Source organism: Brevibacterium litoralis, from assembly GCF_040212315.1.
GTDB lineage: Bacteria > Actinomycetota > Actinomycetes > Actinomycetales > Brevibacteriaceae > Brevibacterium > Brevibacterium litoralis.
Genome location: NZ_JBDIUY010000018.1, coordinates 1 through 57,671, shown reverse-complemented (window position 1 = coordinate 57,671; position 57,671 = coordinate 1). Strand labels below are relative to the sequence as shown.

Annotated in this window: 52 protein-coding genes, 1 tRNA gene and 1 other RNA gene (1 of these 54 running past the window's edge); 24 read left to right on the top strand and 30 right to left on the bottom strand. The window is 69.0% G+C overall.

All coding sequences use genetic code 11. The annotated features are described in order from the left end of the window. Positions 1-289 carry the final stretch of a ParA family protein gene (locus AAD496_RS06025; RefSeq protein WP_349827755.1) on the top strand. 1,019 nt of this gene lie to the left of the window's left edge, so 289 of the gene's 1,308 nt are visible here — the last part of the coding sequence; its start codon lies off the left edge, out of view; the stop codon is at positions 287-289. 204 nt (positions 290-493) lie between these two features. Here the strand turns inward: AAD496_RS06025 and AAD496_RS06020 are convergent, their stop codons facing one another. Together AAD496_RS06020 and AAD496_RS06015 are read right to left on the bottom strand one after the other, a co-directional pair. After that, entirely contained in the window at positions 494-1,084 is a 591-nt protein-coding gene (locus AAD496_RS06020; RefSeq protein ID WP_349827754.1) for a MerR family transcriptional regulator, read from the bottom strand. Positions 1,085-1,433: 349 nt separating this feature from the next. Then, the gene (locus tag AAD496_RS06015) at positions 1,434-2,138 is read right to left on the bottom strand and encodes a lysophospholipid acyltransferase family protein (RefSeq protein ID WP_349827753.1); all 705 of its coding nucleotides are present in this window, start codon (positions 2,136-2,138) and stop codon (positions 1,434-1,436) included. Between the two features lie 75 nt (positions 2,139-2,213). Between AAD496_RS06015 and AAD496_RS06010 the strand changes: the two genes are divergently transcribed. From AAD496_RS06010 to AAD496_RS06000, 3 genes are read left to right on the top strand one after another with little or no spacing between them, the layout of a single operon-like run. Continuing rightward, positions 2,214-3,116, top strand: a complete 903-nt coding sequence (locus tag AAD496_RS06010; RefSeq protein ID WP_349827752.1) for an alpha/beta hydrolase — start codon at positions 2,214-2,216, stop codon at positions 3,114-3,116. Next, entirely contained in the window at positions 3,113-3,556 is a 444-nt protein-coding gene (locus AAD496_RS06005; protein WP_349827751.1) for a hypothetical protein, read from the top strand. The genes AAD496_RS06010 and AAD496_RS06005 overlap by 4 nt, the downstream gene beginning before the upstream one ends. 58 nt (positions 3,557-3,614) lie before the next feature. Continuing rightward, the gene (locus AAD496_RS06000; protein ID WP_349827750.1) at positions 3,615-5,360 is read left to right on the top strand and encodes a DEDD exonuclease domain-containing protein; all 1,746 of its coding nucleotides are present in this window, start codon (positions 3,615-3,617) and stop codon (positions 5,358-5,360) included. An 82-nt stretch (positions 5,361-5,442) separates the two neighbouring features. Here AAD496_RS06000 and qcrB read toward each other — a convergent pair whose 3' ends face one another. The 4 genes from qcrB to ctaE are packed head-to-tail and all read right to left on the bottom strand — an operon-like array spanning position 5,443 to position 9,653. Beyond that, positions 5,443-7,080 (bottom strand): cytochrome bc1 complex cytochrome b subunit, encoded by a 1,638-nt coding sequence (gene qcrB, locus AAD496_RS05995; RefSeq protein ID WP_349827749.1) that lies wholly within the window; start codon positions 7,078-7,080, stop codon positions 5,443-5,445. Next, positions 7,077-8,120, bottom strand: coding sequence for a cytochrome bc1 complex Rieske iron-sulfur subunit (gene qcrA / locus AAD496_RS05990; protein ID WP_349827748.1), 1,044 nt, complete (start codon positions 8,118-8,120; stop codon positions 7,077-7,079). Before qcrA ends, qcrB begins: the two co-directional genes overlap by 4 nt. 46 nt (positions 8,121-8,166) lie before the next feature. Beyond that, the gene (gene qcrC, locus AAD496_RS05985) at positions 8,167-8,952 is read right to left on the bottom strand and encodes a cytochrome bc1 complex diheme cytochrome c subunit (protein WP_349827747.1); all 786 of its coding nucleotides are present in this window, start codon (positions 8,950-8,952) and stop codon (positions 8,167-8,169) included. A 47-nt stretch (positions 8,953-8,999) separates the two neighbouring features. Continuing rightward, positions 9,000-9,653 carry an aa3-type cytochrome oxidase subunit III gene (ctaE, locus tag AAD496_RS05980; RefSeq protein WP_433913732.1) on the bottom strand — a complete coding sequence of 218 codons (654 nt, stop codon included), beginning with the start codon at positions 9,651-9,653 and terminating at the stop codon, positions 9,000-9,002. A gap of 331 nt (positions 9,654-9,984) precedes the next feature. Between ctaE and trpD the strand changes: the two genes are divergently transcribed. After that, on the top strand, positions 9,985-11,082 hold the full coding sequence (gene trpD / locus AAD496_RS05970; protein ID WP_349827746.1) for an anthranilate phosphoribosyltransferase: 1,098 nt from the start codon (positions 9,985-9,987) through the stop codon (positions 11,080-11,082). Between the two features lie 70 nt (positions 11,083-11,152). Here the strand turns inward: trpD and AAD496_RS05965 are convergent, their stop codons facing one another. The 6 genes from AAD496_RS05965 to AAD496_RS05940 form a co-directional block, all read right to left on the bottom strand. After that, a complete protein-coding gene (locus tag AAD496_RS05965; protein WP_349827745.1) occupies positions 11,153-11,554 on the bottom strand; it encodes a cytochrome c oxidase subunit 4 in 402 nt (133 codons plus the stop codon). Then, positions 11,551-13,257 carry an aa3-type cytochrome oxidase subunit I gene (gene ctaD / locus AAD496_RS05960; protein WP_349827744.1) on the bottom strand — a complete coding sequence of 569 codons (1,707 nt, stop codon included), beginning with the start codon at positions 13,255-13,257 and terminating at the stop codon, positions 11,551-11,553. Before ctaD ends, AAD496_RS05965 begins: the two co-directional genes overlap by 4 nt. Beyond that, entirely contained in the window at positions 13,257-14,099 is an 843-nt protein-coding gene (gene ctaC / locus AAD496_RS05955) for an aa3-type cytochrome oxidase subunit II (RefSeq protein WP_433913731.1), read from the bottom strand. The genes ctaD and ctaC overlap by 1 nt, the downstream gene beginning before the upstream one ends. A 193-nt stretch (positions 14,100-14,292) precedes the next feature. Next, positions 14,293-14,961 (bottom strand): leucyl/phenylalanyl-tRNA--protein transferase, encoded by a 669-nt coding sequence (gene aat / locus AAD496_RS05950; protein ID WP_349827742.1) that lies wholly within the window; start codon positions 14,959-14,961, stop codon positions 14,293-14,295. Between the two features lie 142 nt (positions 14,962-15,103). After that, complete coding sequence (locus AAD496_RS05945) at positions 15,104-15,454, bottom strand: HesB/IscA family protein (protein ID WP_349827741.1); 351 nt, start codon at positions 15,452-15,454, stop codon at positions 15,104-15,106. 94 nt (positions 15,455-15,548) lie between these two features. Further along, the gene (locus tag AAD496_RS05940; protein ID WP_349827740.1) at positions 15,549-16,943 is read right to left on the bottom strand and encodes a M20/M25/M40 family metallo-hydrolase; all 1,395 of its coding nucleotides are present in this window, start codon (positions 16,941-16,943) and stop codon (positions 15,549-15,551) included. Between the two features lie 78 nt (positions 16,944-17,021). Between AAD496_RS05940 and AAD496_RS05935 the strand changes: the two genes are divergently transcribed. Next, positions 17,022-17,657, top strand: a complete 636-nt coding sequence (locus tag AAD496_RS05935) for a DUF3043 domain-containing protein (protein WP_433913730.1) — start codon at positions 17,022-17,024, stop codon at positions 17,655-17,657. On the opposite strand, the gene AAD496_RS05930 is transcribed toward AAD496_RS05935, so the two are convergent. Next, complete coding sequence (locus tag AAD496_RS05930) at positions 17,632-18,786, bottom strand: quinone-dependent dihydroorotate dehydrogenase (protein WP_349827738.1); 1,155 nt, start codon at positions 18,784-18,786, stop codon at positions 17,632-17,634. The two genes, AAD496_RS05935 and AAD496_RS05930, sit on opposite strands and share 26 nt — an antisense overlap. A gap of 170 nt (positions 18,787-18,956) precedes the next feature. Between AAD496_RS05930 and AAD496_RS05925 the strand changes: the two genes are divergently transcribed. From AAD496_RS05925 to sucB, 3 genes are all read left to right on the top strand, one after another. Next, a complete protein-coding gene (locus tag AAD496_RS05925; protein WP_349827737.1) occupies positions 18,957-20,471 on the top strand; it encodes a leucyl aminopeptidase in 1,515 nt (504 codons plus the stop codon). Positions 20,472-21,035: 564 nt separating this feature from the next. Then, complete coding sequence (gene lpdA, locus AAD496_RS05920; protein WP_349827736.1) at positions 21,036-22,427, top strand: dihydrolipoyl dehydrogenase; 1,392 nt, start codon at positions 21,036-21,038, stop codon at positions 22,425-22,427. A 22-nt stretch (positions 22,428-22,449) separates the two neighbouring features. Next, positions 22,450-24,615, top strand: coding sequence for a 2-oxoglutarate dehydrogenase, E2 component, dihydrolipoamide succinyltransferase (sucB, locus tag AAD496_RS05915; RefSeq protein ID WP_349827735.1), 2,166 nt, complete (start codon positions 22,450-22,452; stop codon positions 24,613-24,615). 145 nt (positions 24,616-24,760) lie between these two features. Here sucB and AAD496_RS05910 read toward each other — a convergent pair whose 3' ends face one another. Beyond that, positions 24,761-25,393 carry a hypothetical protein gene (locus AAD496_RS05910; RefSeq protein WP_349827734.1) on the bottom strand — a complete coding sequence of 211 codons (633 nt, stop codon included), beginning with the start codon at positions 25,391-25,393 and terminating at the stop codon, positions 24,761-24,763. 467 nt (positions 25,394-25,860) lie between these two features. Here AAD496_RS05910 and lipB point away from each other — a divergent pair, with 467 nt between their 5' ends. From lipB to AAD496_RS05895, 3 genes are all read left to right on the top strand, one after another. Beyond that, positions 25,861-26,529, top strand: coding sequence for a lipoyl(octanoyl) transferase LipB (gene lipB / locus AAD496_RS05905; protein ID WP_349827733.1), 669 nt, complete (start codon positions 25,861-25,863; stop codon positions 26,527-26,529). Between the two features lie 100 nt (positions 26,530-26,629). Further along, the gene (gene lipA, locus AAD496_RS05900) at positions 26,630-27,706 is read left to right on the top strand and encodes a lipoyl synthase (protein WP_349827732.1); all 1,077 of its coding nucleotides are present in this window, start codon (positions 26,630-26,632) and stop codon (positions 27,704-27,706) included. A 35-nt stretch (positions 27,707-27,741) separates the two neighbouring features. Continuing rightward, complete coding sequence (locus tag AAD496_RS05895) at positions 27,742-28,482, top strand: DUF4191 domain-containing protein (protein ID WP_349827731.1); 741 nt, start codon at positions 27,742-27,744, stop codon at positions 28,480-28,482. A 233-nt stretch (positions 28,483-28,715) separates the two neighbouring features. Here AAD496_RS05895 and AAD496_RS05890 read toward each other — a convergent pair whose 3' ends face one another. After that, the gene (locus AAD496_RS05890) at positions 28,716-29,168 is read right to left on the bottom strand and encodes an RDD family protein (RefSeq protein ID WP_349827730.1); all 453 of its coding nucleotides are present in this window, start codon (positions 29,166-29,168) and stop codon (positions 28,716-28,718) included. 204 nt (positions 29,169-29,372) lie between these two features. Here AAD496_RS05890 and glnA (AAD496_RS05885) point away from each other — a divergent pair, with 204 nt between their 5' ends. Together glnA (AAD496_RS05885) and AAD496_RS05880 are read left to right on the top strand one after the other, a co-directional pair. Next, positions 29,373-30,797 carry a type I glutamate--ammonia ligase gene (glnA, locus tag AAD496_RS05885; protein ID WP_349827729.1) on the top strand — a complete coding sequence of 475 codons (1,425 nt, stop codon included), beginning with the start codon at positions 29,373-29,375 and terminating at the stop codon, positions 30,795-30,797. A gap of 164 nt (positions 30,798-30,961) precedes the next feature. Further along, positions 30,962-32,410 (top strand): mycothione reductase, encoded by a 1,449-nt coding sequence (locus AAD496_RS05880; RefSeq protein WP_349827728.1) that lies wholly within the window; start codon positions 30,962-30,964, stop codon positions 32,408-32,410. A gap of 105 nt (positions 32,411-32,515) precedes the next feature. Here the strand turns inward: AAD496_RS05880 and AAD496_RS05875 are convergent, their stop codons facing one another. The 4 genes from AAD496_RS05875 to glgA all read right to left on the bottom strand — a co-directional run bounded on the left by AAD496_RS05875 (position 32,516) and on the right by glgA (position 36,874). After that, a complete protein-coding gene (locus tag AAD496_RS05875; RefSeq protein ID WP_349827727.1) occupies positions 32,516-33,076 on the bottom strand; it encodes a hypothetical protein in 561 nt (186 codons plus the stop codon). A gap of 154 nt (positions 33,077-33,230) precedes the next feature. Continuing rightward, the gene (locus AAD496_RS05870) at positions 33,231-33,929 is read right to left on the bottom strand and encodes a response regulator transcription factor (RefSeq protein ID WP_349827726.1); all 699 of its coding nucleotides are present in this window, start codon (positions 33,927-33,929) and stop codon (positions 33,231-33,233) included. Further along, positions 33,914-35,596: a sensor histidine kinase gene (locus AAD496_RS05865; protein ID WP_349827725.1), complete on the bottom strand. Its 1,683-nt coding sequence runs from the start codon at positions 35,594-35,596 to the stop codon at positions 33,914-33,916. Before AAD496_RS05865 ends, AAD496_RS05870 begins: the two co-directional genes overlap by 16 nt. Positions 35,597-35,692: 96 nt before the next feature. Next, positions 35,693-36,874, bottom strand: a complete 1,182-nt coding sequence (glgA, locus tag AAD496_RS05860; RefSeq protein ID WP_349827724.1) for a glycogen synthase — start codon at positions 36,872-36,874, stop codon at positions 35,693-35,695. 163 nt (positions 36,875-37,037) lie between these two features. On the opposite strand from glgA, the gene glgC reads away from it, so the two are divergent. Next, positions 37,038-38,306, top strand: coding sequence for a glucose-1-phosphate adenylyltransferase (gene glgC, locus AAD496_RS05855; protein ID WP_349827723.1), 1,269 nt, complete (start codon positions 37,038-37,040; stop codon positions 38,304-38,306). Positions 38,307-38,365: 59 nt separating this feature from the next. Here glgC and AAD496_RS05850 read toward each other — a convergent pair whose 3' ends face one another. The 4 genes from AAD496_RS05850 to AAD496_RS05835 form a co-directional block, all read right to left on the bottom strand. Then, positions 38,366-41,485 (bottom strand): bifunctional [glutamine synthetase] adenylyltransferase/[glutamine synthetase]-adenylyl-L-tyrosine phosphorylase, encoded by a 3,120-nt coding sequence (locus AAD496_RS05850; protein ID WP_349827722.1) that lies wholly within the window; start codon positions 41,483-41,485, stop codon positions 38,366-38,368. Between the two features lie 10 nt (positions 41,486-41,495). Next, the gene (gene glnA, locus AAD496_RS05845) at positions 41,496-42,833 is read right to left on the bottom strand and encodes a type I glutamate--ammonia ligase (RefSeq protein ID WP_349827721.1); all 1,338 of its coding nucleotides are present in this window, start codon (positions 42,831-42,833) and stop codon (positions 41,496-41,498) included. An 88-nt stretch (positions 42,834-42,921) separates the two neighbouring features. After that, complete coding sequence (locus tag AAD496_RS05840) at positions 42,922-43,131, bottom strand: hypothetical protein (protein WP_349827720.1); 210 nt, start codon at positions 43,129-43,131, stop codon at positions 42,922-42,924. Positions 43,132-43,398: 267 nt separating this feature from the next. After that, on the bottom strand, positions 43,399-44,103 hold the full coding sequence (locus tag AAD496_RS05835) for a FadR/GntR family transcriptional regulator (RefSeq protein ID WP_349827719.1): 705 nt from the start codon (positions 44,101-44,103) through the stop codon (positions 43,399-43,401). Positions 44,104-44,179: 76 nt separating this feature from the next. Between AAD496_RS05835 and map the strand changes: the two genes are divergently transcribed. Further along, positions 44,180-45,088: a type I methionyl aminopeptidase gene (gene map, locus AAD496_RS05830; protein ID WP_349827718.1), complete on the top strand. Its 909-nt coding sequence runs from the start codon at positions 44,180-44,182 to the stop codon at positions 45,086-45,088. Between the two features lie 55 nt (positions 45,089-45,143). Continuing rightward, positions 45,144-45,956, top strand: a complete 813-nt coding sequence (ppgK, locus tag AAD496_RS05825; protein ID WP_349827717.1) for a polyphosphate--glucose phosphotransferase — start codon at positions 45,144-45,146, stop codon at positions 45,954-45,956. Positions 45,957-45,968: 12 nt separating this feature from the next. On the opposite strand, the gene AAD496_RS05820 is transcribed toward ppgK, so the two are convergent. From AAD496_RS05820 to rnpB, 4 genes are all read right to left on the bottom strand, one after another. Beyond that, positions 45,969-46,361, bottom strand: coding sequence for a type II toxin-antitoxin system VapC family toxin (locus tag AAD496_RS05820; protein WP_349827716.1), 393 nt, complete (start codon positions 46,359-46,361; stop codon positions 45,969-45,971). Continuing rightward, positions 46,358-46,606: a type II toxin-antitoxin system VapB family antitoxin gene (locus AAD496_RS05815; RefSeq protein WP_349827715.1), complete on the bottom strand. Its 249-nt coding sequence runs from the start codon at positions 46,604-46,606 to the stop codon at positions 46,358-46,360. Before AAD496_RS05815 ends, AAD496_RS05820 begins: the two co-directional genes overlap by 4 nt. Positions 46,607-46,678: 72 nt before the next feature. Further along, positions 46,679-47,197, bottom strand: coding sequence for an MFS transporter (locus AAD496_RS05810; protein WP_349827714.1), 519 nt, complete (start codon positions 47,195-47,197; stop codon positions 46,679-46,681). 26 nt (positions 47,198-47,223) lie between these two features. Next, positions 47,224-47,619, bottom strand: an RNA gene (rnpB, locus tag AAD496_RS05805) — RNase P RNA component class A. A gap of 212 nt (positions 47,620-47,831) precedes the next feature. Here rnpB and AAD496_RS05800 point away from each other — a divergent pair. Continuing rightward, positions 47,832-48,653 carry a YaaA family protein gene (locus tag AAD496_RS05800; protein WP_349827713.1) on the top strand — a complete coding sequence of 274 codons (822 nt, stop codon included), beginning with the start codon at positions 47,832-47,834 and terminating at the stop codon, positions 48,651-48,653. A gap of 55 nt (positions 48,654-48,708) precedes the next feature. Here the strand turns inward: AAD496_RS05800 and AAD496_RS05795 are convergent, their stop codons facing one another. Beyond that, complete coding sequence (locus AAD496_RS05795) at positions 48,709-49,434, bottom strand: zinc ribbon domain-containing protein (RefSeq protein ID WP_349827712.1); 726 nt, start codon at positions 49,432-49,434, stop codon at positions 48,709-48,711. Continuing rightward, a complete protein-coding gene (locus tag AAD496_RS05790) occupies positions 49,434-50,351 on the bottom strand; it encodes a Nif3-like dinuclear metal center hexameric protein (RefSeq protein WP_349827711.1) in 918 nt (305 codons plus the stop codon). The genes AAD496_RS05795 and AAD496_RS05790 overlap by 1 nt, the downstream gene beginning before the upstream one ends. Positions 50,352-50,476: 125 nt before the next feature. Between AAD496_RS05790 and AAD496_RS05785 the strand changes: the two genes are divergently transcribed. The 3 genes from AAD496_RS05785 (at position 50,477) to AAD496_RS05775 (ending at position 53,790) form a co-directional block, all read left to right on the top strand. After that, entirely contained in the window at positions 50,477-52,018 is a 1,542-nt protein-coding gene (locus tag AAD496_RS05785; RefSeq protein WP_349827710.1) for a fatty acyl-CoA synthetase, read from the top strand. 126 nt (positions 52,019-52,144) lie between these two features. Continuing rightward, positions 52,145-53,566 carry a uracil-xanthine permease family protein gene (locus AAD496_RS05780; RefSeq protein WP_349827709.1) on the top strand — a complete coding sequence of 474 codons (1,422 nt, stop codon included), beginning with the start codon at positions 52,145-52,147 and terminating at the stop codon, positions 53,564-53,566. Positions 53,567-53,716: 150 nt separating this feature from the next. After that, positions 53,717-53,790 (top strand) — tRNA-Val (locus AAD496_RS05775). Between the two features lie 44 nt (positions 53,791-53,834). Here the strand turns inward: AAD496_RS05775 and AAD496_RS05770 are convergent. Continuing rightward, complete coding sequence (locus tag AAD496_RS05770) at positions 53,835-55,190, bottom strand: aspartate aminotransferase family protein (RefSeq protein WP_349827708.1); 1,356 nt, start codon at positions 55,188-55,190, stop codon at positions 53,835-53,837. 322 nt (positions 55,191-55,512) lie between these two features. On the opposite strand from AAD496_RS05770, the gene AAD496_RS05765 reads away from it, so the two are divergent. The 3 genes from AAD496_RS05765 to AAD496_RS05755 form a co-directional block, all read left to right on the top strand. Beyond that, the gene (locus AAD496_RS05765) at positions 55,513-56,553 is read left to right on the top strand and encodes a phosphotransferase enzyme family protein (RefSeq protein ID WP_349827707.1); all 1,041 of its coding nucleotides are present in this window, start codon (positions 55,513-55,515) and stop codon (positions 56,551-56,553) included. A gap of 48 nt (positions 56,554-56,601) precedes the next feature. Then, complete coding sequence (gene fabG, locus AAD496_RS05760; protein WP_349827706.1) at positions 56,602-57,372, top strand: 3-oxoacyl-ACP reductase FabG; 771 nt, start codon at positions 56,602-56,604, stop codon at positions 57,370-57,372. Positions 57,373-57,473: 101 nt separating this feature from the next. Beyond that, a partial coding sequence (locus AAD496_RS05755; RefSeq protein WP_349827705.1) for an acyl-CoA dehydrogenase N-terminal domain-containing protein occupies positions 57,474-57,671 on the top strand: 198 nt, incomplete at its 3' end.

The following is a 57,671-nucleotide window of genomic DNA, read 5'->3' as shown; positions in this document are numbered from 1 at the left end:
CGAGGGTTCGACCACCGCGCCCGACGGAAAGTCTGCTGCCGGATCCGTCCCGTCCTCGCGCCTCACGGATCCTCCCCCGACCGTGCCGCTCACCGTCGTCAAGGACACGGTCACGGACAGTGGGAAGGCGACCACCCAGGCACCGGCAGGTCCGGCGAAAGCGCAGGGCACCTCGGCGGCGGGATCCGCGAAGACGGGGAACCGGAAGACCGGCGCTGCGAAGGCAGACACGTCGAAGACAGGGACCGGGAAGTCCGGATCGGCGAATAAGCCCGGTTCGGGGGCCTGACCCCGTTACCCAGCCCGGATCGAGGCGACACGAATGGTCGGATCCGAGACCTGAATCCAACCCTTCGTGCCTTCTCGAACTGCCGCACGCCGCGGCCGGCTCCACACACGAATTCGGCCCCCGATGTCCACGTGGACATCGGGGGCCGAATGCTTCCCTCAGGTGATGTGAGCCGGTGGGACACGCGGTCCCACCGGCCCGGCCTCAACCGGCCTGCTTGCGGGCGCGGAGGGCGGAGAGTTCGTCGGGGACGGCCGGAGCCGCGGGCTCGGCCGGACGCTCGGGGCGTTCGCTCGGGAGCTCGGAGAGCGTGCCCTCGACCTCACGCCACACGCGGCCCACGGCGATCCCGAAGACACCCTGACCACCCTGGACGAGGTCGATGACCTGATCGGCGGAGGTGCACTCGAAGACGGAGGAACCGTCGCTCATGAGCGTGATCTGCGAGAGGTCCTCGACGCCCCGCTCCCGCAGGTGGCCGACGGCCACGCGGATCTGGTTGAGCGCCACGCCGGTGTCGAGCAGACGCTTGACGATCTTGAGGACGAGGATGTCGCGGAAGCTGTAGAGCCTCTGGGTGCCGGATCCGCCGGCATTGCGGATCGACGGCACGACGAGGTCCGTCCGTGCCCAGTAGTCGAGCTGACGGTAGGTGATCCCGATGACCCGGCAGACCGTGGGTCCGCGGTAGCCGGCCTCGTCGTCGAGTTCCGGCAGGTCGTCGTCGAACAGGAGACCCTGCGCCGCGCGTGGCAGCGAAGGCTCCTGCACCTGGTCCTCGTGTGAGCGGTTCACACCGACTCCTCCTTTACACCCCTGGGGGAAGCAGGGTCGTGGTGGTCCGTGTCCGTGACCGACATGGTCGCGTGGACTCCACGGTGATTCTACCGCGTGACCACGCCTCTGGGGCAGACCCCACCGGTCTCCCGCGAGGGGCGACACCGTGGACGGCCGGTTGCCGGACGAGCGGACGTCACCCCGACCCGGGGGAACGTACAGGACGAATCTATCGGCAGGCGGGCTCCCGGCCCGGAAGGTCGGCGGTAACGATTCGGCGTGTCGCCGTTATCGACCTTTTCGAACAGGCTGTGCCTAACGCCGCCCAAGCCCCGGCACCCCACCACTTCTGAAGTCCGACGCCGGATCAGGAGTCCTTCTCGGCCTTCTTCTTCTCGGCGAGCAGGCGGGTCTTCACGGTGGAGGCGTAGGAGTCCTCGTACTTCTGGCCCGAGAGGCGCAGGATCTCGTACATGATCTCGTCGGTGATCGACCGGAGCAGGAAGCGGTCCTCGGGGACGTCGGCGTACTTGGAGAAGTCCAGGGGCTTGCCGAACACGATGCCCACGCGTCCCAGCTTGGGCAGTGTCGCACCCTCCGGCTGGATCCTGTCCGTGCCGATGAGTGCGACGGGGACGACGGGCGCACCCGAGCGGATGACCATCCGCGCGACGCCGGTGCGGCCCCGGTAGAGCTTGCCGTCAGGGCTGCGGGTGCCCTCGGGGTAGATGCCCAGGAGGGAACCGGACCGCAGGACCTCGAGGCCGGCGGTGAGCGAGGCGTCCGAGCCGGACCCGCCGCCCCGGTCCATCGGCAGCTGGTTGGTGAGCTTGAAGAACCACCGGGTCAGCATGCCCTTGACCCCGCGGCCGGTGAAGTAGTCCTTCTTCGCCAGGTAGGCGACGGGACGGGGCGCGACGACGGGCACGAGGATCGAGTCGATGAACGACAGGTGGTTCCCGGCGATGATGGCGGGGCCGGTCTCCGGAATGTTCTCCAGCCCCCGGACCCAGGGTCGGAACAGCACCCGTAGGATCGGTGCCACGACGACCTTGAGCATCCAGTAGAACACGTGTTCCCTTCCTGTTCTCCCACGTGGGCCATCCGAGATTACTATACGGTCGTACCGACGAGGAGAAGGAGCCTCATGACGGACACCACCTCCGCACCCACCGTCGACCCCGTCGACCCCGCTGACGTCCACCGCCCTGTGCACGTCCGGGTCGAGGGCGCCGGTGTGGCGGTCCTCCTGCTCCACGGCATCACCGGCTCCCCCGTCGTCTGGCGGGCCATCGCCCGCGAACTCTCCGGGACCCCGGCGGGCTCGGGCGTCTCGTGGTCCGCTCCCCTGCTCCCCGGCCACGGCACGCACTGGCGTGACCTCAACCGGCGGACCTACGCGGACTGGTACGCGGCGGCCCACACGGAGCTTGAGTCCCTCGCCGCCTCCCACGACCGTGTCGTCGTCGCAGGCCTGTCCATGGGCGGCGCGCTCGCGCTCGACCTCGCCGCCCGCACCGACCTCGTGTCCTCGGTCGTCCTCGTGAATCCGGCCGTCCACGTCGACGACCCGCTCGCCTTCGCCCTGCCGCTCCTGTCCCGCCTGGTGCCCTCGGTCCCGGCGATCGGCGGGGACATCGCCCGTCCCGGCGCCCTGGAGTACGCCTACGACCGCACACCCGTTGCCGCCGTCGCCTCGCTCGCCGCCGGACAACGCATCCTGCGCCGCCACCTGTGGCGGGTCACCGCTCCCGTGTCGCTGTGCCTGTCGACGACCGACCACGTCGTCGCGCCCCGGTCCGCCCGGCGCATCGCCGCCTCCGTCGGCGGCCCCTTCGAGGTCGTCCCCCTGCGCCGCAGTCTCCACGTGGCGACCGTCGACCACGACGACCACCTCGTCGCCGAGGTGCTCCGTCGTCATCTCCTCGCCGCGGCGACCGGGGCGGCTCCCGCCTTGCCGACGGTGCCCGCCGCCCTCCGCGTCCGTACCCACCGCCGGACGTCCGCCCGCCCCATGGACCCCGACCCCGCGAACGAGGTGCCCACATGACTGATCCGTCCGACCGCTCCCCCGAGGACGGGCAGGAGGACGGTCCGTCCGGGTCACCCGATGCCGAGCGGGCACCGGCGGAGGACCGGGTGTCCGACGAGGACTGGCGCGCCGTCGTCGAGGGCCTGGCCCGTCCCACCGGGTTCGTCCCCGAGATGTCCCGGGACGAGATCCGCGAAGCGCTCGAGGACGAGGAGGAATGGACTCCCCCACCGGCGCCGCGGGTCGGTTGGCGGACGGCGGCACCGGTGGTCGTCCTCGGGTGGCTCATGAGCCTCGGCGGCGTGGCGTTCCTGCTCCTCGGGGCGATCTTCTTCCGGCCGCTGCCCGGGTGGCTGGTGCTCCTGCTCGTCGTCATCGTCCTCCTCGGTGCGACGATCCTCTTCCTGCGACTGCCCAAGGACCGTCCTTCCGACCCGGGTTCCGGCGCACAGGTCTAGGCGGCCGGGAGCCACAGGCCCGGCGAACCGTGTCCGTCGGCGGTGCGATCATGGGGTCATGTCCACGTCCCGCCCCTTCGACCGGGCACCGAGTGCCCGGTCCGGCCAGCTCACCCTCGCCGATCTCGGCACGCCGCTGAACGAGGTCACCTTCGTCGTCGTCGACCTGGAGACGACCGGCACCCGCGGCGACACGAGCGAGATCACCGAGATCGGGGCCGTCCGCTCCCGGGGCGGCGAGGTGACCGGAGAGTTCTCGACGCTCGTGAAGCCCCGCGAACAGCAGGTCAGTCCCTTCGTCGAACGCCTCACGGGGATCACGAACGCCATGCTCGTCGACGCCCCGGACCTCGCGGCCGTCCTTCCGTCCTTCTTGGAGTTCGCCCACGGCGCGGTGCTCGTCGCCCACAACGCTCCCTTCGACATCGGATTCCTCCGCCGGGCCTGCGCCGACCTCGACCACCCCTGGCCCGATCCCACGGTCGTCGACACCGTCCGACTGGGCCGCATGCTCCTGCCCCGTCCCGAGGTCCGGGACCACAAGCTCGGCACGCTCGCCCGCTACGTCGGCACGAGCGTCGAGCCCGATCACCGGGCACTGTCCGACGCCCGCGCCACTCTCCAGGTCCTCGACCACTTCCTCGGCCTCCTGGGCGGTTACGGCGTCGAGACCCTGCAGGAGCTCACTTCGCTCCGACAGAAGGGCTGGGAGGTCCGCCGTACGCGTATGCCCCTGGCTCGGGACGTCCCCCACGGGCCGGGCGTCTACACATTCCTCGACGCGGCGTCGCGGGTGCTCTACATCGGGTCCGCCCAGGACATGCGGACCCGGGTCCGCCAGTACTTCAACGCCGGGGAGACACGTGGACGGATGGCCGACATGCTCGTCGCCGCCACCGGAGTCCGCACGATCCCGTGCGACACGGTGGTGGAGGCCCGCGTCCGGGAGGTGCGCCTCATCGCCGAGCAGGATCCCCCGTACAACCGCCGGTCCCGTCGGCCCGAATCCCGTCTGCACTGGCTCCGGCTCACCACCGGGGACTTCGGCCGACTGTCCGTCACCCGCACCCGACCGGAGACCACCGCCACGCCGGTGCTCGGCCCTTTCCCTTCCCGGAAACGGGCGGAGACCGCCAAGCGGCTGCTCGAGGATCTCCTGCCGCTCAAGACCTGCACCCGGCGCCCGGGTGCCGCGGACTTCACCCCGTGTCCGGCCGGGGAGATGGGCCGGTGCGCGGGTCCTTGCGCCGGGGATCCGGATCCGGGGTCCTACCGGGCCGGCCTGGGAGTGCTCGACGAGCTGTCCACCGGGCGTCCGGAGGCGCTCGTCGAGGCCGCTCGCGCGCGAATGACCGACCTCACGCTGCAGGAACGGTTCGAGACGGCGGCAGTCCTCCGCGACGACCTCGTCGATCTCCTCCGTATGGGAACCCGGTGGGAACGCCGGGACGGTCTCCGTGCGCTCGCCGAGGTCCAGGCCGCGGCACCCCGGCCCCAGGGCGGTTGGGACGTCGCCGTGCTGCGGTACGGGCGACTGGTCGGAACCGCCGCCGTCCCCGCCGGTGCCAATCCGTACCGGGCCCTCGACTCCCTCGTCCTCACGGCCGAGTCCGTCGATGGACCCACCGGCACTCTCGACGAGGAGACCGACCTCGTCCACGCCTGGCTGACCGATGGCACGACCCGCCTCGTGCGGATCCCGGATGCACCCACTGAGGGCGACACCCCGACGGTCCCCGGGCTGGTACGGGCACGGGACGGGTTCGAGGCACACCTCGCACACCTCCTGCCGACCCCGGCCTGAAGCACCGACGCAGAACGCCTCGGGGGCGGACGGATCAGATGATCCGTCCGCCCCCGAGGCGTGTGTCGAAACTACCGGGTGATCAGTACCCGCCGACGGCCTTGTGGTCGTCGCCCTCGACACCGTGGTGTCCGTGGGCGGCGTGTGCGGCCTCCAGCTCGGCCTTCGTCACCGGAGCGACGCGGTCCTCGTAGAAGAACTTCGCGATCGCGCCGCGGCGCTGCTCGGCCTTCGAGATCTGACCGTCCGGGCCCGGTTGAGCCGGGATGTACTCCGGCGTGGAGAACGAGGTGAGCCGCCAGAGCTTGTCCTCGGACAGGTCCGTGTGGCGTTCCTCGAACTTGCCCTCCGGGTACCGGATGATCTGGCCGGACTCGAACCCGTGGAGCACGATCTCCCGGTCCTTGCGCTGCAGACCCAGGGCGATCCGACGCGTCACCACGTAGGCGATGATCGGGCCGACGAAGAACAGCGTGCGGAGGATGTAGATCGTGTCGTTGAGCGACATCTGGAAGAACGTCGCGATGAGGTCACCGGATGCCGCCGCCCACATGACGCAGTACCAGACGATCGCCGCGACACCGATGGCCGTGCGGGTCGGGTTGTTGCGGGGGCGGTCCGCGATGTGGTGCTCCTCGTGATCATTGAGCAGCCAGGCCTCGAAGAACGGCCAGATCGCCATGGCGCCGAACAGCACGCCGGCGGCGAGGACGGCCACGAGGATGTTCATCGAGATCGGGAACCCGAAGATGTAGAACTCGCCCCAACCCGGCATCAGACGCAGGACACCGTCCATCCAGCCGATGTACCAGTCGGGCTGCGTACCGGCGGAGACCGGCGAGGGGTCGTAAGGGCCGTAGTTCCAGATCGGGTTGATGGTGAACACACCCGAGATCAACGACAGCAGGGCGAAGATCATGAAGAAGAAGCCGCCGCCCTTGGCCGCGAAGGTCGGCATGACGGGTTCGCCGACGACGTTCTTCTCCGTGGCACCGGCCTGAGCGTAGTGGGTGTGCTTGTGCACCACCACGAACATCATGTGCATAGCGATGAGCGCGATGAGCATGGCCGGGATGATCATGATGTGGAGGCTGTACAGACGGGCGATGATGTCGATGCCCGGGAACTCGCCACCGAAGAGGAAGAACGAGATGTAGGTACCGACGAGCGGGATCGCCTTGAGGATGCCGTCGATGATCCGCAGACCGTTGCCGGAGAGCAGGTCGTCGGGCAGCGAGTAACCGGTGAAGCCGGCACCCATGCCGAGGGCCACGAGGGCGATACCGATGAGCCAGTTGATCTCACGCGGCTTGCGGTAGGAGCCGGTGAAGAAGACACGCAGCGCGTGGACGGAAAGAGCGGCCATGAACAGGAGCGCTGCCCAGTGGTGCATCTGGCGGATGAACAGGCCGCCACGGATCTCCATGGAGATCACGAGTGCCGAATCGTACGCCTCGGACATCTCGACGCCCTGCAGCGGGACCCAGGGGCCGTCGTAGTGCAGCTCGCCCATGGCGGGCTGGAACCAGAAGGTGAGGAAGGTGCCCGTCAGCAGGAGGATGACGAACGAGTAGAGCGCCACCTCGCCCAGCATGAACGACCAGTGCTGGGGGAAGATCTTACGGCCGAACTCGCGCACCATCTTCGAGGCGCCCACCCGGGTCTCGACGAACATCGCCGTCTTGCCGACGGCCGTCGTGGGTTCAGTCACGGTGGTCATTCTACGGACGTCTCCTTCGTGTTGATCTCCCAGAAGGTCGGTCCGACGGGCTCCGGGAAGTCACGCTGCGCGACGAGGTAGCCCTCGTCGTCGATCTCGATCGGCAGCTGCGGCAACGGGCGCTTGGCGGGGCCGAAGATCACCTTGCAGTGGTTGGTCACGTCGAAGGTCGACTGGTGGCAGGGGCACAGCAGGTGGTGGGTCTGGTGCTCGTACAGGGCGACCGGGCAACCGACGTGGGTGCAGATCTTCGAGTACGCGACGATGCCGTCGACGCCCCAGGACTCCTTCTCCGGGTCGGTGTTGAGCTCCTTCGGGTCGACCCGCATGAGGAGGACGGACGCCTTGGCCTTCTCGTCGAGCGGGTGTCCCGAATCGGCGATGCCCGAGGGCAGGACGTGGAAGGCGGACCCGACGGTCACGTCCGCGGCCTTGATGGGCCGTTCCTCGTGCGGGATGCCCCCGACGTCCTGGATGAGCCGGACACCCGGACCCCAGAGCGTCTTGAACAAGATGTCACCGGGCAGCGGGCCGAGGTCCCGGAACACCAGGACGGCCGGCAGCGGCATGATCGCGACGGCGGCGATGAGGGTGTTCCGCAGGAGCGGACGCCGGGCGATGCCCGACTCCTCCTTCGCCTGGTTGAGGATCTCCAGGGCGATGGCCTGGTCCTCCTCGGTCCCGGCGATCTCGTGCCGGTCCTCGGCGATCTCCGCATCGGACATGAGCGTCTTGGCCCACAGCACGATACCGATGCCGATACCGCCCAGGGCGACGGTGCCGGCGATTCCGAACATGAGGTTCTGCAGCTTGATGCTGGCCATCGTCTCGTCCGGCGTGAACAGGAAGTACGACACGATGAACCAGATGGTGCCGATCATCGACAGGACGAACCAGCCGGCCACCTGTCGTTCGGCGACGCGCTCGGCGGCGGAGTTGTCGTCGGTGACGCGCGGCGGGTGATGGTGGATCCCGGGATCGGTGAACCCATTCACCTGCTCGAGGCTGCCGTGCTCGGCAGTGTGCTGTTTCGAGGTCATTCGATTCCTCGTCTATTACTCGATACGGATTGAAGAACGGGGCGGGTCACTTCGAGCGGCCTGCGAGCCATGCGGTGATGGCGATGACGGCGGCCAGGCCGAAGAACCAGATGAAGAGACCCTCGGACACCGGACCGAGCGATCCGAGCTTGGCGCCGCCGGGCGACTCCGTCTCCGCGACGTAGCGGACGTAGGTCACGACGTCACGCTTCTGCTCGGGCGTGAGGTTCGCGTCGTTGAAGATCGGCATGTTCTGCGGGCCGGTCTGCATGGCCTCGTAGAGGTGCTTCTCGGAGACCTCGGAGAGGTTGGGCGCGTACTTGCCGCGCGTGAGAGCACCACCGGCGCCGACGACGTTGTGGCACATGGCGCAGTTGGTGCGGAACAGACCGCCACCGGCAGCCGCGTCACCCTGCGTGGTGTCCAGCCATTCCTCGTCCGGCACTGCCGGGCCGGGGCCGAGGGAGGCGACGTAGGCAGCCATGTCGTCGATCTCGTCCTGGCTGAACTGCGGGGTCTTGACCATGGCCTGCGGGCCGTTCATCTGCAGAGGCATACGACCGGTGCCGACCTGGAAGTCGACGGCGGCGGCGCCCACACCGATGAGGCCGGGGCCGTTGTCGGTGCCCTCGGCGTTGAGGCCGTGGCAGGTCGCGCAGTTCGCGACGAACAGCTTCTCCCCGTCCTCGGGGCTCGCCTGGGTGCTCGTGGTCGCGTTCGCCGTGCTGTTCGAGGTGAACAGGGCGTAGGCGCCACCGGTGAGCAGGAGCCCGATGAGCAACAGGGCCACGAGGGCCATCGGGTGCCGGCGGCGTTCGGCTAGAAGCTTCACAGGGATAAGTCCTTTACTTGCTCGGGTCCGGTTCGTGCGAACGTGCGTCAGCTGAGGAAGGGCAGCAGGTAGATGATGCCGAACAGGCCCACCCACACGACGTCGACGAAGTGCCAGTAGTACGAGACGCACACGGCGAAGGTGGCTTCACGGTGTCCGAACTTCTTCGCGCTGTACGCCCGTCCGATCACGAGCAGGAAGGCGATGAGGCCACCGGTCACGTGCATGCCGTGGAAGCCCGTGGTGAGGTAGAAGATCGAGGCGTAGGCGTTGGAGTTCAGGGCGACGCCCTCGGAGAACAGCGTCGCGTACTCCATGACCTGACCGCCGATGAAGATCGCGCCCAGGAAGAAGGAGAGGTAGTACCACTCGACCATGCCCCACTTGCCGACCTGGTGCAGACCGCCGGAACGGTGCGGGATCGGCACGGCCTGCTCGGCCTTGTTCACACCGATCTGGCAGGTCACCGAGGACGCCACCAGGATCAGGGTGTTCACCGTGGCGAACGGGATGTCGAGGAGGGCGTGACCCTCCGCGAACATGTCCGGCACGACCGACCGGATCGAGAAGTACATGGCAAAGAGCGCGGCGAAGAACATCAACTCGCTCGACAGCCACACGATGAATCCGACGATCGTCGTGTTGGGCCTGTGGATGACGGGATGAACCGGCGCTGTAGTGGAAGCAGTGGCAGTTGACACGTCGCCATTATTACCCAGTCCGCAGCAGAATTTCACCTTTCACACAGGTTCCCGACCAGGTTTTTTCTACGACGTGTAGGCAACTCCCGCACCAGCACGCGGCAGGGTGGAACGCACCGTGAGGCCAGTGATTCAGCGTGTACCGGGCGTGTCCTGCCCGGCAGGCCTCGGCCGCCCATTTCCACAAGGTGCTCATGACGTAATGCGAATCGCCCTCCCGGCGTCCGGGACGGTGCTGCGGGGCGCGGATCCGCCCGTCTAGCATGGCCGGGACACACCAGCCGACTCCGGGGACGGCTCCCCGGGGCGTACCGAAAGGCCCGATCCGCGTATGAGTGCCCCCACACCGGCGACCGCGTCCACCCCGACCCTGGACGAACTGCGGACCTGGCCCGACGTCCTCGTCGCCCTCATGGCCCACGAGGACCTGAGCGAGGACACCGCCGCCTGGGCGATGGACGAGATCATGTCCGGGAACGTCCCGGACACCACGATGGCCGCCTTCCTCGTCGCCCACCACGGCAAGGGCGAGACGATCGAGGAGATCACGGGCCTCGTGCGCGCGATGATGGACCACGCCGTCACGCTCGACGGACTGTGCGACGCGGTCGACATCGTCGGGACCGGCGGTGACCGCGCGAAGACGGTGAACATCTCCTCCACCGCGTCCTTCGTCATCGCCGCGACCGGCCAGAAGGTCCTCAAGCACGGCAACCGTGCGACCTCCTCGGCATCGGGTTCCGCCGACGTCCTCGAGACCCTCGGCCTCACCCTCGACCTGACGCCCGCCCAGACGACCGGGCTGGCACAGGAGGTGGGGATGGGCTTCGCCTTCGCGAACGTCTACCACCCGGCCATGCGCTTCATCGCCCCGGTCCGGAAGGCGATCGCGGTACCCTCGGCCTTCAACATCCTCGGACCGCTCGCCAACCCGGCCCGGACCCGGCAGACCGCGATCGGTGTCGCGGACCCCGCGATGGCTCCGCTCGTCGCCGGCACCCTGGCCCGTCGCGGCGACTCCGCCCTCGTCTTCCGTGCCCGCGACGGCCTGGACGAACTCTCGAACACCGCGGTCAACGACGTGTGGGAGGTGCGCGACGGCGAGATCGTCGCCCACGAGTTCGACGCCACCGCTCTCGACATGCCGCGGTACACGAAGGACGACCTGCGCGGTGGCGACCCCGCCCACAACGCACGGGTCATGGAGGACACCCTCTCCGGAGGCGGCTCCGCCGTCCGCGACGTCGTGCTGCTCAACGCCGCCGCCGCACTCGTGGCCGCCGCACCGGACGCCTCGGGGTCGCTCACCGACCGGATCGCCGCCAAGGTGTCCGTCGCCGCGGCCGCCCTCGACTCCGGTGCCGCCCGCGACAAGCTCCACGAGCTCGTCGTCGCCTCCCAGAAGTGGAGCACGGTCGAGGCCGACTGACCCCCGGCCCTGAATACACATCGAGCCCGGGACCGTGTGGTCCCGGGCTCGACGTGTGTCCGGTGAGGGATCAGTGGGCGTGGTTGTCCCGGTCGTACTCGAAGACGAGGCCGAGCATGCCCCACAGGGCGATGACGGCACCGAAGGGCACGATCCACATGCCGACGGCCACGCCGAGGAAGCAGACGCCGGTACCGGCGGCCACGGCCAGCGGCCACCAGGACCACGGGCTGTAGAAGCCGTACTCGTACGCCTCCTCGGAGATCTCACCCTTCTCGTCGTCCTGCGAGGTCTGGCCGATGTTCCGGTTCTCCAACCAGAAGGCACCGCCGATCATCACGCACATCAAGCCGACGAGGAGGAAAGCCGGGAACCCGACGAGCTCGGAGAAGTTCGTCAAATACCCGTAGATGAACGCCATCGGGAAGAAGAAGAACAGACCCGAGAAGAAGAGGATGGCCGATGTCTTCACTTGGCGGTCCTTTCGACGACCGAATACGCGTCCGCGGGCTCACCCATGAGCTCCAGGAGCTCGGGGTGGTTGGCGTCGAAGGCCGGGCGGTGCGAACGGATACGCGGCAGCTCGTTGAAGTTGTGACGCGGGGGCGGGCACGAGGTGGCCCACTCGAGCGACTGGCCGTAGCCCCAGGGATCGTTCGTCTCGACCTTCTTGCCGTTGCGGGCGGTGACCCACACGTTCCAGAAGAACGGGATGAGCGACAGACCGAGGATCAGCGAGCCGATGGTCGACACCTGGTTCATCCAGGTGAAGCCGTCCTGCGGCAGGTAGTCGGCGTAGCGACGCGGCATGCCGTCGGCACCCAGCCAGTGCTGGATGAGGAAGGTGCCGTGGAAGCCGATGAACAGCAGCCAGAAGTGGATCTTGCCGATCGTCTCGTTGAGCATCTTGCCGGTGAACTTGGGCCACCAGAAGTAGAAGCCGGCGAACATCGCGAACACCACGGTGCCGAAGACGGTGTAGTGGAAGTGCGCGACGACGAAGTACGAGTCGGACAGGTGCATGTCGAGGGCCGGCGAGGCCAGGATGACACCGGTGATGCCACCGAACACGAAGGTGATGAGGAAGCCGAGCGACCACAGCATGGGCGTCTCGAAGGTGAGCGAGCCCTTCCACATCGTGCCCAGCCAGTTGTAGATCTTCACACCCGTCGGCACCGCGATGAGCATCGTCATGAAGGCGAAGAACGGCAGCAGCACGGCACCGGTGACGTACATGTGGTGGGCCCACACGGTCGCGGACAGGGCGGCGATGGCGATCGTCGCGTACACGAGCGACTTGTACCCGAAGATCGGCTTGCGGCTGAAGGCCGGGAAGATCTCCGAGACGATGCCGAAGAACGGCAGTGCGATGACGTACACCTCGGGGTGCCCGAAGAACCAGAACAGGTGCTGCCAGAGCACCGGTCCCCCGACCTCGGGCGAGAAGATGTGCGCACCGAATATGCGGTCGGCACCCAGGGCCAGCAGGGCCGCGGCGAGCGGCGGGAAGGCCATGAGGACGAGCAGCGCGGTGATGAGGGTGTTCCAGGTGAAGATCGGCATCCGGAACATGGTCATGCCCGGCGCACGCATCGTCACGATGGTGGTGAGGAAGTTGACGGAACCGAGGATCGTACCGAAGCCCTGGAAGCCGAGGCCCATGACCCACAGGTCACCGCCGAGGCCGGGCGTGAAGGTCGAGTTGCTCAGCGGCGCATAGGCCGTCCAGCCGAAGCTCGCGGCACCCTGCGGGGTGAGGAAGCCGGCGCAGGCGATGAGCGAACCGAACAGGTAGACCCAGAACGCGAAGGCGTTGAGGCGCGGGAAGGCGACGTCGGGCGCACCGATCTGCAGCGGCATGAGCACGTTCGCGAAGCCCGAGAACAGCGGGGTGGCGAACATGAGGAGCATGATCGTGCCGTGCATGGTGAACAGCTGGTTGAACTGTTCCTTCGTCTCGATCACCTGCATGCCGGGCTCGAAGAGCTCCAGGCGCATGACGAGTGCGAGCACACCGCCGATGCAGAAGAAGGCGAAGGAGGCGATGAGGTACATGTACCCGATCGTCTTGTGATCGGTGGAGGTCAGCCAGTTGACGATGACCTTGCCGATCGGCTTGCGCGGGACCGGGTTCTCCGGGATGTAGTCGGTGGGGCGATCAGCCACTGCCGTCATCAGTGCTCACCCTCTTCCTGCTCGTAGGGGTTCTGGTACCACTCGGTCCGGTCGTACTCCGGTCCGAGCTGACCCTGCTCCAGCTGCTGCATCTGGCGGTCGAACTCCTCCGGGGAGACGACCTCGACGTTGAACAGCATCTCGGAGTGGAACTCACCGCACAGCTCGGCGCACTTGCCGACGTACGAGCCCTCCTTGAGCGGGGTCAGGTGCATGTGGTTGGTCTTGCCGGGGATCATGTCCATCTTCTCGAGGAAGGCCGGCACCCAGAAGGAGTGCACGACGTCGCGCGAGCGGATCTCGAAGTTGATGGAGGTGTTCGCCGGGAGGTAGAGGGTCGGGGCGTTGTCACCCGGCGCCTCGGTACCGTCCAGGTTCGCCTGGACACCGGCGTAGTACCGGTTCTCCGTCACGTAGTTGAAGTCCCACGCCCACTGCTTGCCGACGACCTCGATCGTCTGCTCGGCCTGCGTGGAGGCGGTGAACTGCTCGGAGTTCTCGTCCGTCGTCACGGCCATCGTGTTCACCGTCTGGAAGAAGAACCCGATGACGAGGACGATCGGCATGACGGTGAAGAGGATCTCGACGGGCATGTTGTACGCCAGCTGACGCGGCAGGCCACGGTCGGACTTCTTGCGGCGGTAGGCCACCAGGCACCACAGGATGAGGCCCCAGGTCACGACACCGACGGCGAGGGCGGCGATCCAGCCGCCGTTCCACAGCGCGATGTAGTGGTCCGTGTGCGAGGTCGCTCCCTTGGACTCGACGGGGAGGTAGCCCACTTCCCACTGTTCCCTGGTGCAACCGGCGAGCAGCATCGTCGTGGCAACTGCGCCCAGCACACCGGCCCTCTTGGCCCAGGGGAACCGGCCCCTGCTGCGTACTGGCTGATTCGGTGAATCCACGTGCAGCCTTTCAGTACTTCTAGTCGGTATCGATTCGTGCGGGGTGCACGAACACACCCCATCACCGGACACGATTCTTGTCTCGGGATCACCTTACCGCTACGAGCGGTAGAAATTCACACACCCCTGCTCATTCGCTCAGAAAATGCTGCGAGTGTGTCCCCGTACGCGCGCGTGCGAGGGCTCGCAGGTACGCGGCACCCGAGATCTCGGAGACGCCGAGCGAGGCGAGGTGTGACGTCTGCCACTGCGTGTCGACCAGCCACGGCGTGTCGTCGTCGACGGCGTCGAGCAACCGCACGAGCGCCACGAGCGCGACCTTCGAGGCGTCCGTCGCCCGGTGGAACATTGACTCCCCGGCGAACACTCCCCCGCGGGCGACGCCGTAGAGGCCACCGACGAGTTCACCCGTCCCCTTCTCGAACACCTCGAAGGAGTGCGCATGGCCGGCGGCGTGGAGGGCGACGTAGGACCGGACGACGCCCTCGGTGATCCAGGCGCCGGACCGGGACGGGTCCGCACAGGCGCGGACGACCTCCTCGAACCGCGTGTCGACGGCGGTGTCGAACCGCCGCAGCGACTTCCGCAGGCTGTGACTCACGTGGAGCTCCCCCGGACGCAGGACACCCCGCCGCCGAGGCGCCCACCACCCGATGGGCGGCCCGCCGTCCTCCCCGAGTCCCATCGGGAACATGCCAGCCACATAGGCGGCCAGGAGCGTGTCCGGAGTGAGGACCTCCGGAACGGTCCCGTCCTCACGTGCGGTGTCCTCGACGGCCCGCAGGTCCCCGGGGTCCATCTCGTCCTCCTCCTCGGGTCGGCTTCGGTGTCCTGCCTGGTACGACACGACGCGCGGGTGGGGACGGGTCTGCCGTCCCCACCCGCGCGTCGGTACCACTCGGTGGTGTGCCCCGGGCCGTCATGACCCGGGGTTCGGTGACTCAGTGGAAGGAGTCGCCGCAGGCGCAGGATCCGCCTGCGTTCGGGTTGTCGATCGTGAACCCCTGCTTCTCGATGGTGTCCGAGAAGTCGATGGTCGAGCCGTCCAGGTAGGGCACGCTCATGCGGTCCACGATCACCTCGACGCCGTCGAAGTCACGGATCGCGTCACCGTCGAGGAAACGCTCGTCGAAGTACAGCTGGTAGATGAGGCCCGAGCAGCCGCCGGGCTGCACGGCGACACGCAGTCGCAGGTCCTCACGACCCTCCTGCGTGAGCAGGGAACGGACCTTGTCCGCCGCGGCGCCGGAGAGTTCGACCCCGTGGGTGGCGATGTCGTCGGTCACAGTCATGGACGCTCCTTCAGGTGGAATGTGGTGTCTCCCAGCCTACAACCGGGAGTCGACCCGATGCATTCCCGTGCACGCGGATCGGCGGATCGAGAGGTCAGAGGCCCCGCAGTACGAGCGCCTCGGCGACGATCGAGGACCACAGGTCGGGGACGTACAGCGACTCGTTGGCGCTGTGGGCCCGCGAGTCCGGGTCCTGCGGACCGGTGACGAGCACCGAGGCAGACGGGAAGACCTCCTGCAGGTCGGAGATGAACGGGATCGCCCCGCCCACGCCCATGGAGGCGACCTCCTGCCCGAACCCCGCGGTGAGCGCGGCCGAGGCGAGCCCGACGTTCGGATCGGCCGGGTCGGCCTTCCACGGCTTGCCGGCCTCGGTCGCACCGAACTCCACGCGGGCGCCGAAAGGCACGTGGGTGGTGATGTGGGTCCGCAGCGCCTCGAGAGCGGCCTGCGGGTCCTGGCCCGGTGCGAGGCGGACGGAGACCTTGGCACGCATGCTGCCGCGCAGGGTGTTCGAGGAGACGTCGACTGCCGGGTTGTCCAGGCCGATGACGGTGAGCGAGGGCTGCAACCACAGCCGGCTGGACAGCGGACCCCGGCCGATCAGGTCCGTCGAGTCGAGGACACCGGAATCGCGGCGCAGATCCGCCTCCGGGTAGTCGACCTCCGCCGCCTCGCTGCTCACCAGGCCCTCGACGGCCACGGAGCCCTCGGAGTCCCACAGGGTGTCGAGCAGGCGCGTCATCGCCATCATCGCGTCGGGGACCACGCCGCCATACAGGCCGGAGTGGACGTCGTGGTCGAGTGTCGTGACGGTGAATTCGAGTGCGGCCACACCCCGCAGCGAGGTCGTGAGGGCGGGTGTCCCGGCCGTCCAGTTCGAGGAGTCCGCGACGACGATGACGTCGGCGGCCAGCTTGTCGCGGTACCGCTCGATGAAGTCGCGGAAGCTCGGCGAACCCGCTTCCTCCTCGCCCTCGGCGAAGAGGACGACGCCGACCTGCAGTTCGTCGCGCAGCAGGTCGAGGACGCCGAGGTGCGTGATGATCCCGGCCTTGTCGTCGGCCACGCCGCGACCGTACAGCCGGTCACCCTTGCGGGTGGCGACGAAGGGTTCGGACTCCCAGAGGGCCGGATCACCCGTCGGCTGGACGTCGTGGTGCGCGTAGAGGAGGACGGTCGGGCGGCCCTCCGGTGCGGGCACGGTCGCGACGACGGCCGGGTAGCCGTCGGTTCCGTCCTCGTTCTTCCCGCGGAGCACCTCGGCGGTCTCGAAGCCGTGGGCGAGTGCCAGCTCGGCGACCTTCCGCGCCGAGGCCTCGACGTGGGCCGGGTCGCTGCTCGGCCAGGCGAGGGAGGGGATGGAGACGAGTTCGGAGAGCTCGGTGAGCAGGCGGTCCTGCAGCGGGGCGAGGCGTGCGCGGAGTTCGGCGGCCGCCTCGGCGTCGGGCAGACGGTCGGCGGCAGGGGTGATGGAGGGTTCGGTCATGGTCCGCATGGTAGGCCCTCGCCACCGGTCCGTGACGAACCGGGCCCGCGACCGGGCGGGTGCCGCCGCCCGGCTAGGATGGCCCGCGTGTTCGGACGCAAGAAGAACGATGACGTGCCGGGTGTGACCTCCACCCCGGCGAACGAGACCACGGAGGCACCCGCGGACACCCGGCCCCAGCGCCGGGACCCGCGGGCCAAGTCGGGCCCCACGCCCACCCGGAAGGAGCGAGAGGCGGCCAACCGTCGTCCCCTCGTCGGGGACAAGCGGGACAAGGAGGCCGTGAAGAAGGCGAAGGCGCAGGAGCGTGCGCAGCGGGAGGTCGCACGCCAGGGCCTCATGAACGGTGAGGAGAAGTACCTCACGCAGCGCGATCGCGGACCCCAGCGCCGGTACGTCCGCGACTTCGTCGACGCCCGGTTCAGCGTCGGCGAGATGTTCATGCCCGTCGCCCTCGTCCTGCTGATCCTCATGTGGGGCTTCGGCGGACAGGCGGAGATCATCGGGACGAGCATCGTCTACGGTCTGCTCGCCCTCGTCCTCCTCGACAGCATCCTCCTGTGCTTCCAGATGCGCGGGCGCATGGCCGTGAAGTTCGGCGGCAAGGAGAACCTCGAGAAGGGCCTGAACTTCTACGCCATCATGCGCGCGGTCCAGCTCCGCCCGCTGCGCGTGCCCAAGCCGCAGGTCAAGCGGCGCCAGTACCCGAGCTGACCGGTCCCCGGACCACCGGCCCGGTCGTCGGGCGGATGCCGTCGAGCACCCGCCCGACGAGGGCCGGCCCCCGATAGACCAGCGCACTGTAGAGCTGGACGAGGTCCGCACCGTCGGCCAGTCGCACATTCGCCTCGGCGGCGTCACCGATGCCCCCGACCGAGACGACCGTGAGCGCGTCCCCCACGTGCTCCTTCACCATCCGCGTGACCTCCCGGGCCCGTGCGGTCAGGGGAGCACCGGAGATCCCACCGGCCTCGGCCTCCGCGAACTCGCGGTCGGCACCGTCCAGCACGGACCGGTCGATCGTCGTGTTCGTCGTGATGAGTCCGTCGACACCGAGGCCCACCGCCATGTCCGCGACCGCCAGGACGTCGGAGTCCGCGAGGTCCGGGGCGATCTTCACGAGCAGCGGCACGTGGCCGAGGTCCGAGGCCGGGGCCGGTCCCCCGGCGGCCACGGACTCCGCGACCGCCTCGTCGGCGGCGGCCCGCACGGCCTGCACGATCGGTCCGAGCGCCTCGGTCGACTGCAGGTCCCGCAGACCCGGGGTGTTCGGCGAACTCACGTTGATGACCAGGTAGTCCGCGAGCGGGGCGAGGGTCCGGGCGCTGGCCCGGTAGTCCTCGATCGCCTCGGCGGCGGGCACCACCTTCGTCTTGCCGATGTTGACGCCGAGCACGGGGCGCACGGCCGGATCCATCGCGTCCAACTCGGCCCGCGCGCGCCGCAGGTTCTCCGCGACGACCTCGGCGCCGGGGTTGTTGAAGCCCATCCGGTTGAGGATCGCCTCGTGGTCGAGCAGCCGGAACAGGCGCGGCTGCGGGTTGCCCGGCTGGCCCTGCCCGGTGACGGTACCGATCTCCACGTGCCCGAAGCCGAGCATCGACAGTGCGCGGACGCCGCGTCCGGCCTTGTCGAAGCCGGCGGCCAGCCCCACCCGGTTGGGGAAGGTGAGACCGAGCGCCCGGACGGGCTCGGGCCGCTGCCGGGGCGCGAGGACGCGCCGGGCGAGGTCGCGGGCCACGGGCACACGGTCGAGGGCACGGAGGGCACCGAAGCTCAGGGAGTGAGCGCGTTCGGCGTCCATCGGGACGAACAGGGTCCGGAAGACGAGTGAGTACACCACGCTCCCATCCTATGTGTGCCTGGTGCCGGGTGTGGGCCCGGTGCCGGGTGTAGGCCGGGTGCGATGGGAGGGGGCAGGTCCGGCCGTGCGCCCCGCCACATACTCCGACATAGGGTGTACCGCGAGACACACGTGCACCCGGAGGTGCACCCCACGACGAAAGGACTTCCATGTCGTCTCCTCTCCCCACCCACGCCCACGTGCTGCCGGTGCCCGCCACCACCTCGGCCGCGAAGACGAAGGCCGACGTGCTCGTCCTCGGTGTCTGGACCGTCGACGGCACGGTCACGCTCACCGGTGACCCGCTCACCAAGGCCGAGGCCAAGGCCGTCCTCCAGGCCGCTGCCGCCGTGCGCTTCACCGGCGCGGCCGGCTCCACCGCCCACGTCCCGGCACCCGCCGGCCTCGCCGCCGACTCCCTGCTCCTCGTGGGCCTGGGCACCGAGGCCGAGGAGGACGTCACGATCGGCGAACCCGCCGCACTGGAGAACCTGCGCCGCCAGGCGGGCACCGCGCTGCGGTCCCTCGGTGACGGACTGTCCGTGGCAGTGGCCTTCCCGGCCCCCACCGCCGAGGCCGCCGAGGCGGTGGCACTCGGCGCGGCCCTGGGCGCCTACCGCTTCACCTCCTACCTCTCGGACGACTCGGCGAAGACGCCGGTCTCCGCGGTGTCCGTCCTCGCGACGAAGAAGACCCGCGCCGGTGTCGAGCGGGCCGGCGTGATCGCCGGTGCCGTGCTGCGCACCCGCGACCTCGTCAACACCCCGCCGCTCGACCTCTACCCCGAGACCTTCGCCGCCACCGCCAAGGCCCAGGCCAAGGGGCGCAAGGTGTCGGTCACGGTCCTCGACGACGAGCAGTTGCGCGCCGGCGGTTACGGCGGCCTCATCGGCGTCGGCCAGGGCTCCAGCCGCCCGCCGCGCCTGGTCAAGGTCGAGTACGCCCCGAAGAAAGCCGGCAAACACTTGTCCGTCGTCGGCAAGGGCATCACCTTCGACTCCGGCGGCCTCTCGCTCAAACCGCCGGCCTCGATGGAGGACATGAAGTCGGACATGGCCGGTGCCGCCGCCGCGCTCCAGACCGTGTTCGCCGTCGCCGACCTCGGTCTGCCGGTCAAGGTCACCGCCTGGCTGTGCCTGGCCGAGAACCTGCCCGGCGGCAACGCCACCCGCCCGGCCGACGTGCTGCGGATCTACGGCGGCAAGACCGTCGAGATCACGAACACCGACGCCGAGGGTCGCGTCGTCATGGCCGACGGCCTCGTCGCCGCCCAGGAGGAGGACCCCGACGTCCTCCTCGACGTCGCCACGCTCACCGGCGCCCAGATCGTGGCACTCGGCACCCGCGTCTCCGGCGTCATGGGCACCGAGACGACCCGTACCGCCGTGGCCGCGGCCGCCGATGCCACCGGCGAGCAGTTCTGGCCGATGCCGATCCCGGAGGAGCTCATCGCCGGCTTCTCCTCGACCGTCGCCGACCTCAAGAACGCCGGCAAGCGCGACGCCGGAATGCTCGCCGCCGGCGCCTTCCTCCGGGAGTTCGTCGAGGACGGCCAGGAATGGGCGCACCTCGACATCGCCGGCCCCTCCTACAACACCGGCTCCCCCTGGGGTTACACCGGGGCCGCCGCCACAGGTGTACCGGTGCGGACGCTGGTGCAGGTCGCCGAGGATCTCGCGGGCTGACGCCTACTGCTCCCGAGGCGCCCTGTAGTTGTTCTGTAGACGTGCCGGGCGCGGCGCGAGGAACCCCTCCCACCCGGTTCCTACCGGGGCCGGTGCGGAGAGCTTCCCTCCCGCCCACTCCAGCAGTACGAAACCCCTGTTCCGAGACCTGCGCTGTCCCGGAACAGGGGTTTCGTACTGCTTCCGTACGCCCACCACACCCACTCGGGAAGCTCTCCGCCCCGACCCCTCCTCGACATGAGAAGTGCGGATTCCCCGCCGCGCCGCCCGCCCTCCTTGGCATGGGACGTACAGCGCGCCTCGTCCGCGGGGCGTCGTGTGTCAACTTCGGGCGTCGGAGTGGGTAGTCCCGATCGCGGCCCTCGGTTCTCCCGGATGCACGACTCTCACCTGCGGGGACGGTCTGTGCTGGGGACGTGAGACGTGACGCACGAGAAACGTTGGAAGATTCGGCCGATTTGGTGGAATGATGGGGCACGACGTGCTGATCCCGGGTACGTGCTCTCACCACGTGACCGGTACCGGCGACCTGAAACCCCCAACCACGTCCTTGAGGAGAAATCCGTGACCGATACGGAGAACACGTACGACCTCGTCATCCTGGGTGGTGGCACCGGCGGTTACGCCGCGGCCCTCCGCGCCGCCCAACTCGACATGAAGGTCGCACTCATCGAACGCGACAAGGTCGGCGGCACCTGCCTGCACCGCGGCTGCGTGCCCACCAAAGCACTCCTCCACGCCGCCGAGGTCGCCGACACCGTCAAGGAAGCCGGCTCCTTCGGCATCGGCGCGGAACTCACCGGCATCGACATGGAGAAGGTCGTCGCCTTCAAGCAGGGCATCATCGACCGGAACTACAAGGGCCTCCAGGGTCTCGTCAAGGCCCGCGGTATCGACTACATCGCCGGTGAGGGCAAGCTCGTCGGTCCGGACACCGTGCAGGTGAGCAACGACGATGGCGGCCTCACGGTCACGGGCAAGAACATCCTTCTCGCCACCGGCTCCACCTCGAAGACCATCGGCATCGACATCACGGGCAACGTGCTCACCTCGACCGAGGCCATGAACCGCACCTCGGTGCCGGAATCGGCCATCGTGCTCGGTGGTGGCGTCATCGGCGTCGAGTTCGCCTCCGTGTGGGCCTCGCTCGGCTCGCAGGTCACGATCGTCGAGGGTCTGCCCCACCTCGTCGCCAACGAGGACGAGGCCATCTCCAAGGCCCTGGAGAAGGCCTTCAAGAAGCGCAAGATCGGCTTCAAGCTGGGCTCCATGTTCGACTCCGTCACGCAGGACGACGCCGGTGTCCACGTGAAGCTGCAGAACGGTGAGGTGCTCGACGCCGAGGTCCTGCTCGTCGCCATCGGTCGTGGCCCGGTCACCGCCGGTCTCGGGTTCGAGGAGCAGGGCATCCCGATGGACCGCGGTTTCGTGCTCGCCAACGAACGCATGCACACGGGCGTCGGCAACATCTACGCCGTCGGTGACATCGTCCCCGGCCTCCAGCTCGCCCACCGCTCCTTCGCGCAGGGCATCTTCGTCGCCGAGGAGATCGCCGGGATGGCCCCGGTCCCCACCGAGGAGTCGGGCATCCCGCGCGTCACCTACTGCGAGCCGGAGATCTTCTCCGTCGGCATCTCCGAGAAGCAGGCCGTCGAGAAGCTCGGCGCCGACAAGGTCGAGACCGTCGAGTACCCGCTCGGCGGCAACGGCAAGTCGACGATCCTCAAGACCACGGGCTTCATCAAGGTCATCCGCGAGAAGGAGGGTCCGGTCCTCGGCATCACCGGCATCGGCGCCCGCCTGAGCGAGCAGGTCGGCGAGGCCCAGCTCATCGTCAACTGGGAGGCCTTCCCCGAGGAGGTCGCGCAGCTCATCCACGCGCACCCCACCCAGAACGAGGCGATCGGCGAGGCCCATCTGGCCCTGTCCGGCAAGCCGCTGCACTTCCACAACTGATCTTCCGAGGAGACGAGAACACATGTCCAACACCGTGAACATGCCGGCCCTGGGCGAGTCCGTCACGGAAGGTACCGTGACGCGCTGGCTCAAGAACGTCGGCGACACCGTCGAGGTCGACGAACCGCTCCTCGAGGTCTCCACCGACAAGGTCGACACCGAGATCCCCAGCCCGTTCTCCGGCACGGTCGAGCAGCTGCTCGCCGAGGAGGACGACGACGTCGAGGTCGGCGGCCCGCTCGCCGTCATCGGTGACGGTTCCGGTGCCGGCGCCGAGGAGCCCGCCGCCGAGTCCGCACCGGAGGCCGAGGAGGCCCCGGCGGCCGAGCCCGCCACGCAGCAGGAGGCACCCGCCGCCGAGGCGCCCGCCGAGTCGGCACCCGCTGCCGGCTCCGGCGAGGGGGAAGAGGTCACCATGCCCGCCCTCGGCGAATCCGTCACCGAAGGCACCGTCACCCGCTGGCTCAAGGCCGTCGGCGACACCGTCGAGGTCGACGAACCCCTCCTCGAGGTCTCCACCGACAAGGTCGACACCGAGGTGCCCTCCCCCGTCGCCGGCACCGTCCTCGAACTCTTCGCGGACGAGGACGACGACGTCGAGGTCGGCGCCAAGCTCGCCCTCATCGGCACCCCCGGTGCCGCACCCGCCGCCGAGGAGCAGCCCGCACCGGCAGCACCCGCCGCCGAAGAGAAGCCAGCGGCCGAGCCCGCCACGCAGCAGGAGGCACCCGCCGCCGAGGCGCCCGCCGAGTCGGCACCCGCTGCCGGCTCCGGCGAGGGGGAAGAGGTCACCATGCCCGCCCTCGGCGAATCCGTCACCGAAGGCACCGTCACCCGCTGGCTCAAGGCCGTCGGCGACACCGTCGAGGTCGACGAACCCCTCCTCGAGGTCTCCACCGACAAGGTCGACACCGAAGTGCCCTCCCCCGTCGCCGGCACCGTCCTCGAACTCTTCGCGGACGAGGACGACGACGTCGAGGTCGGCGCCAAGCTCGCCCTCATCGGCACCCCCGGCGCCGCACCCGCCGCCGAGGAGCAGCCCGCACCGGCAGCACCCGCCGCCGAAGAGGCCCCGGCCGAGAAGCCGGCACCGGCTCCCGCTCCGGAGGCCCCGAAGCAGGAGGCCCCGGCACCGGCGGCTGCCCAGGCTCCCGCCGCGGCCCAGGCCGCCCCGGCCCCGCAGGCCGAGGTTCCGAAGCCGGCGGAGGCTCCCGCCCCGAGCATCTCGAAGACGGTGTCCGACAACGCCGCCTACGTGACCCCGCTCGTGCGCAAGCTCGCCAAGTCGAAGGGCGTCGACCTCTCGACGGTCACCGGTACCGGCGTGGGCGGACGCATCCGCAAGCAGGACGTGCTCTCGGCCGCGGCCAACGCCGCTCCGGCCGCTGCCGCCGCACCCGCGGCCGCACCGACCACCGGTGAGAAGAAGCCCTTCGTGCTGGAGATCCCGGAGGAGGCGAAGAAGCTGCGCGGCACGACCGTCAAGGCTCCGCGCATCCGCCAGACGATCGCCAAGCGCATGCGTGAGTCGCTGCAGAACTCGGCCCAGCTCACGCAGGTGCCCGAGATCGACATGAGCAACGTCGCCAAGCTGCGCAAGGCCACGAAGGACGCCTTCCAGACCAAGCACGGCGTCAAGCTCACCTACCTGCCGTTCTTCATCAAGGCCGTCGTCGAGGCCCTGCAGATCCACCCGGTCCTCAATGCCGAGTTCGATCTCGAGGCCAAGCAGATCACCTACCACGACGTCGAGAACATCGGCATCGCGGTGGACACCCCCAAGGGTCTGCTCGTCCCCGTGCTGAAGAACGCCGGTTCCATGTCGATCGCCGAGATCGCCACGGGCATCGACGAGCTCGCCTCACGCACGCGTGACGGCAAGATGTCCCCGGACGACCTGGTGGGCGGCACCTTCACGGTGACGAACATCGGTTCCTTCGGTGCCCTCTTCGACACGCCGATCATCAACGCCCCGCAGGTCGGCATCCTCGGCACCGGCACGATCACCCGCAAGCCGGTCGTCATGAAGAACCAGGACGGCGACGAGGTCATCGCGATCCGCGACATGGTCTACCTGCCGCTCACCTACAACCACGAGATCGTGGACGGCGCGGATGCCGGCCGGTTCCTCAAGTCGCTCAAGGAGCGCCTGGAGGAGGCCAACTTCGAGGCCGATCTGGATCTCTGATCCACCACCGGGCCCCCTTCCGGTAGGCCCGGTACCCGCTGCGGGCGGGGAGGAACGAGTCGTTCCTCCCCGCCCGCAGCGCATTCACGGACCGTGGAATCACACCACGTCAACGCCGAGGATCCCGGTCTCCGCCGCTGTGGGCTCAGTCGGCCGGGACGCCGATTGGTGCGAGCTCCGTGGTCTCCGGGTCCACCTCGCTGACGGTGTGGACCTGCCAACCGCCGGGCGCCTCGGGCGCGGGGTGGAGGTCGACGAGGAGCGTCCGCGTGCCGTGATCGACCGTCTCCTCGGACCCCGTTGACACCGTGGTCGCGAGGGTGGCGAGGACCTGCCCGGTCCCACGGTCGTCCGTCCGCTCGTCGAGGACGACGAGCGACAGCGTCACGTCCGTCCCCGCGAAGTCCGCTGCGGCCCCGGAGTCCTCGGCCACGGCCGCCGGGGAACCGGGCACCGTGAGCGCCTCGAGGGCGTGGACGTCCCCGGCCTCGAGAGCGTGCTCCCGTGCCGTGGTGAGCGCGAGGAGTCCGGCCCCCGGGCCCTGTGCGTCCATGAGCGGACCCGAATCCGTCACCGGGTCGGCCCCTTCACCCGCCCTGTCTCCTGCCGCACCGGCATCCGCGTCGGCCTCGAGCCCCGCAGTGTCCCCCGCCGGACCGAGGATCCGGACGGCAAGGAGGAGCGCGAACACGACCACGAGACCCCCGACCACGAGGGCCCGGACGGGCGGGAGCCGCCGGGTGCGGACCCAGCTGAGCAGCGCAGCTCTCTCGAACAACGCAGTGCCCCCGAACAACGCGGAGCCGACGCCCCGCAACCGTCCAGTGGGCGCTCCCTGCCGTCGAGTGGGCGCTCCCTTCGGTCCAGTGGGCGACCCGTGTCGTCCGGTCCTGCGGTCCCGACGTCGCGTCCGTGGCGGCGCGCCGGCACGAGCGCCCTCCCGTGGTCGGAGCGCGTGGACGGGATCCGCGAACCGCGGGGACGGTGCAGAGGTGTCGGGCGCCTCGGCAGCGGCCGGGAATGGTGATCCACGTCTCAGGGCACGCCGGGGTGCAGTGCCGGCATCTCTGTCGGCAGAAGAGTCGACTCCATGCTGTTTCATGTCATTTCCTCACCTTTGACGTCTCCAGTATGTGGTGAATCACACACGTTTCGTCAAGGCCCCGTTCTCGGTCGAACGTTGTGACAGTTGTACACAAACGATCACAGTTGAATACACGGCCACCCGCGGAATAGCGTGACCGCATGGCCTTCACCGTCCATCCCCTCGGATACGCTCCGGACACCGTCGACTATCAGTACGCCTGGGATCTCCAGCGCACACTCCACGCGGAGGTCCGGCAGGGCACGCGGGAGAACACCCTCCTGCTCCTCGAACACGCCCCCGTCTTCACCGCCGGTCGGCGGACCGAGGACCACGAGAGACCGACCGACGGCACGCCCGTCGTCGACGTCGACCGGGGTGGGAAGATCACCTGGCACGGACCCGGCCAGCTGGTCGCCTACCCGATCTACAAGCTGCAGGACCCCGGAGCCGTCAAGGCCTACGTCCACCAGATCGAACAGGCCGTCATCGACCTGTGCGGCGAAAACGGGATCACGGCCACCCGCGTGGAGGGGCGCGCCGGTGTGTGGCTCACCGATCCCCCGGCCGCCGGTGTCCCCACCGTCCCCGGCCTCCCGACGAACGACCGCAAGATCGCCGCGATCGGCATCCGCATCCACGAGGGTGTCGCCATGCACGGCGTGGCGCTCAACTGCTCGAACGACGACAGCGGGTTCTCCGCGATCGTCCCCTGCGGGATCGTCGACGCCTCCGTCACCACCCTGAGCGCGGAGACCGGACGGACCGTGGACCCCGTCGACGTCGCCGACCGCTTCGCCGAGCTGCTCATCACCCACATCGCGGCCTGACCCCGGCACACCGACCCCGGAACCCCACCGCTGGATCCCACGCCGCCCTGACCCCGGCACCCCACCGCCGAGTCCACCGCAGAACGAACGAGGTACCCACATGACCATCGCACCCGAGGGCCGTCGCCTGCTGCGCGTCGAGGCCCGCAACTCCGAGACGCCCATCGAGAACAAGCCCAAGTGGCTGCGCGCCAAGGCGAAGATGGGACCCGAGTACGCCGAGCTCAAGTCCCTCGTCCGGGGCTCCGGGCTGCACACGGTGTGCGAGGAGGCCGGCTGTCCCAACATCTTCGAGTGCTGGGAGGACCGCGAGGCCACCTTCCTCATCGGCGGCGAACAGTGCACCCGGCGCTGCGACTTCTGCCAGATCGACACCGGCAAGCCCGCCGACTTCGACGCCGACGAACCCCGCCGCGTCGCGGAGTCCGTCGCCACCATGGGGCTCAAGTACTCGACGATCACCGGTGTGGCCCGCGACGACCTGGACGACGGCGGCGCCTGGCTCTACGCGGAGACCGTCCGCCGCATCCACGACATCGAGCACACCGACGAGGACGGCTTGACCTATCGGACCGGTGTCGAGCTGCTCATTCCGGACTTCGACTCCGACGACGACCAGCTCGCCGAGGTCTTCTCCTCCCGCCCCGAGGTCCTCGCCCACAACGTCGAGACCGTGCCCCGCGTGTTCAAGCGGATCCGGCCCGGATTCCGGTACGACCGCTCGCTCTCCGTCCTCACGAAGGCCCGGGAGGCGGGGCTCGTGACGAAGTCGAACATCATCCTCGGCATGGGCGAGACGAACGAGGAGGTCGTCGAGGCGCTCCGTGACTTCCACGAGGCCGGCTGCGACCTCGTCACCATCACCCAGTACATGCGCCCCTCGCCGCGACACCTGCCGATCGACCGGTGGGTGAAGCCGCAGGACTTCGTCGAACTCGCCGAGGCCGCCGAGGAGATCGGGTTCCTGGGTGTCATGAGCGGCCCGCTCGTGCGTTCCTCCTACCGTGCCGGCCGCCTGTGGGCCCGCGCTATGAAGGCCAAGGGCCGGGACGTCCCGCCGGAGCTCGCGCACCTCGCCGCCGCCGAGGCCGCCGATGCCGGCGTCGACATGCCCGCCCGCCAGGAGGCCCGGGCCGTGGTCGCAGCACACGGTGCCGGCGAGGAGGTAAAATTCTGATCCCGTCCCCACACCGTCGATGACAGAGCGAGAGAATGTCCGAAGAGACCAAGCCCCGCGGGCTGTTCAAGCGTAAGCGCAAGCCCAAGGACCCGAACAAGGCGCCGGGACGTCTGGCCCAGATGAAGCAGATCTTCGTCATGGCCCAGAAGCAGTACCCCCAGACTGCCTGGCTCATGGGAGCCGCGATCCTCGGTGGCGCTGCCCTCGGTGTGCTCGTGGGCCTCATCTTCAAGGCGATGTGGCTGTGGGTCATCCTCGGCATCCTCCTCGGCATCCTCGGCGCGACGTGGATCCTCGGCCGGTTCGGCGAATCCGCCGCCTTCATGCAGCTCAAGGGTCAGACCGGTGCGATCGGTGCCGTCCTCAACTCCGTCAAGCGCAGCTGGCTGCTCGACGAGGAACCGGTTGCCGTCGACCCGAAGACGCAGGACATCGTCTACCGCATGACCGGGAAGGGCGGCATCGTCCTCGTGACCGAGGGCCCCAAGGGCCGCACGAAGAAGATGCTCGACAAGCAGGTCAAGCGCCACGAGCGGGTGGCCCCCGGCGTCACCGTCCACACCATCCAGGCCGGCGAGGCCGACGGTCTGGTCCCCATGAAGGACCTGCGCCGCACCGTCGAGAAGCTGCCCAAGCAGCTGAACAAGGCCGAGGTGCTCGCCGTCCGCAAGCGGCTCACCGCCCTCGGTGGGCTGACCAAGAACGCGCCGATCCCGAAGGGTGTGGATCCCACGCGGGCGAGGCCGGACCACAAGGCGATGCGCGGGCGCTGACGCACCGCGTTCCCGGTCGTGTCGTGCCGGGGGTGGGGCGGAGGACTTCCCTCCTGCCCACTCCAGCAGAACGAAGCCCCGGTTCCGAGACCAGCATGGTCCCGGCGCCGGGGCTTCGTTCTGCTTCCGTATGCCCACCACACCCACTCGGGAAGTCCTCCGCCCCACCCCCTGGTCGGCATGACAGGTGCGCGGTGGCCAGCGCTACCGCGCCGGGGTCGGAGACTGTCCGCTCAGCGGCGGACCATGACCGTTTTCGCGAGGACGTCACTGAAGGGGCGCTGGTCCCGGTCGGTGAGGATCGCCGGCACGAGGAGCATCGTGAGGACCGTGCGGACCAGGCCGGCGAGGAAGCCGGGGGCCCGACCGTCGAGGCGCCGGATGCGCACGCGCACCAGCCGATGACCGAGGGTCGTCCCGAGTGTCGAGACGAGCACGAGGTTCTCGAGGAAGAAGATCACGAGCACCGCCGCGTTGAACTGCATCGAGGCGTAGTCGGTGAATGTCAGTGCGATCGCCGAGCACGCCGCCCAGTCGATGCACAGACCCACCAATCGGCGCCAGTGCGGGGCACGCGCGCCCGGCCCGGTCTCCGGCAGACCCAGCCGTCTACCCGGCCACTCCCCCTCCTCGAGGTGGTGCTGCGGGCCGTCCATCCAGGAGCCGATGTCTTCTCTGTCGATCACGTCCCCAGCCTACCGATCGGTTGCGGGGCCCGAAGCGTCCGGTAGTGTGTCCACGACGTGAGCTGAGAAACACTCCCGAAACATTCGGGACACGTCGGCTTCATCGGCCGCCACTAGCGTCACTCACGACGTGGACCAGGAACCGGGACAAGTCCCGGGACCACACCGGTCCTCTCGCCCTGCCCGCCAGCATCAGGAGTCACAGTGTTCTCGACCCCTTCCGAGCTCGTCTCGTTCATCAAGGAGAACGAGGTCCAGTTCGTCGACATCCGCTTCACCGACCTCCCCGGCCAGGTGCAGCACTTCAACCTCCCCGCGGCCTCCTACGACGAGGACGCGATCAACGAGGGTCTGCTGTTCGACGGCTCCTCGATCCGCGGATTCCAGACCATCAACGAGTCGGACATGAAGCTCCTGGCCGATGTGAGCACCGCCTACATCGACCCCTTCCGTGAGGCCAAGACCCTCGTCGTCTTCCACTCGATCGTGGATCCCTTCACCGACGAGGCGTACTCGCGCGATCCGCGCCAGGTCGCCGCCAAGGCCGAGGCCTACCTCAAGTCGACCGGTATCGCCGACACCGCCTTCTTCGGCGCAGAGGCCGAGTTCTACCTGTTCGACAACGTCCAGTACCTCAACACGCCGGGCGAGTCCTTCTACAAGTTCGACTCCATCGAGGCCGCCTGGAACACCGGCCGCGATGAGCCGGGCGGCAACCTCGGCTACAAGACCCCGCACAAGGGTGGCTACTTCCCCACCTCGCCGCAGGACCACTTCGCCGACGTCCGCGACGCCATCTCGCTGACCCTGCAGGAGCTGGGCTTCGAGGTCGAGCGCGCCCACCACGAGGTCGGTACCGCCGGTCAGCAGGAGATCAACTACAAGTTCAACTCCCTGCAGCACGCCGCGGACGAACTGCTGAACTTCAAGTACGTCGTCAAGAACGTCGCCACCGACTTCGGCAAGTCGGCGACCTTCATGCCCAAGCCGATGTTCGACGACAACGGCTCCGGCATGCACTGCCACCAGTCGCTCTGGAAGGACGGCGAGCCGCTGTTCTACGACGAGAACGGCTACGCCGGTCTGTCGGACATCGCCCGCTGGTACATCGGTGGCCTCATCGAGCACGCCGGTGCCGTCCTGGCCTTCACCAACCCGACGATCAACTCCTATCGTCGTCTGGTCCCCGGCTACGAGGCGCCCGTCACCCTGGTCTACTCGGCCCGGAACCGTTCGGCCTCGATCCGCATCCCGATCACCGGCGCCTCGCCCAAGGCCAAGCGCCTGGAGTTCCGCGTGCCGGACCCCTCGTCGAACCCCTACCTCGCCTTCTCGGCGCAGCTCATGGCCGGCATCGACGGCATCAAGAACCGCATCGAGCCGCCGGAGCCGGTCGACAAGGACCTCTACGAGCTGCCCGCCGAGGAGCTCAAGTCCATGAAGACCGTGCCGGACTCCCTCGAAGGTGCCCTCGCGGCCCTCGAGGAGGACCACGAGTTCCTCACCGCCGGTGACGTCTTCACCGACGACCTCATCGAGGAGTGGATCTCCTACAAGCGCGAGTCGGAGATCGACGTGGCCCGTCTGCGTCCGACACCCACCGAGTTCGAGCTCTACTACTCGGTCTGATCCCGGCCCGACCGATCCGGTCGGTACCCGACGAACCGCCCCTGGTCAGGGAGACCACGGCATCACGCCGGACTCTCCCCGACCAGGGGCGGTTCGCGTTCCCCGAACCACCTCATGGTGGACACCGGGCCGTGCGGTCGACGGGCGGGCATAAACTCGGGCGCATGACCCATTACGATCTCCTCGTCATCGGTACCGGCTCCGGCAACTCGATCGTGGACCACCGATTCGACGACCAACGGGTGGCCATCGCGGAGGCCGGGCTGTTCGGCGGCACCTGCCTCAACGTCGGCTGCATCCCCACGAAGATTTTCGTGAAGACCGCCGACCTGGCCCGCAATGCCGCCGCCGACTCCACCTCCCGGTTCGGGCTGACCACGCGCTTCGAGACCGCCGACTGGCCGGCGATCCGCGACCGTGTGTTCGGCCGGATCGACCCGATCGAGGCCGGCGGTCGCGAGTACCGCACCGAACGGCTGCCGAACGTCACGGTGTACCCCGAACACGTGCACTTCACCGGACCCCGTTCGTTCCGGTCCGCCTCGGGTGCCGAGTTCACGGCGGACCGCGTCGTCATCGCGGCCGGCGCCCGCGCCCACCTGCCGGAGATCACCGGACTCGACCCCACCCGCGTCGACACCCCGGACTACCCCGTCCTCACCTCGAACACCGTCATGCGCATGGAGTCACTCCCGGCCCGCATGACCGTGGTCGGCGGGGGCTTCATCGCCGCGGAACTCGCCCACGTCTTCTCCTCCCTCGGCGTCGAGGTCACGGTCCTCGTCCGCGGCACGGGCATGCTCACCGTCGAGGACGCGGACATCTCCGCACGCTTCACGGCCGCCTTCGGTGCCGCCCACGACCTCCGCCTCGGCACCTCCGTCACCCGCCTGGAGGCCGGTGACCCGGACTCCGGCACCCCTACCGTCCTCCACCTCGGCGACGGGTCCACCCTCGAGACGGACCGCGTGCTGCTGGCCACCGGCCGCACCCCGGCCGTCGAGGGCCTGGGGCTGGAGGCCGCCGGGATCGACCTCGTCGAGGGCCGCGTGGCCGTCGACTCCCACCAGCGCGTGCTCGCCGGCGGCACTCCCCTGCCCGGCGTCTTCGCACTCGGCGACATCTGCTCGCCGTACATGCTCAAGCACGTGGCCAACCACGAGGCGCGCGTCGTCCAGGACAACCTGCTGGCCGACATCACCGCGGGTGCGCCGGGATCCGCGGTCGAGGCGGACCTCGTCACGACCGTCCACACCGGGGTCCCGGCCGCCGTCTTCTCCGACCCGCAGGTCGCCTCCGTCGGGCTCACAGAACAGCAGGCCCGGGACGCCGGCCACGACGTCACCGTCAAGGTCCAGGAGTACGCGGACGTCGCCTACGGCTGGGCCCTGGAGGACACCATCGGATGCGTGAAGCTCGTGGCCGACCGGACGACCCGCCGTCTCCTCGGCGCCCACGTCCTCGGCGACGAGGCCTCGATGATCATCCAGCCGCTCATCCAGGCGATCGCCTTCGACCAGCCGGCCGACACCCTGGCCCGCGGCCAGTACTGGATCCACCCGGCTCTGCCCGAGGTCGTCGAGAACGCCCTCCTGGGCCTCGACTTCGCCTGACGCCGCCGCCGGGACCACACACCGGGGACCTCACGCAGGAGGGCCGCACGGAATCGTTCCGTGCGGCCCTCCTGCAGGCCGGTGGGTCACCCCTGGCCGGAGTGATCAGTCGTCGTCATCGTCATCATCGTCGTCATCATCATCGTCATCGTCGTCGTCCCAGTCGTCATCGTCATCGTCATAGGACGAGCCGCCACCGGAGGACGACCCTCCACCCGACGAGGACGAACCGCCGCCCGAGGACGAGGATCCGCTCCCCGACGAGCCACTGCCCTGGCGGGGTGCCGGGCCCACCTCCTGCGGCGGCTGCGCCCGCGTGCCGCTCACCTCGACGGTCGAGTCCGTCGCGGGCTCCGCGGAGTCGCCGGAGGATCCGGAACCCGCACCCGAGGCGCCCTGCCCGGAACCCTCGTCCGTGCCCGCGCCGTCCCCACGGGTCCCGCCCTCACCGCCAGCCGTGGTGTCCTCCGCACCGGGGTCGGAAGCGCCGGGCGCCTCGCCGTCGGAGCCGTCCTCGTCGTCCGCCCCCGGGGTGTCGTCGCCCGCGGTACGGGCGACGACGGGTTCGCTCGTCGGCTCCGTGGCCGCGGGGGTGATGGTGGCCCACAGACCGACACCGACGACCATGGCCAGGATGGCGGCACCGATGGTGAGGACGTAGCGCATGGGTCTCCCGGGATCGTGGGTGGGACGGAAGCGGACCGTGGTCTCGGGTCGTGCCCCGCCGAGTTCCCATCCAGTGTGGACCCCCGGTGTGAACGGGCGATGATGACCGGATGAGAGGGTTCTCATCGGGTCCGGAGCCGGGCCCGTGCCCTTCCTACTCCACCTCGGGGTCCACCGGCATGCGGTAACCGAGTCCGCGGACGGTGAGAATGGCACCGGCCCCGAGCTTCTGACGCAGGTACCGGACGTAGACCTCGACGACGTTCGACTTCCCGTCGTGGTCGTAACCCCACACCTCGTCGAGGATCTGCCCGCGTTCGAGCACCACGCCCTTGTTGGTGACGAATAGCTCGGCGAGGGTGAATTCGCGGGCGGAGAGGTCGACGACCCGCTCGCCCACCGTCGCCTGGCGGGTCCGCACGTCCAGGGAGATGGGACCGGCCCGCAGACCGTCGTCCTCCTCGGGTGCGCGGACCGCGCCGGTCGCCGGTGCCCCGGTCACCAGACGCAGGTCGACGCGTGCCACCAGTTCGGCGACGGTGAAAGGTTTGGGGATGTAGTCGACCGCTCCTCCGGTGAGTCCGTGCACCGTGTCCTCGTCCGAGGTCCGCGCCGTGCACATGATGACCGGAACGGGGCTCTTCGACTCCTTGAGGGCGGCGAGGACCGAGAACCCGTCGAGGGTCGGCAGGCCCACGTCGAGGACGATGAGATCGTACCCCCCGTGCAGCGCGGACTGGAGCGCGAACATCCCGTCGGCGGCGATGTCCGAGCTGTGACCGGCCTTCTTCAACCCCTTGGCGATGAACCGGGCGATGTTCTCCTCGTCCTCCGCGATCAGGATGTGCGCCATGGTGTTCCTTCCTTCGGGGAGGTCGTACCCTCCGATGCGTCGTCGTTCCGGGTCCCGTCGAGCGGCACCTGAGTGCCGTCAGGGACCCGCGGGAGTTCCGCGGTCTCCGGCACGATGTCCACCACCTCCGGAACGAGGTCCGGGGCCTCCGGGAACTCCGCGGGTGGCTCGGCCGGCACCACGACGGTGAAGGCCGCCCCGTGTCCCGGTTCCGATTCGAGTTCCGCCCAGCCCCCGTGGGCCTGCGCGATCGCCTGCACGATCGACAGGCCGAGCCCCGTGCCGTCCTTGTTCCGTGCCGCCCGGCCCCGGTGGAACCGGTCGAAGAGGTGCGCCTGGTCCTCCTCGGCGATACCCGGTCCGTCGTCGACGACCCGGAAGAGGACCGCACGCCCGAGTTCCGGACGGTCGGCGAGACCGGACACCGTGAGGGCGGAGATCTCGATCCGGGAGTCGTCCGGGGTGTACGTCGCGGCGTTCTTGCACAGCTGCAGGAGCGCCTGCACGATCCGCTGGGCGTCGACGACGATCGCCTGGTCGACGGAGGTCCCCGCCTCGACGGTCTGCGGCCCGAGCGCCTCGGCCTTCGTCACGACCTCGGAGACGATCCGCGCCGTCGAGGTGGCCGCCGGTTGCACGAAGTCGCTGCGGCGGGCCTTGGCCAGGAGGGAGAGGTCATCGACCATCCGGTTCATCCGGTCGATCTCCCCGAGGGTCAGCTTCCGGGTCTCACACACGTCCTCCGGATCGGTCTCGTCCATGACCTCGAGGTTCCCGCGGACGATCGTGATGGGGGTGCGCAGTTCGTGACTGAGATCGGACATGAAGCGTCGCTGCTCCGTGATCCCGTCCTCCACCCGGTCCATCATCGCGTTGAATGCCTGACCCAGCCGGTCGATCTCGTCACCGGTGCCGATGAGCTCGGCGCGGGCGCCCAGGTCCGTCGTGTTCGCCGTCTCGGCCACCCGGGTGATCCGCTCCAGGGGCCGCATGAGACGGAACATGACGGAATATCCGAGGATGCCGACGAGGAGGAGGGTGAACAAGGAGATGCCTATGAACATCCACGTGTTCTGCCAGACCTCCACGTACCCGCGGGACAGGTCCCGGACGACGAGCAGGTATCCCTGCGAGTCATCTCCTTCGACCGTCACCGGCTGCATGGTGAGGAGGACCTCCTGATCGTTCGCCAGGGTCTTCCGATGGATGGTGCCGGCCGTCGGGTCCGCGAGGCTCAGGGCCATCTCGACGAGGAAGGGATCCTCGACGTCGATCCGGTGTTCGTCGGTCTGGACCGGGACGTACACCATCCGTCCGTCGATGAAGGCCGCGAAGTTCTCCGAGGGACTCGGGGCGTCGGACCGGAGGACCTCGAAGAGGAGTTCCTCCACGGTCGCGAAGGTACGCGCCTCGGTGTCTTCCGGCAGGTCGGATCCCGAGGGGTCCTCGAGAGTTCCGTCCGCCTGGCTGCGGCCGCTCGCGATGTTCCTCAGGTCCTCGATCTCGTCCTGCACGCCGTCGAGTGTCGTCGTGTAGACGGAGTTGATCTGCTGGAAGAACAGGAGGGACCCGGTGAGCGCCAGCCCCAGGGCCGTGGCCAGCAGCACCACGCCGAGCGTCCGCCACCGGAAGGAGCGGACGAGAACTGTCAGACGACGGACCGGCATGCGGTCACGATACCGGGCCCGGTCCCCGGAACGGGCCCTCCACCGGTCGCGGGTCCTCCTCCGAGAGCGGGCCCACCACCGGGGACGGACACGCCATCACAGGAGGGACCGGTACACCTCGACGGTCTGCTCGCCTATCCGCTGCCACGAGAAGTGCTCGACGGCCCGCTGCAGACCGGCCCGGCCCATCACCGCCGCGGCGTCCGGGTCGGAGACCATCCGGGTGAGCCCGTCGGCCAGGTCCCGGACGAACACCTCCGGGTCGACCGGGGTGCCGGTACCGTCCTGCACCTGCTCGATCGGGACGATGATCCCGGTCTCGCCGTCGAGGACGACCTCCGGGATGCCGCCGGTGCCGGTGCCGACGACGGGCGCGCCGCAGGCCATGGCCTCGAGGTTCACGATGCCCAGGGGCTCGTAGACGCTCGGACACACGAAGGTCGTCGCGTGGGTGAGGATCTGCGTGAGCTTCTCGCGCGGGAGCATCTGTTCGATGAGGACGACGCCGTCCCGCTCGGCCTGCAGGTCGGCGACGAGGCCGTTCACCTCGGCGGCGATCTCCTGCGTGTCCGGGGCCCCGGCACACAGGACGATCTGGACGTCCTTCGGCAGGAGCGCCGCCGCCCGCAGGAAGAAGGGCAGGCCCTTCTGCCGGGTCACCCGTCCGACGAAGACGACGCTGGGACGGTCGGTGGAGATGCCGAACTCCGCGAGCGCCTCGGTGTCGGGGTTCGGTTGCCAGGCGGTGGAGTCGATGCCGTTGTAGACGACGCGGACCTTGTCCGGGTCGACCTGGGGGTAGGCCCGCAGGATGTCGCGGCGCATGCCTTCGGAGACCGCGATGATGCCGGCGGCGCCCTCGTAGGCGGTGCGCTCGGCCCAAGAGGAGAGCGCGTACCCGCCGCCCAACTGCTCGGCCTTCCAGGGACGGAGGGGTTCGAGGGAATGCGCGGAGAGCACGTGCGGGACGTCGTACATGAGGCCGGCGAGGTGCCCGGCCATGTTCGCGTACCAGGTGTGGGAGTGGACGAGGTCCGCCCCCTCCATGGCCGCGACCATCGACAGGTCGACCCCGAGGGTCCGCAGCGCCGAGTTCTGACCGGCGAGCTCCGGCAGCTCGGGATAGCCGGTCGCATAGGGTTCGGCCCGCTCCCCGCCGAACGCGTGGACGCGGAGGTCCAACAGCCCGTCGAGCACACCAGCGAGCTCTGCGACGTGCACGCCTGCACCGCCGTAGACCTCGGGCGGGAATTCCTTCGTCACGATGTCGGTACGCACATGTGAATCCAACCACAGGTGGGACCTGTGGACCAGAGTCGGACCCGGACCGGACCGCGCCCACGACAAATTCATCCTGCCAACTGTGCGTCGCTCCACGATTCCTCGTAATGTGGTCGAGGTAACAGGCCCTCCCCGGCTGCACCAAGGAGTGTGGAACGACATGCGAGATCCCAAGATCCTCTCGATCGTCCTGGCAGGAGGGGAAGGCAAGCGCCTGCAACCCCTCACCCATGACAGGGCCAAGCCCGCGGTGCCCTTCGCCGGGTCCTACCGACTCATCGACTTCGCGCTGTCGAACCTGGTGAACTCCGGGTTCCGCGAGATCGTCGTCCTCACCCAGTACAAGTCGCACTCGCTCGACCGCCATATCTCCGAGACCTGGCGGTTCTCGTCCCTGCTCGGCAACTACATCGCCTCGGTGCCGGCCCAGCAGCGCGTGGGCAAGCGGTGGTTCCAGGGCAGCGCGGACGCGATCTACCAGAGCCTCAACCTCATCCACGACGCCAAGCCGGACATCGTGGTCGTCGTCGGTGCCGACCACGTCTACCGCATGGACTTCCGGCAGATGATCCAGGCGCACATCGACTCCGGACTGCCCGCCACCGTCGCCGCGGTCCGCCAGCCCCTCGACCAGTCGAACCAGTTCGGGGTCATCGAGACGAACCCGGACGATCCCTGCCGGATCGACGCCTTCGTCGAGAAGCCCGCGACGACGCAGGGCCTGCCCGACGCCCCGGACCAGTTCCTCGCCTCGATGGGCAACTACGTCTTCGACGCCCGGGCGCTCGTCGACATGGTCGTCACCGACGCCCAGGACGACTCCTCCGACCACGACATGGGCGGCAACATCATCCCGGACTTCGTGGCCCGCGGTCAGGCCGGTGTCTACGACTTCGCCCGCAACGTCGTCCCCGGTGAGCACGAGGCCGACCACGGCTACTGGCGTGACGTCGGGACCATCGACGCCTTCTACGAGGCACACATGGACCTCATCGCCCCGGTCCCGTCCTTCGACCTGTACAACAGCCGCTGGCCGATCTACACCCGCCAGCACGTGCTCCCACCGGCCAAGTTCGTCCACGACGTCGACCGGCAGCCGGGACGCGCCGTCGATTCGATCGTCGGCGCCGGTGTGGTGGTCTCCGGCGGCTACGTCGAGGGGTCCGTCGTCTCCCAGGGCGTCAAGGTCGACTCCCTCGCCGCGGTCTCCGCCTCACTGCTCATGGACAACGTCGAGGTGGGCCGCGGCGCCCGCGTCCACCGGGCGATCCTCGACAAGAACGTCGTCGTCCCGCCCGGTGAGACGGTCGGACTGTTCCCCGAGGTGGACCGCCGTCGCGGCTACACCGTCACCGACTCCGGTCTCACCGTCGTGCCGAAGAACCACGTCGTCGGCGACGACACCCCGGACCCCGCCATCACCTGGTGACCTGACCCGGCACCGACTGTCCCGGCCCCTGCACCGTCGGTGCAGGGGCCGGGACAGTTTCATTCGAAGCCGAAGAAGACGCGCTCCATGACGACCCGCGCGCGGCGGGTCGCCTGGAGGTAGTCCTCCCGCAACTCCCGGGCGCCACCCGGCTCGTATCCCATGAGCCGAGCGGTGGCCTCCAGTTCGTGGACGTCGACCGGCAGGCTCTCCGCGGTCCGGCCCCGGTAGAGCATGACGGCGGCTCGCACCTCGGTCGCGAGCGTCCAGGCGCGGGAGAGCACGTCCCTGTCCTCCGGGTCGAGGAGCCCCACCGCGGCGGCGTGGTCGAGGACCGGCAGGGTGCGCGTCGTCCGCATCTCCGGGTGTTCGTGCGCATGACGCAACTGGATGAGCTGGGCACACCACTCGACGTCGGACAGTCCCCCGCGCCCGAGTTTGATGTGGGTCCGCGGGTCCGCCCCGCGTGGAAGACGTTCGGTCTCCATGCGCGCCTTGAGCTTGCGCATCTGACGGACAGACGCCTCGGGGACGGTCTCCGGATATCGCAGCGGGTCGACGAGACCCAGGAAGTCCTCGACGAGCGGCCGGTACCCGGCCACGGGGCGGGCACGCAGGAGCGCCTGGGCCTCCCAGGGTTCCGACCAGCGGGAGTAGTAGGCGCGGTAGCCTTCGAAGGTCCGGGCCAGCGGCCCCTGCTTGCCCTCGGGACGCAGGTCCGCGTCGAGCTCGATCGCCTGCGAGGTGCCCGCCGCGCCGAGATCGGCCGCGAGCGTCATCGCGACCTTCTTCGCGTGTGCGGCCAGCCTGGCCCGGTCGTCGACGCCGAGGTCCTCGTGGGGGCGGTAGACGTACATGACGTCGGCATCTGAGAAGTACCCGATCTCCTGCCCGCCCAGACGACCCATCGCGACGACCATGAACTCGTAGGACGGCACCGGCTTCCCGGCCTCAGCGGCCTGACAGTCCAGGCGCGTGCGGACCGCACGCAGGGCCCCGTCGATCGTCCGGTCCATGGCCCGCGACAACAGACCCGGTGTCTCCGCCCGGTCGACGACCCCGAGGATCTCCCCCATCGCCGTCCGCAGGACCTCACGGGAGTAGGCCGCCCGCAGCGCCGGGACCGCGTCCCCGCCGTGGCGGGTGAGCAGGGACTCGACCTCCCGGTCGAGCACGGCGTCCTCCCGCGGTGCGAGCAGGGACTGGTCGTCGAGCCAGGAGACCGCGGAGGGGTTGCGTTCCAGCAGGGAGCTCGCGAACCGCGAGAGCGAGAGGATCCGGGCCAGGGAGGTCGCCGCGTACCCGGAGTCGCGGAGCAGACGCAGGAACCAGCCGTTCGAGTCGAGGGCCGCGGTGAGCCGGCGGAAGGACAGGAGCGCGGCATCCGGGTCGACACCCTCGGAGAACCAGTCGAGAAGCGCCGGCAGCACCTGCTTCTGGACGGTCGACACCCGGCTCACACCCGCGGTGAGCGCCTGGATGTGACCCATCGCCGCCTGCGGGTCCGCATAGCCGAAGGCACGCAGACGTTCACGTGCGGCACCCGGCGACAGGCGGTCGTACTCGTGTCCGGCGGCCGCCTCGAGGACGGGCCGGTAGAAGATCGACTCGTGGAGCGTGCGCACCCGCACCGCCCGGTGTTCTCGTTCCTCGACCAGACGCTGCCCACTGCGGTCCCCGGAGGAGTAGACGCTGCGAGCGAGGACGCGCAGCTTCTCGTCGTGGGTGGGCAGCAACGCGGTGCGCTGCATCCGCGGGATCTGCAGACGGTGCTCGACGACCCGGAGGAACCGGTAGGCCTCGTCGAACTCCACGGTGTCGGAGGTCGAGACGTACCCCTTCTCCCCGAGGGTGGCCAGTGCTCCCAGTGTGGCCCGCACCCGGATGTCCGGGTCGTCGTGGCCGTGGACGAGTTGCAGGATCTGCGCGGAGAACTCGACGTCGCGCAGTCCCCCGACACCCAGTTTGATCTGCCGTTCCGCTTCCTTGGGCGGGATCGTGTCGACCACCCGACGGCGCATGGCCCGGGCCTGCTCGATGAAGCCCTCCCGCTCCGAGGCCCGCCACACGAGCGGTCCGAGCGCCTCCCACCAGTCGTTCCCGAGGTCCATGTCCCCGGCCACCGGACGCGCCTTGAGCAGCGCCTGGAACTCCCAGTTCTCCGCGATCCGCGCGTAGTAGTGCTGGAACTCCGAGAAGGTCCGCACGAGCGGACCGGCCTTGCCCTCGGGACGCAGCGCCGGGTCGAGCTCCCACAGGGGCAGCTCCGTGAGCGCGGAGTCCTGCCCGAAGGCACTCGTCGTCTCCTGCAGCCGCAGGGCCAGACGGGTCGCCAGCTCGGTCTTCTCCTCGTCGGGTTCACCCGCGGTCGGTTCCCAGCAGTAGACGACGTCGACGTCGCTCACGTAATTGAGCTCCCGCGCCCCGCACTTACCCATCGCGATGACGGCCAGGCGGACCCGGTGCTCCGGATCGATCTCCGCCCGGGCCACGGCCAGACCGGACTCCAGGGCCGCCGCCGCGAGGTCGGAGAGCTCGACGCTCACCTCGTCGACGATCGTCTGCGGCTCCGGATGGCACAGGTCCCGGGCGGCGACGACCGTGAGGCGGTCCCGGTAGGCCCGCCGCATCGCCTGCACACCGGCGGGTCCGGAGGTCGCCGCCACCGGATCGGCGGCCGCGGGGTCCGCACCGACCGCCCGCAGCAGGGCCTCCCGGTGGGATTCCCCGCCGGGGAGGTGCCCTGCACTCCCCAGGGCCCCCTCCGCGGGCGCCTCGGGCGCGGGATCCGCGGATTGCAGGGCGTCCTGGCGGGCACCCGCGGCGAGCAGATCGAGCGCGTCCGGCCACTTCTCCAGGTGGGAGCACAGCGCCTCGGAAGCGCCGAGGACGACGACGAGGCGGTCGAGGACCGCGTGGTCGGCGAGCAGCTCGGTCGCCCGGTCCTTCCGACCGGCCGCCACCTGCGACTCGATGACCTGGAGCAGACGGAGCGCCGCGGCGTCCGGATCGGCCGAGCGGGCGAAGGACCGGTAGGCCGCCGTGGACCGGTCGGTGCCGTCGATGTCGACGCCGAGGAGATCCTGCGCCTGCCGCAGGAACCTGCGGGCGCGCTCCTCGGAACCGAACACGACGGAGGTGCGCGCGCCGGGGTCCGTCCGGCGGGTTCGGGTGCTCACCGCGCTCACCTCACAGGGTGTAGAAGTGCCGCTTGAGCTCGAAGGGCGTCACCTGGTTGCGGTACTCGGTCCACTCCGTGCGCTTGTCGCGCAGGAGGAAGTCGAAGACCTGTTCGCCGAGCGTCTGGGCGACGAGCTCGGAGTTCTGCATCTTCTCCAGGGCGTCGTCCAGGCTCTGCGGCATCGGCTCGATGCCCATGGCGCGGCGCTCGGTCTCCGAGAGCTCCCAGACGTTGTCCTCGGCCTCGTCGGGGAGCTCGTACTCGCCCTCGATCCCCTTGAGGCCGGCGGCGAGCATGAGCGCGTAGGCCAGGTAGGGGTTCGCCGCGGAGTCGATGCCGCGGTACTCGGCCCGGGCCGAGGAAGCCTTGCCGGACTTGTACTGCGGGATGCGCACGAGGGCGGACCGGTTGCGGTGGCCCCAACAGATGTAGCTGGGCGCCTCGTGGCCGGTCCACATGCGCTTGTAGGAGTTCACGTACTGGTTGGTGACCGCCGCGATCTCCGGGGTGTGCTTGAGCAGACCGGCGACGAACTGGCGCCCGAGCTTCGAGAGGCTGTACTCGGCCGAGGGGTCGTAGAACACGTTCGTCTCGCCCTCGAACAAGGAGACGTGGGTGTGCATGCCGTTACCCGGCTGGTCGGCCAGCGGCTTGGGCATGAAGGAGGCGAAGACACCCTGCTGGAGCGCGACCTCCTTGACGACGGTCCGGAACGTCATGACGTTGTCGGCCATCGTGAGCGCGTCCGCGTACCGCAGATCGATCTCGTTCTGGCCGGGACCGGCCTCGTGGTGGGAGAACTCGACGGAGATGCCCATCGACTCCAAGGTGTGGACCGCCTCGCGACGGAAGTCGTTCGCGGTCCCCCCGTTCACGTGGTCGAAGTACCCGGCGGTGTCGACCGGTCGCGGCAGGTCACCGTCGAGGTTGCCGGACTCGAAGAGGTAGAACTCCATCTCCGGGTGTACGTAGAAGGTGAAGCCCATCTCCGCGGCCCGGTCCATCGTGTTCTTGAGGACCCGACGGGGGTCCACGGCGGCCGGGTGGCCGTCCGGGTCGTACACGTCGCAGAGCATGCGGGCGGTGGGTTCCTTCTCACCGCGCCAGGGCAGGAGGCTGAAGGTGGTGGGGTCCGGGCGGAGCACCATGTCCGACTCGAAGACCCGACTGAAGCCCTCGATCGAGGAGCCGTCGAAGCCGATCCCCTCGCCGAAGGCACCCTCGAGTTCTGCCGGCACGATCGCCACCGACTTCAGCTGCCCCACGACGTCGGAGAACCACAACCGGATGAAACGGACGTCCCGGTCCTCGATCGCCTTGAGGACGTACTCCTGCTGCCTGCTCATGGAAACCATCGACGTCCCTCTCGTTCGTCCAGTTCTGCGGTCCGGTGTGCGCGACCGACCACACGGTGCGCACGGTGATCGTGGGTGCTCACGCGTTCCAGTCGTCGGCTTCCCAGTCCGCGGTCCGTTCCGCGGCGGTGCCGAGCGCGTTCCGCGCTTCCTCTTCCGTGTCGTACGGGCCCATGCGGTTCTCCCAGGCGCTCTTCTTCCCCTTCTCCACGGTGCGGGTCCGGGTGTTGAACCAGTACTTGTCGGCGCCGGGATCCTGGCGATCCCGACCGCTGTCACCACTGTTCACATGGGCCTCCTGGGTCGTATGAGCACTCGGAGATCACTGTAGTCGAGAACACGTGTCCGGGCTGTTTCCCGTGGCAGTCACTCCGCGAGGATGGCACGGTCACTCCTCGAGGATGGCACGGTCACTCCTCGAGGATGGTCGTCGCCCGACTGTGCCCGATTTTCCGTCTCCTCCACGACAGTCCCGGCGCCACCTCACTCCTCGAGGATGGTCGTCGCCCGACTGTGCCCGATTTTCCGGCTCCTCCACGCCGTTTCGGAGATCCGTTCATTCCTCGAGAATGGTCGTCGCCCGGAAGTGCTCCTCGCAGAGGCGGGCGGCGGAGTCGGCATCGCGGTTGCGGATCGCCGCGACGATGTGCCGGTGGTCCTCGCAGGCACGGGTGAACAAGGCCGCGGAGAACGGGTCGTGCCGGAACCCCGCGTTGATCCGGGTGTCGAGATCGACCGCCATCCGCTCGATCTCGGGGTTGTGACCGGCGACCGCCATGGCGTGGTGCAGGCGGGCGTCGGCCACGCGCGCCGCAGCGGCGTCCTTCGTCCCGGCATAGGCCGCGGCGAGGCCCTCCAGGAGGGACACCTCGGCGTCGGTGCGATGGAGGGCGGCGTGGTGCGCGACGCGGTTCTGCAGGACGGCGCGGGCGTCGAGCAGGTGCCGCCGGGCGCGGGTGAACTCGTGAACCCGGTCCGAGACCCCGTCGAGTGCCGCGGAGTCCGGCCGGGCGACGAAGGTACCACCGCCGCGACCCCGCCGCCGGACGACGAAGCCGCCGCGTTCCAACCGGTCGAGGGCCGCCCGCACGCTGGAACGGGAGACCTGGAGTCCCGCGGCGAGTTCCCGTTCGGGCGGTAGCGCAGCACCCTCCGGGAGAGCGCCCGAGGCGATCGACGCGAGCACGTGGTCGGCGATCTGCTGCGGGGTGCTCGACTGCCGGACGACGTCCTGGAATCCCTCGAGCGCGGAGTTCTCCACCTGGTCGCCCCTCCCCCTTCGTGTCGTGGATCCCCCTGATCCTAGGACATGACCTGCGCATAGACTGGGGAGCATCATGACTACGCATGCACCGCTCGGCACCCTCACGAAGGGCAAAGTGTCCCCCGTCCGCTCCGTCCCGGACTCCATCGAACGCCCCGAGTACGTGGGTCGCGCGGTCCCGAACGAGGGCCAGGGCGGCGACATGTACACCGCCGAGGAGATCGAGCTCGTCCGCGCCGCCGGCCGGATCGCGGCGAACGCCATGGCCGAGGCCGGGAAGATCATCGCGCCGGGCGTGACGACCGACGAACTCGACCGGGTCGCCCACGAGTACATGTGCGATCACGGCGCGTATCCGTCGACGCTCGGGTACCGCAGCTTCACCAAGTCCATCTGCACCTCGGTGAACGAGGTCATCTGCCACGGCATCCCCGACTCGACCGTCCTGCAGGACGGGGACATCGTCAACCTCGACGTCACGGCGTACAGGGACGGGATGCACGGCGACAACAACTACACGTTCTACGTCGGCGAACCCGACGAGGAGTCCCGCCTGCTCGTCGAGCGCACCTACGAGGCGACCATGCGGGGCATCAAGGCCGTGAAGCCGGGTCGCCAGGTGAATGTCATCGGACGGGTCATCGAGAAGTACGCCCGCCGATTCGGATACGGCGTCGTCACCGATTTCACCGGACACGGTGTGGGCCGCGAGTTCCACTCCGGCCTCATCATCCCGCACTACGACGCGGCCCCGGCGCACGACGAGGTCATGGAACCCGGGATGATCTTCACGATCGAGCCCATGCTCAACCTCGGCACCCCGGACTGGGACCAGTGGGACGACGACTGGACCGTCGTGACGAAGGACCGCAAGCGTTCCGCCCAGTTCGAACACACTCTGGTCGTGACCGAGTCGGGTGCGGATATATTGACCCTGCCGGACGAGGACGCCATGACGTACCACGGACCGGTGCGCGACTGAACCACCCTGCCCCACCTCGCCCCTCTCAGCCCACCTCGACGCGGAGGACCCTCCCATGCACTACGGCATCGGCATCGACATCGGCGGCACCGGCATCAAGGCCGGACTCGTGGACCTGGAGGCGGCGCAGCTCGCCTTCAAGAGGAACCGGGTGCTCACACCCAAGCCCGCCACGCCGGACGCGGTGGTCGCCGTCGTCGTCGAGGCGCTCGACGGCATGATCGAGAAGGCCGTGCGCAAGGAGGCGATCGCCTCGGTCGCGGATCTGGACGGGATGCCGCTGGGCGTCGCGTTCCCCGGTGTCGTGAAGAACGGGGTCGTCGAGTTCGCCCCGAATCTCGATCCCTCGTGGATCGGGGCGAACCTGGTCGAGCGGGTGGAGGCGGCGACCGGACGCACCTGCCACGTCATCAACGACGCGGACGCCGCCGGTCTCGCGGAGATGTCCTTCGGCGCCGGCCAGGACTACCGCAAGAAGGTCGCCGTCATGACGACCCTGGGCACCGGGATCGGTACCGCGGTGTTCGCCCGCGGTCACCTGCTGCCCTTCACTGAGCTCGGACACATCGAGATGAATGGCGCCGACGCCGAGACCCAGGCCGCCGAATCGGTCAAGGTCCGGGAGGGCCTGAGCTACGAAGAGTGGGCAGGCCGCCTGCAGCAGTACTACACGATGCTCGAACGGCTGTTGAATCCCGATGTCTTCATCGTCGGCGGCGGGGTGTCGAAGAGCCACGCGGAGTTCCTGCCGCTCCTGGATCTGAAGACCCCGATCGTCCCCGCGCAACTGTTCAACGATGCCGGCATGGTCGGCGCCGGCTACCTGGCCGCCAATGACGGCAAGGCGAAGGTCAAGAAGCAGCGCTGAGGGCTGTCCGCTTCACAGGCCGGGCTTCACGTCCGTGTGTGTGAAATCGTCTCCCACGTAGACAAGGGGTTCACCGCTGACGGACGCAAGCGCGTAGCTGTAACAGTCCCCCATGTTCAGTCGGGCCGGATGTCCGGAGACTTTTCCGAAATCCCGATACGCCGCGCTCGCCGCCTCGGCCTGTCTCGAGTCGAATGCTTCGATGCGCACACCGAGTTCGGCCAACAACCTGTCGACGTGACGATGGAGTGCCGGACTGCGGTACCGGGAGATCACTGCGGTGAGTTCCACCCTGGTAGCGGCCGACATCCGGGTGTCAGGGTCTCTGCTCAGCACCGAGTACACGTGTTCTGCCGTCGGCTCGTCATGCACGAGGGCGATGATGGCCGAAGTGTCGACGATCATCGGGGCAGGCCCGCTTCGTCGTACAGTTCTGCATCGATTTCTTCCCGGGAGGCCTCGCGCCCGGCGATGATGCACCGGATCGCTCTCAGATTGTCGTTCTCGGCATAATCGACTCGCTCGGTACGAACGCGTGCAAGCCGTTCGCGTACTGCGGTTTCGAGCGCGTTCGTCAGAGACTCACCGGTGAGCCCGGCGAGTTCTCGAATGGCTTCTTCCGCGCTCGACTTCTTGATGTTCAGTCCCATGGAACCATCTTCTACCCGAAGTACTTGGTCGTCTACCCGTCTACCCTTCTACCCTTCGAGCTTCACTGGCTTTCACCGAGAAGTGGCACCGGAGGCCTCGATGGCGGCGGCGATCCGGCTGTTGCTGATCGCCGGGAGGAACACGAGGGTCACGAGGGTGCCGAGGCCGAAGATCACGAAGGTCCACTGGAGTCCGACGACGCCCGCCACCAGGCCACCGAGGAGTGCGCCGAGCGGCTGGGAACCCCACGCGAGCAATCGGTAGGCGCTGTTGAGCCGCCCGAGCACGTGGTCGGGGGTGATCTCCTGGCGCAGGGAGACGACGGTGACGTTCCACAGGGCGATCGTCGCACCGCTGAGGACCATCATGGCGCAGATGATCCAGATGTTCGTGGTGAGGCCCGGGACCGCGATCATCGCGGCGAAGACGAACGTGCCGATGAGCAGGATCGCGACCGCGGCGATGCACCACAGGAGCACCGGACCACCGAGCGCCCAACCGAGCGCCACTCCGGCGAGGAGACCTCCGAGCAGCGGACCTCCGGGTTCCCAGCACCTGACCGGCCGGAAAGACCGGAAGGAAGAACACAACAGGAAGCCGACGACGAGAAGAGAGTGAGGACAGGCCGCCTGTACGCCGGGTTCTGTTCACGGGCCGATTGCTCGGGTCCCGATCGACGGTCATCTGTCTAGGGGTGCCGTTGCCGACACCCTCGAGCGATCCACCCGACGGCTCGGGCGAGCAGCCCTCGAACGCCGTCTGTACGATCTTGCTCCCGATGGGGTTTACCGTGCGGTCCCGGTCACCCGGCACCCGGTGGTCTCTTACACCACCCTTTCACCCTTACCCACAGCCGGCGTCGCGAGACACCGGGCGGGCGGTCTGCTCTCTGTGGCACTGTCCCGCGGGTCACCCCGGGTGGGCGTTACCCACCATCGCGCTCTGTGGAGCCCGGACGTTCCTCGTCGCCAACACCGGTCGGTGCACGCGCCGTAACCGTCCGACGACCTGTCCTCAGACAGTCCATCCTAGTCCTCCCCCACCTCCCGGCGGAAACGGACGCCGGGCACACCGCACCCGCCCCCGCTCCCGAGGCGCCCTGGACCTCTCCCCGCCCACCGCGGTCCACCCGCCGGACCGTCCGCCGGTCCGTCCGCTCCGTGAGCTGCCCTGCGTCGGCACCCGTGTCCGGGCACCCCACTTCGGTCCGTAGAATGGTCCGCCGTGATCGTTCTCCTGCCGCCCTCCGAGGGCAAGACTCCTGCCGACTCCGGCCCGACCCTCGACCTGTGGGACCTGCACTTCCCGGACCTCGCACCCGAGCGCCGCACCGTGCTCGACACGCTCCGGGAGGTCTCGGCGGCACCGGATGCCCTCGAACGGTTGGGCGTCGGCAAGAGCCTGGGCGCGGACGTCGAACGGAACACCCGGCTGGAGACGATCCCCTGCGCCCCGGCGCTCCTCACCTACACCGGCGTGTTGTACGCCGCGCTCGGCCTCACCGACTCCGAGGTCGCCCTCACCACCGACGGCGGCTCCGGAACGACCGGCGCCGACACCACCGACGACGCCACGACCACCACGCTGCGCGCCCGCCTCGAGGAGGTGTACGTGAGCTCCGGCCTGTTCGGCATCGTGGGCGCCCTCGACCCCGTCCCGGCCTACCGACTGGCGATGAAGACGAAGCTCGGGGACCTCGGCACCCTGTCGACCTGGTGGAAGAAGCGTCTGTCGCCTGTCCTCGACGAGGAGTTCGCCGGCCGCCCCGTCCTCGACTGCCGCTCGACCGACTACCGCAAGTCCTGGCCCGGCGACCCGGCGCTCACGGCCGTCGTCAACGTGTTCACGGAGAAGGACGGCAAGCGCACCGTCGTCTCCCACAACGCCAAGCACACGCGCGGGGAACTCGTGGGGCACCTGCTGCGCGATCCCGCTCCGTGGCCGGAGGATCTCGACAGCCTCGTCGAACGGGCCGCGGCCCACTACCGCGTCGAGTTCACGGCCTCGACCGGCCGCAAGCCCGCCGCACTCGACGTCGTGCTCTGAAACCTCACCGCACGCGAGACTCCACTGCCCCCGGAACCCCACCGCACCCGCGACATCACTGCACCAGCAGGTACGCCTCGCACTCCTCGCAGGTGAGCACGGTGCCCGGGCTCGCGTGGGTGAGCGCGTCCTTCGCGACCCCGCTGAACTCCTGACCGCAGGCCCCACAGGCGCCCGCCTTCACGAGTCCGGCCGTCGCTCCCCCGGCCGCCTCCCGCGCCCGCAGGTCGGCGGCGAACCCCTCCGGTAGCCCCGCAAGATCAGCGGCCAGCCGCTGCGTGATCTCCGCCGCCTCGGCGTCCAGGCGTTGCTGCGTGGCCGCCTTCTCCTGCTGGAGCGCCTTACCCGTGGCTGCGACCTCGGACAGTTCGGCCTTCTCCGTGTCGATCCGTGCGTCGAGGGTCTCCAACTCGTCCATCGCGACGAGTTCCTCGTCCTCCTGCGCGGACAGGGCGGCACGGGCCGATTCGATGTCGTGCTGCAGCGCGACCAGGTCCTTCGAGGTCAGTCCCGTCCCGGCGTTGAGCGCGGTCTCCATCTCGGCGATCCGCTTGCCGCGGGCATCGATGTCCGCCTGCAGCGCGGCGATCCTCTCTTCGAGCGTCTCCTTCTCGGCGGTCGCCGCCTGCAGCGCCTTCGTCCGCGCCGTGTGGTCCTCGGCGGTCGCCTTCAGCCGCGCCAGCAGGTCCTCCTGCTTCGCCTCCGTCCGGTTTCGCCGCAGGGCGGCCCGGTCGTCGAGCCAGGCGACGAGCGCCTTCTGCTGTGCCTCGTCCAGTTCCATCACAGGTCTCCGTTCCCGTTCGTCTCGTCCCCCGCCGCCGAGGCGCCCGCCCCGTCGGCGGGAACCGCGTGCGTCCCCTGGTCGATCCGCAGGGTCCACGGATCGGTGACGGTGTGGTCGACGTCGATGTCGACGGCGAACCCCCGCCGGTCGAGTTCGACCGAGAGCTGGTCGGCGGCGACCTCGCACCAGGGGGATTCCGCCGCCCAGTGGACGACGTCGACGAGATGTGGCCGGTCGTCGGTGCGATGGGCGGTGTCACGCGCCTCGGTCGCCGGGTGGTGGCGCAGGTCCGAGGTGATGTAGAGGTCGACGTCGTGGGCGCGGACGGCCTCGAACATCGAGTCACCGGCGCCGCCGAGCACGGCCACCCGGGTGACGGGCGCCTCGGGTGCGCCTGCGATGCGGACTCCGGTGACGGTCGCCGGAACGGCGGCGGCCAGCGTGCGGGCCACCTCGGCGACGGTGCGTGGTTCCGACAGGGAACCGACACGGCCGATACCCACCCCCTCGGGCGCACCCGCGGTCGGGGCGAGCGGCTGCCGGTCGCGCAGGTCGATGAGGTCGGCGAGGACGTCGGTGACGCCCCCGAGCGCGGAATCGGCGTTCGTGTGGGCGTTGAACTGGGCGACACCGGCGCGGATGAGACGGTGCACCGCACCACCCTTGAGCGTCGCGGCGCTCACCGAGGTGACCCCGCGGAGCATGAGGGGATGGTGGGTCAGCAGGAGGTCGTAGCCGCCGCTCACGGCCTTCTCGACGACGGCGTCGGTGGGGTCGAGGGCGAAAAGGACCTTCCGCACCGTGGCGTCCGGGTCGCCGACGGCCAGACCCACGGTGTCCCAGGACTCCGCGTACTCGGGCGGCCAGAGGGCGTCACAGGCGGAGACGAGATCGGAGACGGTGGGAGTGTGCATGCGCCCACTTTCGCACATGCGCACTCCCCCGGGCCCACTGACGCCCACCGGGCCGTTCCCATTCCGCCCGCCCGCCTTGCGGACACCCGTTCCCACCTGCGCCCGGATGCGTATAGATTCGGGCCATGACCGAGATCTCAACGACGCGATCAAGCCTCACACGTGCCAGCACCATCGCCGACCTCGTCCGCCGTTCGGCCCGCCGGGTCCCGGGCGACACCGCCCTCGTGTTCGGTGACCGGACCTGGACCTATGCCGAGGTCGACTCCGCCGCCACCGCTCTCGCCCGCCACTTCCTCGGCCTCGGCCTGGGCAAGGGCGACCGGGTGGCCGCCTACGGGACGAACTCCGACCTCTACGTCCTCGTCTTCCTCGGGGTCGTCCGGGCCGGGCTCACCCACGTGCCGGTGAACTACCAGTTGAAGAACGACGAACTGGAGTACCTGCTCACCGATTCAGGTGCCACCGTCGTCGTGAGCGACCGGGCCCTGCTGCCCGACGTCGAGGCGACCGCCGCCGGCCAGACCGTCCAGCGGATGCTCTTCGACGACCTGCTGCCGGTCGCCACCGCCGCCGAGGTCGCACCGGCCGGGTCGGAGGAGTTCGACGTCGCGGACACCGACCTCGCCCAGCTGCTCTACACCTCCGGGACCACCTCGGCGCCGAAGGGCGCGATGATGACCCACCGGGCACTCGTCCACCAGTACATCTCGTGTCTCGACGAGCTCGATTTCGAAGCCTCCGATCGCCAGGTCCACGCCCTGCCGCTCTACCACTCGGCGCAGATGCACGTCTTCATGCTCCCGGCACTCGCCCGCGGTGCGTACAACATCATCGTGCCCGGGCCGGTCCCGGCCGATCTCATGGAGCTCATCGAGACCGAACGGATCGACACCTTCTTCGCCGCACCGACCGTCTGGGTCGCGCTCGTCAACCACCCGGACTTCGCCACCCGTGACCTCTCCAGTCTGCGCAAGGCGTACTACGGCGCCTCGATCATGCCCGGCCCGGTGCTCACCCGCCTGCAGGAGCGCCTGCCCGAGCTCGGTTTCTACAACTGCTTCGGACAGTCGGAGATGGGCCCGCTGTGCACCGTCCTGCGCCCCGAGGAGCACGCCGACCACCCGGGCTCCGCCGGACGGCCCACCCTCTTCGTCGAGACCCGCGTCGTCGACGCCGACGACCAGGACGTCGCCCCGGGCGAACAGGGCGAGATCCTCTACCGGTCCCCGCACCTGTGCGAGGGCTACTGGAACAAGCCCGAGGCCACCGAGGAGGCCTTCCGCGGCGGCTGGTTCCACTCCGGTGACCTCGTCAAGCAGGACGAGAACGGCTTCATCGAGGTCGTCGACCGGGTGAAGGACGTCATCAACACCGGCGGTGTGCTCGTCGCCAGCCGCCAGGTCGAGGACGCGATCTTCGAACTCGCCGAAGTAGCGGAGGTCGCCGTCGTCGGTCAGCCCGACGAGAAGTGGATCGAGGCGATCACCGCCTACGTGGTCCGCAAGGACGACGTGCTCGATGCCGCCGACCTCACGGTCGACAGCGTGCTCGCCCACGTGAAGGACCGGCTGGCCCCCTTCAAGGTGCCCAAGGCCGTCCACTTCGTCGACGCCCTGCCCAAGAACTCCGCGGGCAAGATCCTCAAACGTTCCCTGCGCGACTGACACTCCCCCGCAGACGAGGTGCCCCGCAGTTCCCATGAGAACTGCAGGGCACCTCGTGTGCGGTCGGGGTCCCGGCGCGGGGAGTATCACACACCCTGGTCGAGGACCCGGGGGACAATGGGAGTCATGAACGAATCCTCCCCAGAATCCTCCCCGCGCTCCGGTGAGCGGACGACGGCGAAGCCGGCTCTCTGGAAACTCCACGGTGACGGTCGGTCCGTGGCCCCCGGGGAGGTCGTCCAGCCGGACGAGCGCCTGTCCTGGCCGCGGACGATCGGCATCGGGGCCCAGCACCTCGTCGCCATGTTCGGCGCGACCTTCCTCGTCCCGCTCATCACCGGGTTCCCGCCGACGACCACGCTGTTCTTCACGGCCGTCGGCACCCTCCTCTTCATCGGCATCACCGCCGGGCGACTGCCCTCCTATCTCGGCTCGTCCTTCGGGCTCCTCGCCCCGATCGGGGCCGTGACCCTCTACGACGCGACCGCCGGCACCCCACTCGACGCCGAGCGCATGGCCGTGGCCCAGGGCGGCATCGTCGCCGTCGGTGTCCTGCTCGCGCTCGTCGGACTCGTCGTCCACTTCGTCGGCACCCGGTGGATCGAGCTCACCATGCCGCCGGTCGTCACCGGCGCGATCGTCGCGCTCATCGGTTTCAACCTCGCACCGGCCGCCTGGAACTGGGTCGCCGCCGCACCGGTCACCGCCGTCGTCACGATCGTCACGATCGTCCTGTGCGCCGTCCTGTTCCGCGGGATCCTGGGCCGTCTTTCGATCCTCATCGGTGTGGTCGTCGGGTACCTCACGGCACTCGCCCGTGGCGAGGTCGACTTCACGGCGGTCGACTCCGCCGGGTGGGTCGGTCTGCCGTCCTTCCACGCCCCGAGCTTCGACTGGGCGGTCCTGCCGCTGTTCCTGCCCGTCGTCCTCGTCCTCGTCGCCGAGAACATCGGCCACGTGAAGTCCGTGTCGGCGATGACCGGTAAGGACCTCGACCCGGTGACCGGGCGCGCACTCTTCGCCGACGGTCTCTCGACGGCTCTCGCCGGATCCGGAGGTGGCTCCGGTACGACCACCTACGCGGAGAACATCGGCGTCATGGCCGCCACCCGCGTCTACTCGACGGCCGCCTACGTCGTCGCCGCGCTCGTGGCACTCGCACTCAGCATGATGCCCAAGGTCGGGGTCGCCCTCGCGACGATCCCCGAGGGCGTACTCGGCGGTGCCGCGACCGTCCTCTACGGCATGATCGGCATGCTCGGGGTGAAGATCTGGGTGCAGAACCGCGTCGACTTCTCCAACCCGGTGAACCTCAACACCGCCGCGGTCGCCCTCATCGTCGCGATCGCCGACTACACACTGCTCGCCGGGTCGATGACCTTCTCGGGCATCGCTCTCGGCTCCGTCGCCGCGATCGTGCTCTACCACGTCATGCGGTGGATCGCGCTGTGGCGCGGGACCGCGACGGACCCGCTGCTGCCCGCCGCGGACATGACACGGCCGGGAGCGGGGACACCGCCACCCGGGCGGGAGACGGTCGGGGGCTGACCCGCTCGCACTCGGGCCACGACGCCACTCGCCTCCCACCCGTCGTCCCCGTGGACGACGGGTGGTCGGGGTCGGCACAGGGCTCCACGGATTCCTGGACGCTCCCCGCGCTGTGGCATATTCGTAGCGCTGCACACAACGGTGCCGCACGGACCTATAGCTCAGTTGGCCAGAGCATCTCGTTTACACCGAGAGGGTCGGGGGTTCGAGTCCCTCTGGGTCCACCGCTTCGGCGAGGGGGTCACGAGTTTCCGTGGCCCCCTCGCCGTCACCTCCGCGCCCGTTCCACCGCCGTGAGTGACTCGTCCAGCGCACGTACCGCCCAGGGGATGTCCTCGTCCGCGAAGGGCAGAGGCGGCCGCAGTTTCAGCACGTTCCCGTGGGGTCCGGCCACCGAGGTGAGGACACCACGACTGCGCAGTTCCTCCAGCATGTCGAGGGCCGACTCCCGGTCCGGTTCCCGGGTCGTCCTGTCCGCGACGAGCTCGAAGCCGATGAAGAGCCCGGCACCCCGGACGTCGCCGACCGAGGGGTGGGCGTCCGCCAACTCCCGGAAGGCCCCCAGTGCCGTGGCACCGACCTCGCGGGCGTGTGCCTGCAGACCTTCCCGTTCGATGACCTCGAGCACCGCCTGGGCGGCCGCCATCGACACCGGGTTCCCACCGAAGGTGTTGAAGTACGGGATCGCGTCGCTGAAGGAGGCGAGCACCTCCGAGCGGGCCAGGAGGCCCGACACAGGGATGCCGTTGCCCATCGGTTTGCCCATCGTGATGATGTCCGGGACGACGTCGTGCGCGGCGAAGCCCCAGAAGTTCTCCCCGGTCCGGGCGAAGCCCGGTTGGACCTCGTCGGCGATGAACACACCCCCGGCCTCGTGGACGACCGCGACCGCCTCGGCCAGGTACCGGCCGGGCAGGACACCGTCGGAGGAGAAGATCGAATCGGCGATGAAGGCGGCGGGCCGCACACCCCGCCGGGCCATGTCCGCGATCGCCTCTCGTACACGATCGGCGAACCACCCACCGATGTCGTCCACACCGGTGCGGTAGGAATCCGGCGCCGGCAACAGCCACACATCCTCCCCGATCGGCTGTCCGCTGCCGAGCGCCGGCGAGACGGATGAACTCAGCTCGGAGTTGCCGTGATACGCCTCCGTCGTCGCGATGAGACCGGTGCCGCCCGAGTGGACCTTCGCCACGCGCAGGGCCAGGTCGTTCGCCTCGGACCCCGTGCACATGTACATCGCCTTGTAGTCGGCGGCGTCGATCATCGCGGGCAGTGTGCCCCGCAGTGCGTCCGTGTAGTCGAGGATCCTCTCGTGGAGGTACCGGGTGTGCGTGTTGAGTTCCTGCATCTGTCGGTGCACGGCCTCGACGACCGCAGGATGCGCGTGGCCGATCGACGCGACGTTGTTGTACATGTCCAGGTACTTGTGGCCGGCCGCGTCCCACAGGTACTGCCCCTCGCCACGTACCAGGTGCACGGGCTTCCGGTAGAACAGCCGGTACGAACCGCCCAGGAGCTCCGCTCTTCGCTCGGTGAGCGTCCGCGTGTCGGCGTCGAGTCCCGCGGCATGTTCGGTGCGGAAGCTGTTCGTGTCCATGATGGTGGAGCGCGATGCCATGTGAGTCCTCGGGGTCTTCGGGTGCCTCGGGTCCCTTCGGCGGGACGAGGCGCCACGACGTGTACATGTGCCGACTTCAAAGGTGCCCGAACCCTCCGGAGTGGTCGACGTGTCGGACCCATGCTGTCAGGGACGGATTGCCACGGGTGTCCGTGGTGTTTCCCCATCGTGAAAAGGTCGACGCCCGACGTGACGGCCCGGTTTCGCAGGCGACGCCATGGGTCGAACGGGTAAAAGTTCGACGCCAAGGGTTCCTGATCCCTGCCGGTCGTGCGAGCGTGGCACTGGTGCCCACCCTCCTCGATCCCCCGAGGAGATCCCGATGACACAGACCGTCTCCGCCGATCCATTCACCGCTTTCGCCATGCTCCGGAGGGGTGACCCTGCTCCCGGTTGGCTCCTTCGTGCCGTCACGTCCGGTTGGGGGCTGGACCCGGATCGCACACGTGCCCGACTCATCGCGGTGTCGGAGAACGCCACCTTCCGGCTGGAGGTCGACGGGGCTCCGACCGCGGTCCTCCGCCTGCACCGCCCGGGCCACGTCCGTCCCGACCAGATCTCCTCGGAGCTCGCCTGGGTACGGGCACTCGCCCAGGACACCGACGTCCGGGTCCCCGAGGTGCTCCCTCTCGACGACGGGTCCCTCGTCCTCCCCGTCGCGCAGACCGACGGCGCCGACCCCTGGTGCGTCGTCGCCTTCGCGTTCATCGAGGGCGAGGTCGTCGAGGACCTGGCGGATCCACGGCCCTATTACCGTCGGCTCGGGGAGATCACGGCGAAGTTCCACCGCCACTCAACCACCTGGGAACGGCCGGAGGGATTCGACCGGTTCTCCTGGGACCTCGGGGACATGCTCGGGCCGACCTCACGGTGGGGCGATTGGCGCGATGCCCGGATGAGCCCGGACCAGCGGGACCTGTTCGAGGCCGCCGAGGCGCGTGCGCGTGACACGATCGCCGGCCTGTCCACCTCCGAGACCGACCGGGGCCTCATACACGCGGACCTCCGACCCTCGAACATCATGAGCACCGGCCCCGACCTCACGGTCATCGACTTCGACGACTGTGGGATCGGGTGGTACCTCTACGACTTCGCATCGGCGCTCACCTTCATCGAACACGAACCGTACGCCCCGGACCTCGCCCGGGACTGGGTCGCGGGTTACTCGGGGGTGAGCCGCCTCGACGACGAGGCCCTGGCCCACGCCTGCGCTCTCAGCATGATCCGCCGACTGCAGATGGTCGGGTGGACGACCACCCACCGGGAGGATGCTCTCCCACCGGCGGTCTGGCACGCGCAGGTCCCCGGCACCGCCACCGTCGCGCGGAAATTCCTCGACTCCCCCACCTGGTTGCTCGACTGACCGGCACCCCGGCCCACTCACCCACACCCTCAGCGAGAAGAGACACACATGTTCAGCACCCTCGACGGCCGGACCGCGATCGTGACCGGAGGAAGCAAAGGGATCGGACTCGGCATCGCCCGGGTCCTCGCCTCCGCGGGCGCTTCCGTCATGCTCGCGGGCCGCGACGTCGCCGCGCTGGAGAGTGCCGCTGAATCGATCGACGGTGAGACGGCCGTCCATGTCACCGATGTGTCCGACGAAGCGTCCTGCCGTTCGCTCGCAGCGGCGACCGTCGCGAGGTTCGGAGGCATCGACGTCCTCTGTGCCAATGCAGGGGTGTTCCCGTCCGCACGCGTGGAGGAACTCGACCGCACCGCCCTCGACGAGGTCGTCGGCACGAACTTCTACGGGACGGCCTTCTGCGTGACGGCCTGCCTGGAGGAACTCACCCGCTCCGAACTCGGCCGCGTCGTCGTCACCTCCTCGATCACGGGGCCACTCACCGGATATCCCGGCTGGGCCCACTACGGGGCGTCCAAAGCGGCACAACTCGGCTACGTGCGGACGGCCGCGCTCGAGCTCGCGCCCCGGGGGATCACGATCAACGCCGTCCAGCCGGGCAACGTCCTCACCGAGGGCCTCCGAGACATGGGGCAGGACTACCTCGACTCGATGGCGGCCGCCATCCCCCAGCGACGGCTCGGTACCGTCGAGGACATCGGTCATGCCGCCCTGTACTTCGCTTCTCCACAGGCAGGCTTCGTCACCGGTCAGAGTCTCGTCGTCGACGGCGGACAGGTCCTCCCCGAGGACCCGGGCGCACTCGCCGAGATGTGACCGCCGCGCTGCCGTTCGGGTCCGGCGACCGAGTGGCAGTCGTGGGTCCGGCTGACTAGCGCGAACCGGGACCCCTGTCACGTTCCGGAAGGCCTCCCGCCATGGCGACGACGCCACTGTCCCGTGCCGACCTCGACTTCCTCCTGCACGACTGGTTGCAGGTCGAGGACCTCACCGCTCTCCCGCGCTACGCGGACCACTCCCGCGAGACCTTCGAGTCCGTCCTCCGGGTGTCCGAGGACCTCGCGACGCACACCTTCCGACCGCACAACCGGGCGAGCGACCTGCAGGAACCGACC

Coding starts and splice junctions, on each gene's coding strand:
- AAD496_RS06010 (WP_349827752.1), top strand. CDS start 2,214: ATGACGGACACCACCTCCGCACCCACCGTCGACCCCGTCGACCCCGCT.
- AAD496_RS06005 (WP_349827751.1), top strand. CDS start 3,113: ATGACTGATCCGTCCGACCGCTCCCCCGAGGACGGGCAGGAGGACGGT.
- AAD496_RS06000 (WP_349827750.1), top strand. CDS start 3,615: ATGTCCACGTCCCGCCCCTTCGACCGGGCACCGAGTGCCCGGTCCGGC.
- qcrB (WP_349827749.1), bottom strand. CDS start 7,080: ATGACCACCGTGACTGAACCCACGACGGCCGTCGGCAAGACGGCGATG.
- qcrA (WP_349827748.1), bottom strand. CDS start 8,120: ATGACCTCGAAACAGCACACTGCCGAGCACGGCAGCCTCGAGCAGGTG.
- trpD (WP_349827746.1), top strand. CDS start 9,985: ATGAGTGCCCCCACACCGGCGACCGCGTCCACCCCGACCCTGGACGAA.
- ctaD (WP_349827744.1), bottom strand. CDS start 13,257: ATGACGGCAGTGGCTGATCGCCCCACCGACTACATCCCGGAGAACCCG.
- aat (WP_349827742.1), bottom strand. CDS start 14,961: ATGGACCCCGGGGACCTGCGGGCCGTCGAGGACACCGCACGTGAGGAC.
- AAD496_RS05945 (WP_349827741.1), bottom strand. CDS start 15,454: ATGACTGTGACCGACGACATCGCCACCCACGGGGTCGAACTCTCCGGC.
- AAD496_RS05940 (WP_349827740.1), bottom strand. CDS start 16,943: ATGACCGAACCCTCCATCACCCCTGCCGCCGACCGTCTGCCCGACGCC.
- AAD496_RS05935 (WP_433913730.1), top strand. CDS start 17,022: ATGGCCCGCGTGTTCGGACGCAAGAAGAACGATGACGTGCCGGGTGTG.
- AAD496_RS05925 (WP_349827737.1), top strand. CDS start 18,957: ATGTCGTCTCCTCTCCCCACCCACGCCCACGTGCTGCCGGTGCCCGCC.
- sucB (WP_349827735.1), top strand. CDS start 22,450: ATGTCCAACACCGTGAACATGCCGGCCCTGGGCGAGTCCGTCACGGAA.
- lipB (WP_349827733.1), top strand. CDS start 25,861: ATGGCCTTCACCGTCCATCCCCTCGGATACGCTCCGGACACCGTCGAC.
- lipA (WP_349827732.1), top strand. CDS start 26,630: ATGACCATCGCACCCGAGGGCCGTCGCCTGCTGCGCGTCGAGGCCCGC.
- AAD496_RS05895 (WP_349827731.1), top strand. CDS start 27,742: ATGTCCGAAGAGACCAAGCCCCGCGGGCTGTTCAAGCGTAAGCGCAAG.
- AAD496_RS05880 (WP_349827728.1), top strand. CDS start 30,962: ATGACCCATTACGATCTCCTCGTCATCGGTACCGGCTCCGGCAACTCG.
- AAD496_RS05875 (WP_349827727.1), bottom strand. CDS start 33,076: ATGCGCTACGTCCTCACCATCGGTGCCGCCATCCTGGCCATGGTCGTC.
- AAD496_RS05870 (WP_349827726.1), bottom strand. CDS start 33,929: ATGGCGCACATCCTGATCGCGGAGGACGAGGAGAACATCGCCCGGTTC.
- AAD496_RS05865 (WP_349827725.1), bottom strand. CDS start 35,596: ATGCCGGTCCGTCGTCTGACAGTTCTCGTCCGCTCCTTCCGGTGGCGG.
- glgC (WP_349827723.1), top strand. CDS start 37,038: ATGCGAGATCCCAAGATCCTCTCGATCGTCCTGGCAGGAGGGGAAGGC.
- glnA (WP_349827721.1), bottom strand. CDS start 42,833: ATGAGCAGGCAGCAGGAGTACGTCCTCAAGGCGATCGAGGACCGGGAC.
- map (WP_349827718.1), top strand. CDS start 44,180: ATGACTACGCATGCACCGCTCGGCACCCTCACGAAGGGCAAAGTGTCC.
- ppgK (WP_349827717.1), top strand. CDS start 45,144: ATGCACTACGGCATCGGCATCGACATCGGCGGCACCGGCATCAAGGCC.
- AAD496_RS05820 (WP_349827716.1), bottom strand. CDS start 46,361: ATGATCGTCGACACTTCGGCCATCATCGCCCTCGTGCATGACGAGCCG.
- AAD496_RS05815 (WP_349827715.1), bottom strand. CDS start 46,606: ATGGGACTGAACATCAAGAAGTCGAGCGCGGAAGAAGCCATTCGAGAA.
- AAD496_RS05795 (WP_349827712.1), bottom strand. CDS start 49,434: ATGGAACTGGACGAGGCACAGCAGAAGGCGCTCGTCGCCTGGCTCGAC.
- AAD496_RS05790 (WP_349827711.1), bottom strand. CDS start 50,351: ATGCACACTCCCACCGTCTCCGATCTCGTCTCCGCCTGTGACGCCCTC.
- AAD496_RS05785 (WP_349827710.1), top strand. CDS start 50,477: ATGACCGAGATCTCAACGACGCGATCAAGCCTCACACGTGCCAGCACC.
- AAD496_RS05780 (WP_349827709.1), top strand. CDS start 52,145: ATGAACGAATCCTCCCCAGAATCCTCCCCGCGCTCCGGTGAGCGGACG.
- AAD496_RS05770 (WP_349827708.1), bottom strand. CDS start 55,190: ATGGCATCGCGCTCCACCATCATGGACACGAACAGCTTCCGCACCGAA.
- AAD496_RS05765 (WP_349827707.1), top strand. CDS start 55,513: ATGACACAGACCGTCTCCGCCGATCCATTCACCGCTTTCGCCATGCTC.
- fabG (WP_349827706.1), top strand. CDS start 56,602: ATGTTCAGCACCCTCGACGGCCGGACCGCGATCGTGACCGGAGGAAGC.